The sequence below is a fragment of the Peribacillus loiseleuriae genome (genome assembly GCF_001183985.1).
Lineage (GTDB): Bacteria > Bacillota > Bacilli > Bacillales > DSM-1321 > Peribacillus > Peribacillus loiseleuriae.
The window spans coordinates 80,625-137,848 of record NZ_LFZW01000001.1 but is presented as its reverse complement, the minus strand read 5'-3'; the positions used below and the strand labels follow the sequence as shown (position 1 = coordinate 137,848).

The window sequence follows — 57,224 nt, the reverse complement described above, 5'->3', positions numbered from 1 at the left end:
CAATAATTTTCCCAGACAAAGGAAGGTTCCACGCATTCCAAGAATCATTTTCCATAAACTTAAACGTCACAATTAAGAATAGCGCAATCAGACCAAGGGCTACTCCTGTATATTTCAATTTTCTAACCATTCGGATCACCTCTCGCTTGTCCTAGTCCCATATATTATAAAGTATGCATACTTTACAAAAAGTAGAACAAGCTGTTTGGGTGAATCATCAAATAGTTCTCTTTAGTGAAGTCTTAATTTATACGATCTTTCCCCAGTCTGAAATCCTTCCCTCCACCACATTTCAACATACGCACTACACCTATAATAAAGGCTATCATTGTACAGTTCTTGCTCACCGATCTTCCCCCAATAAAGAATAAAGTTAAATAGGGCATCAATAAGATGTGTCTCTTCTTTTTGGCATCGTGCCTTCACCATATCTTCAGATTCACCATAATAACCAAATCTGCTGTAATGGCCCCCAAGTAAATAGCTCTCGACAGCCACATCAAAGCAACCTTCCTCCAAAACCTCAGAAACACGGATTCCATTAAATGAATCAGGACCAAAAAACTCCCGAATTCCCACCCTCATGTTTTCCACAGATAAATCCCGAAGCAACCGTCGCTCATATTTTACCTGGCGTACTCTCCGACGCTCCTCAAAACCCTCTATAATCACAAACAGCACCTCCAAAGGGGTCAGACCCCTTTTCCCAAATTATTTCCTGGCTTAACTATAGTGTCTGCGAGCCTAGGGTAGCAATGCTAGTTATTAGATGGAAATTTCCCATTTGGATAACAAACCTAATCCTTCGATTAGGATCTTACAGACATTAATCAGCCCTGAATATTTCAAATTATGGCGCACTTACCAATCTTTCTCCTTCGACAAAATACGACATTTACTTTAAACTTTACTTACACGGTAGATTTCGGTTGGTAAGCCATTTTATCGTGACAAGGATCTCCCAAAAGGGCCAGACCTCGCGTTTATACACAGTTTAAACTGCGTATAAAGCATGAGGTCTGGCCCTTTTATTTTGGATATCCTCTTTATCACAATAATCAATTATCTAGCATTGAGGATTAAAGACATTTTCAATATAAAAAAGACCCCCAAACCAAATGGTTCGAGAGCCTTGAAACGTAATAAAATTAACGTTTTGAGAACTGAGGTGCACGACGCGCGCCTTTAAGACCGTATTTTTTACGTTCTTTCATACGAGGGTCACGTGTTAGTAATCCAGCAGCTTTAAGAGCTGGACGGAATTCTGGATCTACTTGAAGCAATGCACGTGCGATACCGTGACGGATTGCGCCAGCTTGACCAGTGTATCCACCACCGTTAACATTTACAAGAATGTCATATGTTCCAGTAGTTTCAGTAGCAACTAGTGGTTGGTTAACAACTTCACGTAGCGCTGCAAATGGGATGTATTCATTAATTTCACGTCCGTTAATAACGACGCGACCTTCGCCTGGTACTAAACGTACACGAGCTACTGAGCTCTTACGGCGACCAGTACCATAATATTGAACTTGTGCCAAGATAGTAACCTCCTTAATAATTATCCGCGTAATTCGTATACTTCAGGTTGTTGAGCTTGGTGTTGGTGCTCAGGTCCTGCATATACGTGTAATTTTTTGAAAATTTGACGACCTAGAGAATTCTTTGGAAGCATTCCTTTGATAGCAAGTTCAAGCATTCTCACAGGGTAGTTTGTACGCATCTCAAGAGCCGTTCTTGATTTAAGACCGCCTGGATGCATAGTATGACGGTAGTAGAGTTTGTCATTTAACTTGTTTCCAGTTAAATGAATTTTCTCTGCATTGATTAAAATTACATGATCGCCAGTATCAACGTTCGGTGTAAATGTTGGTTTGTTTTTGCCACGTAAAATGGATGCTACTTCAGTAGATAGACGTCCTAAAGTTTTACCTTCAGCGTCAATTACATACCATTTACGTTCAACTTCGTTAGCTTTTGCCATAAATGTCGTACGCATGATTAACCTCCTAAAAATTGTTTCACGTTATATTTATTTTCAATCACAATAAACTTTCCGGGGCTTATCGCGGGATTAAAATACATACCATATTATATTATATGCTTCCACTTCTATTGTCAAGTGAATGTTACACCAGGTTTAGTTGTCTTAAGAAAAACTTTAATTTCCATCACGATAATGGACTTCCCATAAATATAATCCTTGTGCAGGTGCAGTCTTTCCAGCCAATCCACGATCCCTTTTTTCAAGAATCATTGGCATTTCTTCAGCTTTCCTTTTCCCATTACCAACTTCTAAAAGCGTTCCAACTAGAATTCGGACCATATTATACAAAAAACCTGTGCCTCTAAAACGAAAAACAAACATGTCTCCTTCTTCATAAAAGTCAATCTCATGAAGAGTACGAACCTTATCTTTAACGTCTGTATTAGCAGCACAAAAACTAGAAAAATCGTGAGTGCCAACCAAATAAGAGATGGCTTTACGAATGGATGTTTCGTTTAAATCATACGGAAAGTGGTGCGTATAATTACGGCGAAACGGATCTTTTTGATGACTACGATTTACAAAGTATCGATATTCCTTGCCATCTGTATCAAAGCGGGCATGAAAATCAGTAGAAGCTACTGATGAATGCAGGACAACAATATCATCAGGGAGTAATGCATTGAGTCCTCGTTCCCATTTCTCTGCTGGGAATGTGTATGGAGAATCAAAATGTATAACCTGCCCTTTCGCGTGAACACCAGCGTCGGTCCTCCCCGATGCAGTCACTTTGACATTCTTGCCTTTATGCATTTTAGCAAGCGCCTTTTCAAGCTCACTTTGGACCGTGCGTTTATCTGGCTGCACTTGATAGCCAGCAAAAAGGCTTCCATCATAAGTAATTGTACATTTATACCTTTGCATGATCTACCCTCTTTACGAACGTAATAAAACTAACAAAATTGTCAAAACTACTAACGATAACATTAATAATGTATCAACTGTTTGCCATTTTAACTGACGATATTTCGTCCGTCCCTCACCACCGCGATAGCCACGAGCTTCCATTGCAATCGCAAGCTCCTCTGCCCTCTTAAATGCACTCACAAACAATGGAACCAGTAATGGGACAATCGCTTTAATCCGCTCTTTTAAAGGGCCAGAAGAGAAGTCAACCCCTCTTGCCATTTGTGCCTTCATAATTTTATCTGTCTCTTCCATCAAAGTAGGAATAAAACGCAATGCAATCGACATCATCAGTGATAATTCATGTACGGGTAGCTTCCACTTTTTAAAAGGATGCAGAAGTGTCTCCATCCCATCTGTTATGGAAATTGGATTCGTTGTTAATGTTAGCAGTGAAGTGACAAGAATCAAAAACGTAAATCGTAGTGAAATAAAAAGACCTTGTCTCAAGCCCCCATCATAAATCTCTAACCAACCAAAATTGAACACCACTTCTCCTTCTTTAGTAAACAGAATATGCAGGACAAATGTAAAGATAATTAGAAATAAAATCGGCTTTAATCCGTTATATAGAAAACGAATGGGTATTTTCGAAAGCATCAGCAAAATTAGTGTAAACAAACCAATCAATCCATAAGAAATCAGATTATTCGCCAAAAAAATGATACACACAAATAAAAAAACAAGAAGTAACTTTGAACGTGGGTCCATTTTATGGATAGTAGAATCAACAGGAACATATCTACCGAGGATCATTTTATCAAGCATTATCGATTCCCCCGTTCCATTGCCTTTTTAACTTCAGTAGCCAGATCTTCAATCGATAAACAAGGCCGATCAAACCGAACACCTAACTCTTTTTGTAGCTTCAATTGAAACCGGACTGTATCTGGAACATCAAGACCTAACTCCAGCAATTGTTCCGGCTGTGAGAAGATATCAAATGGAGTCCCTTTTTTAAATACAGTACCTTGGTGCATGATGATGATTTCATCTGCATAGCGAGCTGCATCCTCCATACTGTGGGTAACAAGTATTGTTGAAATTCCTCTTTCTTTATGAAGCTGGTAGAACATGTCCATAATCTCCATCCTACCACGAGGATCTAAACCTGCTGTCGGCTCATCTAAGACAAGAACATCAGGCTCCATCGCTAGAACACCAGCAATCGCCACTCTGCGCATTTGCCCTCCTGAAAGATCGAAGGGAGACTTCTCTAGAATCTCTTCATCCATGCCCACCTGTTCTAAAGCTTTCCTCGCACGGTCCTTTGCATCCTTTTCTGAAACCCCAAAATTCATCGGGCCAAAGCAAATGTCCTTTTCAACCGTTTCTTCAAATAACTGATGCTCGGGAAACTGAAATACAATTCCTACACTTCTTCTTATTGCACGAAGGTGCTTTTCCTTACGACCGGACTCAATCGTGCGATCGCCAATCGTGATAGAACCCTTTGTCGGCTTCAGCAATGCGTTTAAATGTTGAAGCAATGTCGATTTTCCTGAACCGGTATGTCCAATAATCGCTGTATACGATCCTGATACAATGTCCATATTCACATCATGTAATGCTAAATGTTCGAACGGTGTATTTATTTGGTATCGATATTCTACATCTTGGAGTGTAATTCGCATAGTTCTCTCACCAACTCTTCCTCTGTCAAATGGCTTTTTATTAATCCAATTCCACGTTCTTTTAATTCTTTACTTAATTTGACGGAAAAAGGGATATCGAGACCTAGCTCTATTAACTCACCTTCCATTTGAAAGATATCAGTTGGTATTCCTTGGCGATAAAGTTTCCCCTCATTCATCACAATCATTCGGTCAGCCTTCGCAGCTTCCTCAAGGTCATGGGTAATGGAAATAACCGTTAAAAGATTCTCTTCTTTCAGTTCTCTCACGGTTTCAAGTACTTCTTCCCTACCCCTTGGATCTAGCATAGAAGTCGCTTCGTCTAAAATTATCAAATCTGGCTGCAAGGCTAAGACACCTGCAATCGCCACTCTCTGCTTTTGACCACCTGATAGATGGTGCGGCTCTTGATTGAGAAAGCTCTCCATTTTCACTTTGTTTAAGGCATTCTGCACCCTTTGAACCATCTCTGGTAACGGAATACCCGCATTTTCCAAACCAAAAGCCACATCATCCTGCACAGTAGCTCCGACAAATTGATTATCTGGATTTTGAAAAACCATCCCAATTTTGCTCCGAGCTTCCCAAACCGTCTCTTCAGTCAACTCTTTTCCATTGACAAGAATAGTCCCAGCTTGAGGAAATTGAAGGCCGTTAAGCAGCTTCGCAAGTGTTGATTTACCAGAACCGTTATGACCTACAATTGCAAGCCACTCACCCTCATATATGTCAAAAGAAACATGATCAACTGCATGTCTTGATTGACCTTCGTATTTGAAAGCGATATTTTCTAATGAAACCAGTTTCTTCCCCATTATGCTCTCTCCTATCCTCAGCTAACCTCTTCTTATCTTATCTCAGCTCAGATTGAAATGAAACCATACATATTTTTGGATAAAAAAAAACGCTGCACCCCTTCCACCGAAATGTATCGGTAAATTAAGAGCAGCTTTTCCTCATACCCATTTCGATAAATGGGTACATTCTTATTACGCTTTCACATAAGCGGGAAGGGGTACTTGAGCTAGACGTGAGGGTAACAGCATCCTGCATACCAGCCATCGTAACACTCAAATAGCGATTTCTTATATGTTTTTTCTAGTTGTATATAAAAGAAAAGGACGAAGAACAAGTTTTTGTTCAACTGTCCTAAGCCCTCTTCAAAGCTGTTATTAAACTAACTCGATAACTACGATTGGTGCAGCGTCTCCGCGACGTGGACCCATTTTCAAGATACGAGTATAACCGCCTTGACGTTCTTCGTAACGAGGAGCGATGTCACTGAATAATTTTTGTAGAGCATCTTGCCCACTCTCAGCGTTAGCCACTTCTTTACGGATGAAGCTAGCTGCTTGACGACGAGCGTGTAAGTCACCACGTTTACCAAGAGTAATCATTTTTTCAACAACAGAACGGATTTCTTTAGCACGTGCTTCTGTAGTTTCAATGCGCTCATGGATGATAAGATCAGTAGCTAAATCACGAAGTAATGCTTTACGTTGAGCGCTAGTGCGTCCTAACTTTCTGTAACCCATGTAGAGATTCCCTCCTTCTATAGAAGTTAAATATTCATTGTGCGAGGCTTACAATAAAATGCCTAGTTCAGCTTAGCCGACTAGTCATCAGTCATCTTTACGAAGACCTAAGCCTAATTCTTCAAGCTTGGCTTTCACTTCTTCAAGTGATTTGCGCCCTAAATTTCGTACTTTCATCATATCTTCTTCCGTTTTATGAGCAAGCTCTTGAACGGTATTAATTCCAGCACGTTTTAAGCAGTTATAAGAACGGACTGAAAGATCTAGTTCCTCAATAGTCATCTCAAGAACTTTTTCTTTTTGGTCTTCTTCTTTTTCTACCATAATTTCAGCATTTTGAGCTTCATCCGTTAAACCAACGAAAATATTCAAATGCTCTGTTAAAATCTTAGCCCCAAGAGCAACTGCCTCTTGTGGTCCATTGCTTCCATCTGTCCAAACGTCAAACGTTAATTTGTCATAGTTAGTCATCTGGCCTACACGAGTATTTTCAACTTGGTAGGAAACACGAGCTACAGGAGTATAGATCGAATCGATTGGAATCACACCAATTGGCTGGTCTTCTCTTTTGTTCTGATCAGCAGGAGTATATCCACGGCCGCGACGAGCCATTAAACGCATTCGCATATGGCCATTTTTCCCAATAGTAGCAATGTGTAAATCCGGATTAAGAATTTCCACGTCACTGTCATGAGTGATATCAGCAGCTGTAACAACTCCATCACCCTGCACATCAATTTCAAGCGTCTTTTCTTCATCGGAATAAATCTTTAGAGCAAGCTTTTTCACATTAAGAATGATAGAAGTTACATCTTCTACGACGCCTTCAATTGTTGAGAACTCATGCAGCACTCCATCAATTTGTATAGATGTGACAGCAGCACCTGGGAGTGAGGATAGAAGAATACGACGTAAGGAGTTACCCAAAGTTGTTCCATATCCACGCTCAAGTGGCTCTACGACGAACTTGCCATACTTGGCGTCATCGCTGATTTCAACCGTTTCGATTTTTGGTTTTTCTATTTCGATCATTTAACAAACCCTCCTTCAAAACGTCGAAACCTCGGTCAGTAAGTATCCGAACTTATAACCGAAATTCCCCATGTATACGTTCCCGCTTGTGAGCAACAACTGAATTAATCATTCTGTTAGAACGCAAACTTAGTATTATGTCCCATTATAGACATGAATACAAAATTTATACAGAAAAATTAAACACGGCGACGTTTTGGTGGACGGCATCCGTTATGAGGAACTGGAGTTACGTCTTTAATTGCAGTTACTTCTAGTCCAGCAGCTTGAAGTGCACGAATTGCAGCTTCACGTCCAGCACCTGGTCCTTTAACAGTAACTTCAAGAGTTTTCATACCATGTTCGATTGATGTTTTTGCAGCAGTTTCAGCAGCCATTTGAGCAGCGAATGGAGTCGATTTACGTGATCCACGGAAACCTAGTGCTCCAGCACTTGACCATGAAATTGCGTTACCATGTGAATCTGTGATAGTAACAATAGTATTATTGAACGTTGAACGAATATGTGCAATACCAGTTTCTATATTCTTTTTCACACGACGTTTACGTGTATTAGTTTTACGTGCCATGAAATGTAACCTCCTTTACTGATTATTTTTTCTTGTTAGCTACTGTACGACGAGGTCCTTTACGCGTACGAGCGTTGTTTTTTGTATTTTGTCCACGAACAGGAAGACCACGACGGTGGCGTAAACCACGGTAGCTACCAATTTCCATTAGACGTTTGATATTTAAAGAAATTTCACGACGAAGGTCACCTTCTACTTTTAAAGCATCGATGATTTCACGGATTTTGTTTAATTCATCTTCCGTTAAGTCGCGAGTACGAGTTTGCTCAGAAATACCAGCATCTGCAAGAATCTTAATCGCAGTTTGTTTTCCAATACCGAAAATATATGTTAAAGAAATGACAATACGTTTGTCACGGGGAATATCAACACCAGCAATACGTGCCATTGATGTGTGCACCTCCTTCTATATTAGCCTTGTTTTTGTTTATGTTTAGGGTTTTCGCAAATAACCATAACTTTACCTTTTCTGCGGATAACTTTACACTTTTCGCAGATTGGCTTTACAGATGGTCTGACTTTCATTGCTATCTAACCTCCTTATACAGATCGGAGCGTAACCAGATTATTTAAATCGGTATGTGATTCTGCCGCGAGTTAGATCATACGGGGAAAGCTCAACCGTAACTTTATCTCCAGGCAAAATGCGAATAAAGTGCATACGAATTTTACCGGATACATGAGCTAAAACAGTATGACCATTTTCTAATTCTACCTTAAACATTGCATTTGGCAAAGTCTCTTGTACTGTGCCTTCTACTTCAATTACATCGTCTTTCGCCATTAAGTGATTCTCCCTTCTCTATGCATGGACCCATTTAGCACATGAACAATACCACCTTTGCAACACATTGTCAATGACGACAAAGGCTTGCGAGAAGTATAGCTCTTTCTAAAAGGGTTCACATCTTTCCGTCAACATTACTTTCGTCCATCATCCTCTAAAGTCTTCACATCACTGCTTTTTTAGATTTCGCTTCCTAACAAAAGCGTAACCATACCAGGCTTCTACCGATAACCAAGTTTTAGGCGGACCGGTTTGAGGAATATTTGGCCCTCATGTAAGTCTTGACCGATTATGTGGCCTCCATACTCTCTACTGAAAGAGAAGCTTCCAGCCTTGACATAGGTTTGAATAGCGTGGGAGATGTTTGAAAGACGCACATGTTACTCGCTTCTTTCAACTCTCTATATAATGACTCTAGCTTCTTCAAAGAGTCGTTTTGTTTCTCCACAACCTTATCGCAAAGTTGATAGCAGCTTATTGATATCTTCAAAAACAATATTAATATCCTGTTGACCATTAATGTTGCGTACATAACCCTTCGCTTCATAGAAGTCGAGAAGTGGTTGTGTTTGCTTAAGATTTACGTCCAGACGATTCTGAACTGTTTCTTCATTGTCATCAGCACGTTGATAAAGTTCTCCGCCGCAACGGTCACATACATCATTAACTGCAGGTGGATTGAATACAAGGTGATAAGTAGCACCGCAAGATTTGCAAATGCGTCGCCCAGTCAATCTATCCATTAAGATGTTTTTATCAACATCGATATTAATTACATATTGTAATTGACGATCCAAGTCTGAAAGAATCTTTTCAAGCGCTTCTGCTTGAGCTACAGTTCTTGGAAAACCATCAAGCAAGAAACCTTGACTGCAATCATCTTGACTTAATCGCTCACGAACAATACCGATTGTTACTTCATCAGGAACTAACTCGCCTTTATCCATGAATGATTTAGCTTGTAAACCAAGTTCCGTGCTGTCTTTAATAGCTGCTCGGAACATATCTCCAGTTGAGATATGAGGGATGTTATACTTTTCGACGATTCTTTCGGCTTGGGTACCTTTTCCGGCACCCGGAAGACCCATTAACACTAAATTCACTCATCAAACCCCCTCAAACTCCATAATGGATTTTTAGGGAACATCAATGTCCCTAAATCTCCATTACTTTATAAAGCCTTTATAATGACGCTTTACTAACTGTGATTCAAGTTGCTTCATCGTATCAAGTGCAACACCAACTACGATTAGAATACTCGTTCCACCAATTTGTGCCGAGGCCGGCAAGTTAGCAAGTTGTATGAATATCACCGGCAAAATTGCGATAACTGCTAAAAATAGCGAGCCAACGAAAGTCAAGCGATATAACACACTTGTCACATAGTCTTGCGTCGCTTTTCCTGGTCGAATGCCTGGTACATAGCCACCCTGTTTCTTCAGATTATCTGCCATTTGTTCAGGATTAACTTGAATAAATGCATAAAAATATGAAAATGCAATGATAAGTGCCACATAGATGACCATACCAATTGGGTGTTGATAAGTAAGATTATTCGTTATCCATTCTGTAACCTTATTCGAACCAAAGAATGAAGCGATTGTTGTTGGCGTAACAAGAAATGCCATGGCAAAGATTACAGGAATTACTCCCGCAGCATTTACTTTTAACGGTAAGTGTGTAGATTGCCCTCCCGCCGGTGTACGGCCTGCCGCCGCACGCTTAGCGTATTGAATAGGAATTTTACGTAGTGCTTGTTGAATAAAGATAACAGCAACCACAACTGCTAACACTGCAATCAAAAGTAAAACAACTGTAATAATCCTCAAGAAGAGTTGGTCACCCGCATCTTCAAATTGCTGAGCAAAAATCTGGTTTGCAGTATTTGGCATTCCTGCTACGATACCAGCAAAGATGATAATGGAAATTCCGTTACCGACTCCTTTGGACGTAATCAGTTCTCCTAACCACAAGAGAAAAGCCGTACCAGCTGTTAATACTAGTGCAATAAGCAGATAAGTAGTAACACCAGCGTTTTTGATAAGCATTCCATTAGACATGTTGTTAAAGCCATAGGACATACCAAGTGCTTGGATAAATCCAAGTATTATAGTGAAATAGCGAGTAAACTGAGCTAATTTACGACGTCCAGCTTCTCCTTGCTTGGACCACTCAGTGAACTTTGGAACAACATCCATCTGTAAAAGCTGGATAATGATCGAAGCCGTAATATACGGCATAATTCCCATAGCCAAGATAGAGAAGTTTTGGAGTGCTCCACCACCAAAAGTGTTAAGAACACCAAATACGCTTAGCTGATCTTGAGCCTTTAACACATCGGCATTCACATTCGGTACGGGAATAAATGTACCGATGCGATAGACGATGAGCATTAAAAGGGTAAACATGATTTTGTTTCTTATATCAGCCACGCGCATAAAGTTGGAAATCGTGTGAAACATTAAATCACCTCAGTTGTACCGCCAGCTGCTTCAATAGCTTCTTTTGCAGTAGAGGAGAATTTATGAGCTTTAACAGTAAGCTTTTTCTCAACATTGCCTTTGGCAAGAATTTTGATTCCTGCTTTTTCTTTACTTACGATACCTGTCTCAATTAATAGAGCAGGTGTTACTTCAGTACCATCTTCGAAGCGGTTTAACACTTCAAGATTTACGATAGCGTAATCTTTACGGTTGATGTTCGTGAATCCACGTTTAGGCAAACGTCTGAATAAAGGAGTTTGACCACCTTCGAATCCAAGACGTACTCCACCACCAGAACGAGCATTTTGACCTTTATGGCCTTTACCTGCTGTTTTACCGTTACCAGAACCAATACCGCGACCTTTACGTTTGCGCTCTTTACGAGCACCTTCTGCAGCTTTTAATTCATGAAGTTTCATTGTTTGTTGGCACCTCCTTGTTAAGTGAGAATTATTTTATTGTTCGTTTACAGTAACAAGATGACCAACTTTGTTAATCATACCGCGGATCGCAGGGTTATCATCATGAACAACTGTTTGATGCATTTTGCGTAAACCCAAAGTATTAACTGTAACACGTTGGTCATCCGGACGACCAATCAAGCTGCGAGTGAGGGTAATTTCTAATTTATTTGCCATTGATATTCCCTCCTTATCCTAACAGTTCTTCTACTGATTTACCACGTAGTTTTGCTACGTCTTCAGCACGTTTTAATTGCTTTAATCCTTCAATTGTAGCACGAACCATATTGATAGGTGTGTTCGTTCCAAGTGATTTTGAAAGAATATCACTTACTCCACCTAATTCAAGTACCGCACGAACCGGACCACCAGCGATAACTCCTGTACCTTCAGAAGCAGGTTTTAAAAGGACATGACCTGCACCAAAGCGACCGTTCACTAGATGTGGAATTGTCGTACCAACGACAGGAACCGTAACTAGATTTTTCTTAGCATCCTCAATAGCTTTACGAATTGCATCAGGCACTTCTTGTGCTTTACCTGTTCCAAAGCCAACGTGACCGTTCTTGTCACCTACAACTACAAGTGCAGTGAAACGGAAACGACGTCCGCCTTTTACAACTTTAGCTACGCGGTTAACTGTTACTACACGCTCTTCAAGTTCTAATTTATTAGGATCAATACCTCGCATCAGTTTTGTCCCTCCTTTATCTATTAAAATTGTAAGCCGTTTTCACGAGCAGCGTCAGCTAATGCTTTAACACGTCCGTGGAAAAGGTATCCACCGCGGTCAAATACAACAGCGCTGTATCCTTTTTCAACTGCACGCTTCGCAATAAGTGCGCCAACTTGTTTTGCAGCTTCTGCATTACTTGCTGCTTCAATGTTAAGCTCTTTATCAAGAGTAGAAGCACTTGCTAGAGTTACGCCAGTTGCATCGTCAATTAATTGAGCGTAAATGTGTTTGTTTGAACGGAACACATTTAAACGAGGACGAGCTTCAGTTCCAGAAAGTTTAGCACGAACACGTGCATGTCTTTTCTGACGAGTAGCGTTTTTATCAAGCTTCGTAATCATTTACGTCACTCCTTTCATTTACTCAGGCGACATTACTTACCTGTTTTACCTTCTTTACGACGAACAAATTCGCCTTCGTAACGGATACCTTTACCTTTATAAGGCTCTGGCGGACGAACTTGACGAACATCAGCAGCTAATGCGCCAACGCGTTCTTTGTTAATCCCTTTGATAATGATCTTTGTATTTGCAGGAACTTCAACTTCTAGTCCTTGTTCAACTTCGAATTCAACCGGGTGAGAATATCCTACGCTTAGGACAAGTTTGTTACCTTGCTTTTGAGCACGGTAACCTACCCCGATAAGTTCTAGTTTTTTTTCAAAACCTTTAGAAACACCCTCAACCATGTTTGCGATAACCGCACGAGTTGTACCATGAAGGGCACGGTGTTCTTTTGCGTCAGATGGACGTGTTACAGTTAACACGTTTTCTTCCACAGAGATTGTAAGATCTGAATTGAAAGTTCTAGATAGTTCACCTTTTGGTCCTTTAACAGCTACTTCACTACCGTTGAGAGTAACTGTTACACCAGCAGGAATTTCAATAGGTTTTTTACCTATACGTGACATTTAGTGCACCTCCATTCTTGTGAAAATGTATTACCAAACGTATGCTAGTACTTCTCCGCCAACTTGTTTAGCGCGAGCTTCTTTATCTGTTAAAACTCCCTGAGAAGTAGAAACAATTGCGATACCTAAACCATTAAGAACGCGTGGAACCTCACCAGTTTTTGCATAAACACGTAGACCAGGCTTGCTGATACGTTTTAGTCCTGTGATAACACGTTCGTTGTTTGCACCGTATTTTAAGAAGATACGGATGATACCTTGTTTGTTGTCTTCGATTAACTCAACGTCACGTACGAAGCCTTCACGCTTTAAGATCTCAGCAACTTCCTTTTTGATCTTAGAAGCGGGAACTTCCAATTTCTCGTGACGAACCATATTCGCATTACGAATGCGAGTCAGCATATCTGCAACAGGATCTGTCATGACCATTATTATTTACCTCCTTCCCATAATCGGGTATTACCAGCTAGCTTTTTTCACGCCAGGAATTTGTCCTTTATATGCAAGTTCACGGAAACAAATACGGCATAGTTTAAATTTACGGTATACAGAGTGTGGACGTCCGCAACGTTCGCAACGTGTGTACTCTTGAACACCAAATTTAGCTCCGCGTTTTTGCTTCACGATCATTGATTTTTTAGCCACGTTTTCGCCTCCCTTTACTTAGAGATTACTTTTGGAACGGCATTCCTAATTGAGTAAGTAGTTCACGAGATTCTTCGTCAGTATTAGCAGTCGTTACAATAACGATGTCCATACCACGAACTTTGCTCACTTTATCGTAGTCAATCTCAGGGAAGATAAGTTGCTCTTTAACACCCAAAGTGTAGTTCCCGCGACCATCAAAAGATTTTTTTGAAACTCCGCGGAAGTCACGTACACGTGGTAAAGAAACAGAAACTAGCTTATCAAGGAAATCATACATACGCTCACCGCGTAATGTAATTTTCGCACCGATAGGCATACCTTCACGTAGACGGAAGCCTGCGATAGATTTTTTAGCTTTTGTTACAACAGGTTTTTGTCCAGAGAGAAGTGCCAATTCTTCAACAGCAACATCTAATGCTTTTGAATTTGAAACTGCATCACCAACACCCATGTTAATAACGATTTTATCCACTTTAGGGACTTGCATTACTGATTTATAATTAAATTTGCTCACTAGAGCGGGACTAATTTCTTTTTGGAATTTTTCTTTTAGGCGGTTCATTACTTAGTGTACCTCCCTTCATTAATGACTTATTTATCTAAAGATTCACCTGAAATTTTAGCTACGCGTACTTTTTTGCCGTCTTCAATCTTGTAACCAACACGAGTTGGTTTTCCAGTTTTCGGATCAAGTGGCATAACATTGGATGCGTGAATAGCAGCTTCTCTGCTGATGATTCCACCTTGTGGATTCAATTGAGATGGCTTAGAGTGCTTTTTCACGATATTAATTCCTTCAACAAGCACACGATTTTTCTTAGGGTATGCTACAAGAATTGTACCTTGTTTGCCTTTGTCCTTACCAGAGATGACTACGACTTTATCACCTTTTTTAACATGCATTAGCTTCGCACCTCCTTGAAAGGCCTTTTACGATATTTATCATTATAAAACTTCTGGAGCAAGTGATACGATTTTCATAAAGTTGCTGTCGCGTAATTCACGTGCAACAGGTCCAAAAATACGTGTTCCACGTGGACTTTTATCGTCACGAATAATTACACATGCGTTTTCATCGAAACGAATGTAAGAACCGTCAGGACGACGCATACCACGTTTTGTACGTACAACAACTGCTTTAACTACTTCACCCTTTTTAACAACGCCACCTGGTGTTGCCTGTTTGACTGTTACAACGATGACATCACCGATGTTTGCAGTTTTACGGCCTGAACCACCAAGAACTTTAATTGTTAGTACTTCACGAGCACCAGAGTTATCAGCTACTTTTAAACGTGATTCTTGTTGAATCATGTACGAAACCTCCCTTCGGATTTAACTTAATCCGAACATAGATTAGATAATTACAGCTTTTTCTACTACTTCTAATAAACGGAAACGTTTTGTAGCGGATAATGGACGAGTTTCCATCACTTTAACTACATCGCCAATTTTAGCTTCATTTAACTCATCATGAGCCTTGAATTTCTTAGAATACTTTACGCGCTTACCGTATAGTGAGTGCTTTTTGTAAGTTTCTATAAGAACAGTTACCGTTTTATCCATTTTGTCGGATACAACGCGTCCAGTATATACTTTACGTTGGTTGCGTTCGCTCATTCTGCAAACCTCCCCTCAATTATCGATTGTTGACACCGATCTCTCTTTCACGAACAACTGTTTTCATACGAGCGATCGATTTACGAACTTCACGAATACGTGCTGTATTTTCAAGTTGTCCAGTAGCTAACTGGAAACGAAGATTAAATAATTCTTCTTTAAGAGATTTTACTTTTTGTTCAATTTCGGCAGTGGTTAACTCTTTAATTTCATTAGCCTTCATTTGATTCACCACCAATTTCTTGACGTTTAACAAACTTACATTTAATTGGAAGTTTGTGCGCTGCAAGACGTAACGCTTCTCGTGCCACCTCTTCAGGTACGCCAGAGATTTCAAACATTACTTTACCCGGTTTTACAACTGCTACCCATCCTTCAGGGGCCCCTTTACCGGAACCCATACGTACTTCTAGAGGTTTAGCAGTGTATGGTTTGCTTGGGAAAATCTTAATCCAAACTTTACCGCCACGTTTCATATAACGAGTCATAGCGATACGAGCAGCTTCGATTTGACGGTTCGTAATCCATGATGCTTCGATTGCTTGAAGGCCATATTCACCGAAGTGTACTTCAGTTCCGCCTTTAGCATTACCTCTCATTTTACCGCGATGTTCACGACGGTATTTAACGCGTTTAGGCAATAACATATTATTTTCCTCCTTCCTCAGATTTCTTCTTAGTAGGAAGAACTTCTCCACGATAGATCCATATTTTCACGCCTAGCTTACCATAAGTAGTATCCGCTTCAGCATGTGCATAGTCAATGTCAGCGCGAAGTGTGTGTAGAGGTACAGTTCCTTCACTGTAGTGTTCAGCACGAGCGATATCAGCTCCGCCAAGTCGACCAGATACTTGTGTTTTGATTCCTTTAGCGCCGGCACGCATAGTACGTTGAATCGCTTGTTTCTGTGCACGACGGAACGAAACACGGTTTTCTAATTGACGTGCTACGTTTTCAGCAACTAATTTAGCATCAAGATCTGCTCTTTTAATTTCGATGATATTAATATGAACTCTTTTACCAGTTAACTGGTTCAAAGCTTTACGAAGTGCTTCAACTTCAGTACCACCTTTACCAATAACCATACCTGGTTTAGCAGTGTGTACTGAAACATTTACGCGGTTAGCAGCACGTTCAATTTCGACTTTTGATACTGAAGCATCGCTTAAACGTTTCGTGATATATTCACGAATTTTAAGGTCTTCATGCAAAAGAGTAGCATAGTCTTTATCAGCGTACCATTTCGATTCCCAATCACGAATAATTCCGATACGCATACCGATTGGATTTATCTTTTGACCCACAGTTTACCCCTCCTTCTTTTCTGATACAACGATAGTAATATGACTAGTACGTTTGTTAATCGCACTCGCACGTCCCATTGCGCGTGGACGGAAACGTTTCAATGTTGGTCCTTCATTTACGTATGCCTCTGAAACAACTAGGTTATTGATATCCATTTCGTAGTTGTGTTCTGCGTTTGCGACAGCAGACTTCAAAACTTTTTCTACGATTGGAGAAGCGGCTTTTGGAGTTAAGCGGAGAATCGCTACAGCTTCACCTAATTGTTTTCCTCGAATTAAATCTGCAACTAAACGGACTTTACGAGGAGCAATACGAACTGTTCTAGCAACAGCTTTTGCTTGCATGAGATGCCCTCCTCTCGTTAACGTCTTGTTTTCTTGTCATCACTTGCGTGACCTTTATAAGTACGTGTAGGTGCGAATTCGCCAAGTTTATGACCTACCATGTCTTCCGTTACATAAACCGGTACGTGTTTACGACCATCATAGACAGCGATTGTGTGACCGATAAATTGTGGGAAGATTGTTGAACGACGAGACCAAGTTTTAACAACTTGCTTCTTATCAGTTTCATTTAACTTTTCAACCTTAACGATCAAATGCTCATCAACAAATGGACCTTTTTTTAAGCTGCGACCCATGAGTGTACCTCCCTTCGTGATTGTGCTACGGCTCTATATGTGAACCGTAGTTCAATCCCGTTATTTTTTACGACGACGCACGATAAATTTATCGGATTTGTTTTTCTTCTTACGGGTTTTAGCACCAAGAGTTGGTTTACCCCAAGGAGACATTGGAGATTTACGTCCGATAGGTGAACGACCTTCCCCACCACCATGCGGGTGATCATTCGGGTTCATTACAGATCCACGAACTGTTGGGCGTTTTCCTAACCAGCGTGAACGTCCGGCTTTACCGATATTGATTAATTCGTGTTGTTCATTACCTACTTGACCGATAGAAGCACGGCAAGTTGCAAGAATCATACGAACCTCTCCAGAATTTAAACGTACAAGTACATAACGACCTTCTTTACCAAGAACTTGTGCAGATGTTCCTGCAGAACGGACTAATTGTCCACCTTTTCCTGGTTTTAATTCGATGTTATGGATTACTGTACCAACTGGAATATTTGATAATGGAAGAGCGTTACCTACTTTAATATCAGCGTCAACGCCAGACATAATCTCCAGACCTACTTCTAGGTTTTTAGGAGCTAGGATATAACGTTTTTCTCCATCTAAATAGTTAATTAATGCAATGTTTGCAGAACGATTTGGATCGTACTCAATTGTAGCAACGCGTCCTGGTATACCATCTTTGTTTCGTTTGAAATCAATGATACGGTATTGACGCTTGTGGCCGCCACCTTGATGACGAACTGTTAACTTACCTTGGTTATTACGGCCGCCTTTACGTGTTAAAGGAGCAAGTAATGATTTTTCTGGTTTGCTTGCAGTAATCTCAGCAAAGTCAGATGTAGTCATATTACGTCGACCGTTAGAGGTAGGTTTATACTTTTTAATCGCCATGTGTATTTCCCTCCTTCTCTAATGAATTAAGCTTCGAATAATTCGATTTCTTTGCTGTCAGCAGTTAATTTAACAATCGCTTTACGGCGTTTGTTTGTATAACCTGCATGTTTACCCATGCGTTTAAATTTACCTTTGTAGTTCATGATGTTAACTTTCTCAACTTGTACGCCAAAGATTTCTTGCACAGCATCTTTAACTTGAGTCTTGTTAGCTTTTACATCAACTTCAAACGTATACTTCTTCTCAGCCATTGCGTCTGAAGAAGCTTCTGTAATTACTGGTCGCTTAATGATATCACGAACATCCATTATGCTAGAACCTCCTCTACTTTTTGAACAGCAGATTTAGTCAAGATCAATTTGTTGTGTGAAACAACATCAAGAACATTAAGACCATTCGCCTCTACAACAGTAACACCTGGGATGTTACGAGCAGATAACGCAACTTTCTCATCTAAACCGTCAGTTACGATCAACGTTTTAGTTTCAATAGAAAGTCCTTTAAGAACAGCTGCAAATTCTTTTGTTTTTGGAGCTTCGAAAACTAGGTTTTCAAGTACTAATACATTATCTTCAAGGACTTTAGCCGACAAAGCAGATTTAATCGCTAAACGACGAACCTTTTTAGGTAATTTGTAAGAGTAGCTTCTTGGTGTCGGACCGAATACAGTACCGCCGCCACGCCATTGTGGTGAACGAATTGAACCTTGACGCGCACGTCCAGTTCCTTTTTGTCTCCATGGTTTACGACCGCCGCCTGCAACTTCAGAACGAGTTTTTACTTTATGAGTTCCTTGTCTTAAAGACGCTCTTTGCATAATAATTGCTTCAAATAATACAGAATTATTAGGTTCAATCCCAAAAATCGACTCATTTAGTTCGATATCGCCAACTTTTGAGCCAGTTTGAGTGAACAATGTAACTTTTGGCATTCTAATGCTCCTCCTTTCTCAGATATTACTTAGCTTTAACAGCAGACTTAACTTTGATTAAAGCTTTTCTTGCACCCGGAACATTACCTTTTACTAAAAGTAAGTTACGTTCTACATCAACTTTAACAATTGTTAAGTTTTGAACAGTTACTTGTTCTCCACCCATACGTCCTGGTAATAATTTACCTTTGAATACGCGGTTTGGAGCAACAGGACCCATTGAACCTGGTCGACGGTGGTAACGTGAACCGTGAGTCATTGGCCCACGAGATTGTCCGTGACGTTTAATTGAGCCTTGGAAACCTTTACCTTTAGAGACCCCTGTTACATCTACTGTATCGCCTTCTGCAAAAATACTAACTTTGACTTCTTGACCTAATTCGTATTCAGCAGGATTAGCTGAACGGAATTCGCGAATGAAGCGCTTAGGTGCAGTGTTTGCTTTTTGAACATGGCCTTTTTCAGGTTTATTCGAAAGCTTTTCACGTTTATCTTCAAAACCGATTTGAATTGCTTCATAACCGTCAGTTTCAACTGTTTTCTTTTGAAGAACCACGTTGTTAGCAGCTTCGATTACTGTAACTGGAATAAGTTCTCCATTTTCAGCAAATACTTGCGTCATACCGATTTTTCTTCCTAAGATTCCTTTGGTCATTAGTCACACCTCCTGATTTTTTCTAATTTTCTATAATTAAAGTTTGATTTCAATGTCAACACCAGATGGTAAGTCTAAACGCATCAATGAATCAACTGTTTGAGGAGTTGGGTTCACGATATCGATAAGACGTTTGTGAGTACGCATCTCGAATTGCTCACGAGAATCCTTATATTTGTGAACTGCACGAAGGATCGTGTAAACAGAACGTTCAGTTGGTAGTGGAATCGGACCCGATACAGCAGCACCAGAACGTTTTGCAGTTTCAACAATTTTCTCAGCAGATTGATCAAGAATTCTGTGATCATATGCTTTTAAACGAATACGAATTTTTTGTTTTGCCATTATTTTCCCTCCTTTTCGCCTATTTTCTAAATAGACTTTCTCAATGGAAATTTCCCACACACTCGCCATGGCAAAGCGGCCGGGTGTGTCAGCAACCTTCCAAATCATCGCAGTCAAAGACCAACATTGTCTATTATATCTAAAGCACCTAGAATAATCAAGTAAAACTTTATTATTTCTTTGTGCAACACACTTTTACTATTATACATAGTACGCTACTCTTTATCAAGTTTAATTTATATGCTTAGTTTATTGTTGGGCACATACAATCAATTGTCATCTGAACTTCAAAGTATTTTAACATACATCTAGTAAACATCATACAATAAAAATCTATTCATTCTTACTCTAGAAACAGAATACCAAAGGATGAAGCGTTTGGGAATAGGGAAATATAGGGAGTGATACTTAATTAGAATATCTCGAGTTATGTATTAGCGGCTGATTTCGTACAATGTTAAAAAATATCCTTAATAAGCTTTGTTATGATTAGAAATCATTAGAATCTGCCGCCCTGCATTGCCTCTTATACAAAAGGGTTATTCTTCTTAGGTTATCTTATATTGAATCCTGATGCAGAATCTATTTTAAGAAGTGCATGCACCTTATCAACTACGCCAAGCATTTTTACGCACGATGGTCTGCTTTTACTTGATAACAAGACCCCTTGGAAAAATTTAACTTTTGAATTTTTATATAAAAAAAGGGAGCAGCCGGCGTCCCTGCTGCTCCCTTTTGAAAGGCGTCCCTTTCAACTATTCAATTACTCAGTGATTGTAGCAACTACGCCAGCGCCTACAGTACGTCCACCCTCACGGATAGAGAATTTAGTACCTTCTTCGATAGCGATTGGTGCGATTAGTTCTACTGACATTTCGATGTTATCTCCAGGCATAACCATTTCTACGCCTTCTGGAAGATTACAGATACCAGTTACATCCGTTGTACGGAAGTAGAATTGTGGACGGTAGTTTGTGAAGAATGGAGTATGACGTCCACCTTCTTCTTTTGAAAGAACATAAACTTCCGCTTTGAATTTAGTGTGTGGAGTGATTGAACCTGGTTTAGCAATTACTTGTCCACGTTGGATATCTTCACGAGAAACCCCACGAAGAAGTGCTCCAATGTTGTCACCAGCTTCAGCGTAATCAAGAAGCTTACGGAACATTTCAACACCAGTTACAGTAGTTGGTTTTGGCTCTTCAGTCATACCGATGATATCTACAACATCTCCGACTTTAACTTGTCCACGCTCAACACGTCCTGTAGCAACTGTTCCACGTCCAGTAATTGAGAATACATCCTCAACTGGTAACATGAATGGTTTGTCAGTCTCACGAGTTGGGTTTGGAATATATTCATCAACAGCGTTCATTAATTCATGAATTTTTTCTTCCCAAGCTGCTTCACCTTCAAGAGCTTTAAGAGCAGAACCTTTGATTACTGGAATATCATCACCAGGGAATTCGTATTCAGTAAGAAGGTCACGAATTTCCATTTCTACTAATTCAAGAAGCTCCTCGTCATCTACCACGTCACATTTGTTCATGAATACAACTAGGAAAGGAACACCTACTTGACGAGAAAGAAGGATGTGCTCACGAGTTTGTGGCATTGGGCCGTCAGCAGCAGAAACTACTAGGATTCCGCCATCCATTTGTGCAGCACCAGTGATCATATTTTTAACATAGTCAGCGTGACCTGGGCAGTCAACGTGCGCATAGTGACGAGCATCTGTTTCATACTCAACGTGTGAAGTAGAAATTGTAATACCACGTTCTTTTTCTTCTGGTGCTCCGTCGATTTGGTCATATCCGCGTGCTTCTGCTCCACCACTTTTTGCAAGTACAGTTGTGATAGCAGCTGTAAGAGTTGTTTTACCATGGTCAACGTGACCAATTGTTCCAACGTTAACGTGTGGTTTTGAACGATCGAATTTAGCTTTACCCATTAGGATATTCCTCCTTGAAATTATAAATTTTATTTTAGAATTATGATACTGCGAAACAAGGCAATACCTGGTTTCGCAGCTTACATAAGTAGTTATACTTTAATAGAAGATGAAAATCAATTATTCACCTTTATTTTTCTTAACAATTTCCTCTGCGATGCTCTTCGGTACTTCTTCATAGTGATCGAAGTGCATAGAGAATGTTCCGCGTCCTTGAGTGTTAGAACGTAGAGATGTTGCATATCCGAACATTTCAGATAGTGGAACCATCGCTTTAACCATTTGTGTGTTTCCGCGTGCTTCCATACCTTCTACACGTCCACGGCGTGATGTTACGTCACCCATGATATCTCCCATGTACTCTTCTGGAATAACAACTTCTACTTTCATAATTGGCTCAAGAATGACCGGTTTACATTTAGATGCTGCATTTTTAAGTGCCATAGATGCAGCGATTTTAAATGCCATTTCGTTGGAGTCAACGTCATGGTAAGATCCGTCAAATAGTTTTGCTTTAATATCAACAAGTGGATATCCTGCGATAACACCGCGATCAAGTGAGTCTACTAGACCCGCTTGAACAGCAGGGATGTATTCACGTGGAACAACACCACCGACGATAGCATTTACAAATTCGAATCCTTTTCCTTCTTCATTTGGAGAGAACTCAATCCAAACGTGCCCGAATTGCCCACGACCACCAGATTGGCGAACGAATTTCCCTTCAACTTGCGCAGATCCACGAAATGTTTCACGGTACGCTACTTGAGGAGCACCTACGTTTGCTTCTACTTTAAACTCGCGACGCATACGGTCTACAAGGATATCTAGGTGAAGTTCACCCATACCTGCAATAATCGTTTGACCTGTTTCCGGGTCAGTATGTGCACGGAATGTTGGATCTTCATCTTGAAGTTTTTGTAGAGCTTGACCCATTTTGTCTTGGTCAGCTTTTGATTTTGGTTCAACTGAAAGTGAGATAACTGGCTCAGGGAAGACCATAGACTCAAGAATAACTTGGTCTTTGTCATCACATAATGTGTCACCAGTTGTAGTATCTTTCAAGCCTACTGCAGCAGCGATGTCACCAGCATGTACTACTGAGATTTCTTCACGGCTGTTTGCATGCATTTGTAAGATACGACCAACACGTTCACGTTTACCTTTTGTTGAGTTGATTACGTAAGAACCAGATTGCAATGTACCAGAGTATACGCGGAAGAATGTAAGTTTCCCTACATAAGGATCCGTCATAACTTTAAATGCAAGTGCAGAGAATGGTTCCGCATCATCAGCATGACGCTCAACTTCTTCCTCTGTATCAGGAAGCGTACCTTTGATAGCAGGAACATCAAGAGGAGATGGTAAGTAATCAACTACTGCATTAAGCATTAATTGAACTCCTTTGTGTTTGAATGCAGTACCACAAACTACAGGGTAGAATTCAACACTAAGTGTCGCTTTACGGATTGCAGCTTTAAGTTCAGCTACTGAGATTTCTTCTCCGCCTAAGTACTTCTCCATTAGATCTTCATCAAGTTCAGCTACCGCTTCAATTAGTTTCTCACGGTGTTCTTGAGCTAATTCAAGATGTTCTTCAGGGATTTCACCTTCAGAGATGTCAGTACCTTGGTCATTGCCATAGAAAGTAGCTTTCATTTCTACTAAGTCAATGATAGCTGTGAAATGATCTTCAGCGCCAACAGGAATTTGGATTGCATGTGCATTCGCTTGTAGGCGATCATGTAAAGTTCCTACAGAATATAGGAAATCCGCACCTGTTTTGTCCATCTTGTTTACAAATACAATACGTGGAACACCGTATGTCGTAGCTTGGCGCCAAACAGTTTCTGTTTGTGGCTCAACACCTGATTGTGCATCAAGTACAGCTACAGCTCCATCAAGTACACGTAGGGAACGTTCAACTTCTACAGTGAAGTCTACGTGTCCCGGTGTATCAATGATATTTACGCGGTTTCCATTCCATTGTGCTGTTGTAGCAGCAGATGTGATAGTAATACCACGTTCTTGCTCTTGTTCCATCCAGTCCATTTGTGATGCACCTTCGTGCGTTTCACCAATTTTGTGAATTTTACCAGTATAAAACAGAATACGTTCAGTTGTCGTCGTTTTACCAGCATCGATGTGAGCCATGATACCGATATTACGAGTATTTGCTAAGGAGAACTCTCTTGCCATCTTGGTCTTTCTCCTTCCTATTTATGAGAATGGTTTTATATAATACAATCTTACCAACGGTAGTGAGCGAACGCTTTGTTAGCTTCTGCCATTTTATGTGTATCTTCACGTTTCTTAACAGCTGCTCCAGTGTTGTTAGCAGCATCCATGATTTCGTAAGCTAAACGCTCTTCCATCGTTTTTTCTCCACGAAGGCGAGAGTAGTTTACCAACCAACGAAGTCCTAGAGTTGAACGTCGATCTGGACGCACCTCAACTGGTACTTGGTAGTTAGCTCCACCCACACGGCGTGCTTTTACTTCTAGTACAGGCATGATGTTTTTAAGTGCTTGTTCAAACACTTCCATCGGGTTGTTGCCAGTACGTTCTTGGATTGTATCAAATGCAGAATAAAGAATTTTTTGTGATTTACCTCTTTGTCCATCAACCATCAATTTGTTGATTAAACGAGTCACAAGTTTTGAATTATAAATTGGATCTGGTAATACGTCTCTTTTAGAAACAGGTCCTTTACGAGGCATTATGTTTCCTCCTTTCGGTGTAGTTCATATTTTTGGTTCTATTATTTTTTTGGTGCTTTTGGACGTTTTGTTCCGTATTTAGAACGGCTTTGCATACGGTTATTTACTCCAGCTGTATCAAGTGCACCACGAACGATGTGATAACGTACCCCTGGTAAGTCTTTTACACGACCTCCACGGATTAGTACCACGCTGTGTTCTTGCAGGTTATGACCGATACCAGGAATGTAAGCTGTTACCTCGATACCATTCGTCAAACGTACACGTGCATATTTACGTAACGCTGAGTTTGGTTTTTTCGGTGTCATAGTTCCCACACGAGTACAAACACCACGTTTTTGTGGAGAAGTTACGTTAGTTTGTGATTTTTTAAAGCTGTTATAGCCTTTGTTAAGTGCTGGTGATTTAGAGTTGTATTCTTTAGACTCGCGACCTTTACGCACTAATTGATTAATAGTAGGCATTAATTTGTCCTCCCTTCACTTTTCAGTTCTAGTACCACACATCCAGGTGGTTCATAATTGAGCAAAAACAAAGTTCTTGCAAAAATAATTCTGCAAAAACAGTTTTACTTTTTAATGGCAACAGTAGCTGCTCCGACATCAATATCGCATGCTTTTCCAAGCATCCGCATCGAATCAACGTACGTGATTGGAACTTCTAATTCTCGAGCAGTCTCTGCGACATGGGCTGTCAATAATAGATCAGCATCCTGCGCAATGATAACCTCTCGAATTAAATTTTGTTTGAGAGCTCTCATGGTTTGTTTCGTTCCTATTATCACTGACTTTGCCTGTAGTACTTTTTCATAAGACATCTATCATATCCTCCAAAGTTACAGGGTATCATAGGAGCACCTTTGCAATAATATCACTTATGATGTCTTTTTGTCAACTTATCTTTTAATATATAAATAATTAATACCGACTCGTAATATGCATGATCTTTTAACAAGTTTAAACTTTGTCTTGTAAAAGAGCAAGCACCTCACGAGTCAGTGTTTATATCATTACTCTACTGGAACGCTGTCTTCGTTTGTTTCTTCAACAATAACCGGGCTTGCCTTGCGGTAACGAAGCATTCCTGTTCCCGCTGGTACAAGTTTACCAATGATAACATTCTCTTTTAACCCTAGTAATTCATCACGTTTTCCTTTTATCGCTGCATCTGTTAAAACTCTAGTAGTTTCTTGGAATGATGCCGCCGACAAGAAAGAATCTGTTTCTAGTGATGCTTTCGTTATACCAAGCAGGACTGGTCGTCCGGTAGCTGGGTTCTTGCCACTAAGAAGTGCGTCTGTATTCGCTTGAGTAAACTGATGCACATCCAGTAACGTTCCCGGAAGAACATCCGTTTCACCTGCATCAAGTACGCGGACTTTACGAAGCATTTGTCTAACCATAACCTCGATATGTTTGTCCCCGATTTCTACCCCTTGCATACGATATACATTCTGTACTTCGCGTAACAAGTATTCTTGAACTGCAAGTACATCCGTAACTTTAAGTAACTCTTTCGGATCAATCGATCCTTCAGTTAATTCTTCTCCGCGCTGTACATATTGATCTACAGAAACTTTTAAACGCGCAGAATATGGTGCGGTATAAGTCCGAGATTCAACAGCACCTTGAACAACGATTTCTTGTTGTTTGTCACGTATTTCATTAATTGAAACAACAGTACCTTCAATTTCAGTAATAACCGCCTGTCCTTTAGGGTTCCTTGCTTCAAAGATTTCTTGGATACGTGGCAGACCTTGAGTGATATCATCTCCGGCAACACCACCTGTATGGAATGTACGCATTGTTAACTGTGTACCAGGCTCTCCGATAGATTGTGCAGCGATAATTCCGACTGCTTCTCCGACTTCAACTTCTTGACCTGTCGCAAGATTTCGTCCATAACATTTTTTGCATACACCATGACTCGTGTTACATGTGAACGCAGAACGAATCCACACTTCCTTGATTCCGCTATCTTCAATATACTTAGCAAGATCTTCAGTGATTAGTCCATTTTCAAGAACAATAACTTCTTTCGTTTCAGGGTGTTTAATTGCCTTTCTAGCATGACGGCCAATTAAACGTTCTTCTAATGTCTCTATAATCTCTGTACCATTTTTCAGAGCTGAAATTTTCAATCCGCGGTCAGTTCCACAGTCATCGTCGCGAACAATAACATCTTGTGCTACGTCTACGAGACGGCGAGTAAGGTAGCCTGAATCGGCTGTTTTAAGTGCGGTATCGGCTAGACCTTTACGTGCACCATGGGTAGAGATAAAGTATTCTAACACCGTTAATCCTTCGCGGAAACTTGATTTAATCGGCAGCTCAATAATACGTCCAGCCGGGTTGGCCATCAATCCCCGCATACCCGCTAACTGAGTAAAGTTAGACGCGTTACCACGCGCTCCAGAATCACTCATCATGAAAATCGGGTTGCTACGGTCTAATGAATCCATTAGTTTAGCTTGAATCGTATCTTTAGCAGCACTCCAAATTGAAATAACTCGATCATAACGCTCATCTTCCGTTATTAGACCACGTCTAAATTGTTTCAGGACGTTATCCACTTTTAGCTGTGCTTCTTCAATAATTTGTTGTTTTTCACCCAATACTACGATATCAGAAACACCAACAGTGATTCCAGCTTTTGTAGAGTGTTTGAATCCAAGATTTTTCATCCGATCAAGCATTTTAGACGTTTCGGTAATTTTGAAACGTTTAAATACTTCCGCAATAATGTTCCCAAGAATTTTCTTCTTAAATGGATCAATTAACGGTTGTGCTTGGATAAGTTCTTTAATGTTTGCCCCATTTTCAACAAAATACTTCTCTGGAGTTTTCACTTCCAAATTGTATCCTGTAGGTTCATTAATGTAAGGGAACGATTTAGGTAAAATTTCATTAAATATCAGCTTACCAACAGTTGTTAATAAGAGCTGATTATTTTGTTGTTCTGTAAATGTTTCATTATTTAAGGAACCTGCATGTACAGCAACACGTGAGTGCAAGTGTACATAGCCGTTTTGATAAGCAAGCAAAGCTTCGCTTGTGTCTTTAAAGACCATTCCTTCTCCGATGATACCAGCTCTTTCTAATGTTAAGTAATAGTTTCCTAACACCATATCCTGCGAAGGAGTAACAACTGGTTTTCCATCTTTCGGGTTTAGAATGTTTTGCGCAGCCAACATTAGCAATCTTGCTTCAGCTTGTGCTTCTGATGATAGCGGAACGTGTACAGCCATTTGGTCACCATCGAAGTCAGCGTTGTATGCTGTACATACAAGCGGGTGAAGACGGATTGCCCGACCCTCAACAAGTGTTGGTTCAAATGCTTGAATACCAAGTCTGTGAAGTGTAGGTGCACGGTTCAGTAATACCGGATGCTCCTTAATAACCGCTTCAAGTACGTCCCAAATCTCTGGAGACAATCGCTCAATCTTACGTTTAGCTGATTTAATGTTGTGTGCTAACCCTTTTTGAACAAGTTCTTTCATAACAAATGGTTTGAAAAGCTCAATCGCCATTTCTTTTGGAAGTCCACATTGATACATTTTTAAGTTCGGCCCAACAACAATAACAGATCGACCAGAATAATCGACACGCTTACCAAGTAGATTTTGACGGAAACGTCCTTGCTTCCCTTTTAGCATATGAGAAAGTGATTTCAATGGGCGGTTACCAGGTCCTGTTACCGGACGGCCACGTCGACCATTATCAATCAATGCATCTACTGCTTCTTGGAGCATACGTTTTTCATTTTGAACGATGATGCTTGGTGCACCAAGATCCAATAAACGTTTCAAACGATTGTTACGGTTTATTACTCGTCGATACAAGTCATTCAAATCAGAAGTTGCAAAACGACCACCGTCTAATTGCACCATAGGACGTAGCTCTGGTGGAATAACAGGTAGCACATCCAGAATCATCCAAGAAGGTTCATTTCCTGAATTACGGAAAGCCTCCAATACTTCAAGGCGCTTAATTGCTCGAGTTCTACGTTGTCCTTGAGCTGTTTTTAATTCCTCTTTTAAAGCTTCTGTTTCTTTTTCTGTATCAATATCTTGTAGTAATTTCTTTATTGCCTCTGCACCCATACCAGCTTGGAATTTTTTTCCGTATTTTTCGCGGTATGCACGATATTCTTTTTCAGAAAGAAGCTGTTTCTTTTCTAGTGTTGTATCACCTGTTTCGGTTACAACATAGGATGCAAAATAAATCACTTCTTCCAAAGCACGCGGAGACATATCTAATACAAGTCCCATTCGGCTTGGAATGCCTTTGAAATACCAAATATGGGATACAGGTGCTGCAAGCTCAATATGCCCCATGCGTTCACGACGAACCTTTGCACGTGTAACTTCTACACCGCAGCGATCACAAACGACACCTTTATAACGAACTCGTTTGTATTTACCGCAATGACACTCCCAGTCCTTTTGTGGTCCGAAAATTCTTTCGCAGAACAAACCGTCCTTCTCAGGCTTTAATGTACGATAGTTAATTGTTTCTGGTTTTTTTACTTCGCCATGTGACCAAGAACGAATCTTATCTGGTGAAGCAAGACCAATTTTCATATACTCAAAATTATTTACGTCTATCAAGGGGCCTACCTCCCTTTTGATCTCCAGGTTTTACCCAAATTGCTTAAAGTGTTCTTTCATATACCAGGCGCCATTTTCCCTTAAAATGGCCGACCTAATTAATTGAACTCCAACAGGCAGCATGGTTCGATTACTTGAAGAGCCAATACTGCCTAGTCAGAGTGGTAAATAAACTATTTAATCAAAGCGTTAATCCGTTGTGATGACATTTGTTTTCGCGCCAGCATCTGAGGCAACCATTTCTTTACCTTTTGTCTCAATGTTTAAGGAGTCAGAATGATTTACATCATCTTCATCTTCCAAATCGCGCATTTCAACTTCACGGTCTTCAGCATTCATGATTTTGACATCCAATCCTAAGCTTTGAAGCTCCTTAATCAATACTTTGAATGATTCAGGAACACCAGGCTCTGGCACATTTTCGCCTTTCACAATTGCTTCATATGTTTTCACACGACCGACGACATCATCGGATTTAACAGTAAGAATTTCCTGCAAGGTGTATGCAGCACCGTATGCTTCAAGTGCCCACACTTCCATTTCACCGAAACGCTGCCCACCGAATTGTGCTTTACCACCAAGTGGCTGCTGTGTAACGAGTGAGTAAGGTCCTGTTGAACGAGCATGAAGCTTATCATCAACCATATGAGCAAGTTTGATCATATACATGACACCGACTGATACACGGTTATCGAATGGTTCACCTGAGCGTCCGTCATATAAGACTGTTTTCGCATCGCTTGCCATTCCAGCTTCAGCAATTGTTGCCCAAACATCTTCCTCTGTTGCTCCATCGAATACCGGAGAAGCAACATGAATATCAAGAGCTCTGGCTGCCATTCCTAAATGCAATTCCAATACCTGCCCAATGTTCATACGAGATGGTACACCTAGCGGGTTTAACATGATGTCAACAGGTGTGCCGTCTGGTAAATAAGGCATATCTTCTTCTGGAAGAAGACGAGAGATAACCCCTTTATTACCATGACGACCTGCCATTTTGTCGCCTTCATGAATTTTACGTTTTTGAACAATATATACACGTGCAAGTTGATTTACTCCCGGTGGAAGTTCATCTCCATCTTCACGGTTAAATACTTTAACATCATGTACGATTCCGCCGCCACCATGTGGTACACGAAGGGACGTATCACGTACTTCACGTGCCTTTTCACCAAAGATAGCGTGTAAAAGACGTTCTTCAGCTGTAAGTTCCGTTACACCTTTTGGCGTTACTTTACCCACTAGTAAGTCTCCGTCTTTTACTTCAGCACCTATGCGGATTATGCCACGTTCGTCAAGGTTACGAAGTGCATCTTCCCCAACGTTTGGAATATCCCGAGTAATTTCTTCAGGTCCAAGTTTTGTGTCACGTGATTCTGACTCATACTCTTCAATGTGAATCGATGTATATACATCATCTTTCACAAGACGTTCACTCATAATAATAGCATCTTCATAGTTATAACCATCCCAAGTCATAAATGCCACAAGAACGTTACGACCTAAAGCAAGCTCACCTGATTCCATTGACGGACCATCAGCTAAGATTTCCCCTTGGACCACTTTGTCCCCTACACTTACGATTGGGCGTTGATTATAGCACGTGCCTTGGTTAGAACGGATAAACTTTAATAGACGGTATTTATCAAGATTTCCTTTTACCTCTTGTCCATCCACAATACTTACTCGTCGTACCCAGACTTCACGTGATTCAACATGTTCTACGATTCCTTCATGCTTACAAATAACAGCTGCTCCAGAATCTTTAGCAGATACATATTCCATACCTGTTCCGACACGAGGTGCTTCTGGTTGTAATAACGGCACCGCTTGACGTTGCATGTTTGCTCCCATTAGGGCACGGTTAGAGTCATCGTTCTCTAAGAAAGGAATACAAGCAGTCGCCGCGGATACAACCTGTTTCGGGGAAACATCCATGTAATCAACGCGGTCGCGTGGTACTACAGTGTTTTCACCGCGGAAACGGGCTACGATGTTATCATCAATAAATGATCCATCATCGTCTAAGCGAGTATTCGCTTGAGCAGTTACATAGTTATCCTCTTCATCAGCTGTCAAATAGTCAATGCGATTTGTAACTTTTCCTGTTTCAGGATCCACACGACGGAATGGTGTCTCGATAAATCCATATGGATTTACCTTTGCATAGCTGGATAATGAGTTGATAAGCCCAATGTTTGGACCCTCTGGTGTTTCAATCGGACACATACGACCATAGTGAGAATAGTGAACGTCACGCACTTCAAAACCAGCACGTTCACGCGTTAAACCGCCTGGTCCTAATGCAGAAAGACGACGTTTATGCGTCAATTCTCCTAATGGATTTGTTTGGTCCATAAATTGAGAAAGTTGAGAACTTCCGAAGAATTCCTTAATAGATGCAATCACCGGGCGAATATTAATTAATTGCTGCGGTGTAATGGTATTCGTGTCTTGAATGGACATTCTTTCACGAACAACTCGCTCCATCCTTGATAATCCAATTCGGAATTGATTTTGTAATAATTCACCAACTGAACGAAGACGACGATTTCCAAGATGATCGATATCATCCGTAATCCCTACTCCATGAAGCAAATTAAAGAAGTAGCTAATAGAAGATAGAATGTCGGCAGGAGTAATGTTTTTCACACGATCCGTTACATTTGCATTCCCGGTTACATTGATGATTTTCTCGCCTTCTGTATCGTTTGGAGCATATATCTTAATTGGTTGAAGCAAAATCTCATCTTCGACCACACCGCCTACTGGCTGGTATGTGCGATTGCCTATTCCTTCATCAAGATGAGGAAGAATGCGATCTAAAATACGACGGTCTAGAAGAGTGCCCTTTTCAACAATAATCTCACCAGTTTCCGGATCAACTAATGTTTCGGCGATACGTTGGCCAAATAAACGATTTTTAATATGAAGCTTTTTATTTAGTTTGTAGCGGCCTACATTCGCTAAATCATAACGCTTCGGATCAAAGAAACGTGAAACTAAAAGGCTTTTTGCATTTTCTACAGTTGGTGGTTCACCCGGGCGAAGACGTTCGTAAATCTCTAGTAATGCTTTATCTACGCTTTCAGTATTATCCTTTTCGAGCGTATTACGGATATACTCATTGTCTCCAATAAGGTCAAGAATTTCTTGATCAGACCCAAACCCAAGGGCACGCATCAATACTGTAATTGGCAATTTGCGTGTGCGGTCAATTCTGACATAAACTACGTCTTTTGCATCTGTTTCATACTCCAACCACGCACCTCGGTTTGGAATAACAGTAGCCGTAAAGCCGTATTTTCCGTTTTTGTCCATTTTTCCATTGTAGTACACACTTGGTGAACGAACAAGTTGTGAAACGATAACGCGTTCTGCACCATTAATGACGAATGTACCTGTTTCGGTCATAAGAGGAAAATCACCCATGAATACATCTTGGTCTTTGACTTCCCCAGTTTCTTTATTTACAAGTCTGACTTTTACACGAAGTGGTGCTGAGTACGTTACATCACGTTCTTTCGATTCTTCTACCGAATATTTGGGATCCCCCAAACTGTAATCGATAAATTCAAGCGATAAATTGCCCGTAAAGTCCTCAATCGGAGAAATATCCTGGAACATCTCTCTTAACCCTTCATCAAGAAACCATTGATAAGAAGCGGTTTGAATTTCAATTAGGTTTGGTAATTCCAATACCTCACTGATTCTTGCATAACTTCTACGTTGGCGGTGTCGTCCATACTGAACTAGTTGACCTGTCAACCGATTCACCCCTTAAATCAAGCGTTATAAGGTTCCATTTGCCTTTTGGAAAAAGTGTATTTCCTTAGACAAAAAGAAAATGGTTTTTTGTTTTAAAAACCACAATTTCTCATAAAACGAACTATTATTTATATATTTTTTCCAATTAAACCACTTTCTATACACCATTGGTATAAAAATTGCATAGTTAAGGAATTATATATATGCATTATATAATACTAACATAGTGAAAAATCTGAGTCAATTTTTTTTAGATACAAGTATATAATAACCCTTTTTCTTTACAGCCGTCCTAACATTTCCAAAAACCTGTTCCATCTTCTCCATTGCAGAAGGAGCACCTTGCTTTTTCTGAATGACAACCCACAACTCGCCGTGATCCTTCAATTTCGCATGACTTTTTTCTAAAATGCCGTGAACGACTGCTTTCCCCGCACGAATAGGTGGGTTGGTCAGTATCGCTGCAAATTGGTCCATTTCCACACTGTCTAATTGATCACTTTCATGGATATTCACATTTGTAATTCCATTTGATTTCGCATTATCTTTCGCAAGAGCAACTGCACGGCTATTAATATCTATTAATTCTATTGTTCTTTCTGGAAAAGATGCAGCAATGGAAAGCCCAATCGGACCATATCCACAACCCACATCTAAAATGCTCCCTTTTATCTCTTCATCTAGAGTAAAGGTTTCAATTAATAGGCGCGATCCGAAATCGATGTCTTTTTTCGAAAACACCCCATTATCACTTTTGAAGCGAAACGAGCGTCCTCTCAGAGTGTAGTCCCAAAATTTCGGATTGCTTTCAACATCCGGTTTTTGTGTGTAGTAATGATCTGCCAGAGTCATCTCCTCCTATCAGAAAAGATTAATTGAAGAATTTCGAGAGAAGATTTGTGAAGATTGGAAGCTTACGATTTCAAAGGTAAGAGAAAAAAAGCCCGCCATAATAGCGAGCTTTTTAACAAGAAAGATTACTTAACTTCAACGCCAGCTCCAACTTCTTCAAGTTTAGCTTTGAATTCTTCAGCTTCTTCTTTAGATACGCCTTCTTTGATTGCTTTAGGAGTGTTATCAACAAGTTCTTTCGCTTCTTTAAGACCAAGTCCTGTGATTTCACGAACAGCTTTGATAACTTTGATTTTTTGGTCGCCTGCAGAAGCAAGAATAACATCAAACTCAGTTTGTTCTTCAGCAGCAGCGCCACCAGCAGCAGCTACAGCTACAGGAGCAGCAGCAGTTACGCCAAATTCTTCTTCGATTGCTTTAACTAGGTCGTTTAGTTCTAAAACAGTCATAGTTTTAACTGCTTCAATGATTTGATCTTTAGTCATTGTATATTTCCTCCTAGGGTTTGTTTTAGTTTTTTATTACCAAGGGCTAAGCGTTAACTTACGCTCCTTGTTCTTCTTTTTGTTCTGCCACAGCTTTTGTAACAAGAGCAAGATTGCGGATAGGTGCTTGTAGCACGCTGAGTAGCATTGAAAGTAGACCTTCGCGTGATGGAAGTTCTGCAAGTGCTTTAATTTCTTCAGCCGTTGCAACGTTTCCTTCTATAACTCCAGCTTTAATTTCTAATGCTTCATGTTTTTTCGCGAAATCGTTAAGGATTTTCGCAGGAGCAATAACATCTTCAGTTGAGAATGCAATTGCGTTCGGGCCAGTCAATGATTCATTTAAAGCAACTAATTCAGCAGCTTCAACAGCACGGCGAGTCATAGAGTTTTTGTAAACCTTGAACTCAACGCCTGCTTCACGAAGTTGTTTACGAAGTTCTGTTAACTCTGAAACAGATAATCCGCGGTAGTCAACAACAACAGTTGATTGGCTAGCTTTGAATTTCTCAGTGATCTCATTAACAATTTGAACCTTTTGTTCGATAATGGCGCTCATCCTTACACCTCCTATAGATTTGCTTGAAAACATTTATACCGGTCAAAGATAATGCCTCCACATCTTGCAGACGAGGAGGCAGTAATTTGAAAGTCATAGTCATGGACTATTTTATCGAATTACCTCGGCAGGAAATTAAGCTCAACATTGAGCGCCTACTGTCTACGGTACAAATGATATTCATTTTATAATAACAAAACAGATTATAGCAATAATCGTTTCATGTTGTCAAATGTTATTTTTTTACAACGAATGAAGAAGGATCAACCTTAACACCAGGGCCCATTGTAGTCGTTACAGAAACATTCTTCATGTAAGTTCCTTTAGCCGCAGCAGGTTTTACTTTCATTAACGTATCATAGATTGTTGCAAAGTTTTCAACCAATTTGCTGTCTTCGAAAGAAACTTTACCAATCGGAGCGTGAATAATACCAGTTTTGTCAACACGGTATTCAACTTTACCAGCTTTGATTTCGTTAACTGCTTTCGTTACGTCAAATGTAACTGTACCAGTTTTAGGGTTAGGCATAAGACCTTTTGGTCCTAATACACGACCTAGTTTACCGACTTCACCCATCATATCTGGAGTAGCAACGATTACATCAAATTCAAACCAACCTTGTTGGATTTTGTTGATGTATTCTGCATCTCCAACATAATCAGCGCCTGCAACTTCTGCTTCTTTAGCTTTTTCGCCTTTAGCAAAAACTAATACACGTTGAGTTTTACCAGTTCCGTTTGGAAGCACTACTGCTCCACGAATTTGTTGATCAGCTTTCTTAGGATCAACGCCTAAACGGAAAGCAACTTCAACCGTTGCATCAAATTTTACAAAGCTAGTTTTTTTAGCAAGTTCTACAGCCTCTGTAGCTGAATATGCTTTAGTACGGTCAATTAATTGTACTGCTTCAAGATATTTTTTACCTTTATTAGCCATGATATAAAATCCTCCTATATTGTGGTTTTAACGGAATAACCTCCCACGAATAAAGGTTGCGAGTATGAATCGCAACCCCGTAGAAACGAATAACTGTTAGATGGGATTAATCTTCGATGACAATACCCATACTGCGTGCTGTACCTTCAACCATACGCATTGCAGACTCAACGTTTGCTGCGTTTAGATCAGGCATTTTTGTTTCTGCAATCTCGCGTACTTTATCGCGTTTGACTGTAGCAACTTTATTACGGTTAGGTTCACCAGAACCAGACTCAATTCCAGCTGCAACTTTAAGCAATACTGCAGCAGGTGGAGTTTTTGTTACGAATGTAAATGAACGGTCTTCAAATACCGTAATTTCAACAGGAATAATTAGACCAGCTTGATCTGCTGTACGAGCGTTGAACTCCTTACAGAATCCCATGATGTTAACACCAGCTTGACCTAGTGCAGGACCAACCGGCGGTGCCGGATTCGCTTTCCCAGCAGGAATTTGCAATTTAACCATTTTAATTACTTTTTTAGCCACGAGACACACCTCCTTATAAGTCTAAGTCCGTGATGTGGTAATAGGGGTATACCCTCCCACTCATCTTAAATTCTTTAATTGAATAAAGAATGTTTGTATCATTTAGGTCTCATAATAGAAACATACTGACCTATGAAATTCTACCACTTTCCAAAATTGATTTCAAGTTTTTTCAGATTATATTTTTTCTACCTGATTAAAATCAAGTTCAACAGGGGTATCTCTGCCGAACATATTGACAAGCACTCGTACTTTACTTCTGTCCTTATCCAATTCTTCGATAACTCCCGTAAAATCAGAAAAGGGACCTTCCTTAACCGTTACGGTGTCACCAATTTCGAAATCTACTTCGATACGCTGTTCATCAACACCCATGCGTTTAAGAACCACTTCAATTTCTTCAGGTAGTAAAGCAGTTGGTTTTGAACCAGCCCCAGAAGAACCAACAAATCCTGTCACTCCAGGTGTATTACGTACGACATACCAAGAATCATCCGTCATAATAATTTCCACAAGTACATATCCTGGAAATACCTTCTTTTTTACAACCTTTTTCTTACCATCTTTAATTTCTGTTTCTTCTTCTTCAGGAACAACGACGCGGAAAATCTTATCTTGCATCGCCATTGTCTCGACACGTTTCTCAAGATTCGCTTTTACTTTATTTTCATATCCTGAGTACGTGTGTACAACATACCAATTTTTTTCCATATTAATAGGACTAAATCGCCCTTCCCTCCCCATACCTTTTTCTTTTTTAACACTGATTTTCATTATTCTTGAAAAATCCAAGAAGACATTTCTGGCTTCTGAATAAATTTCTTTTTAAGAAAAGCGCTAGCGCCATGTTTAACCTCAAGGCTAGTATATGACAAGTAAGTTGTATAGAGGGGGTGGTTTTCTCCCCATCAAATTACTTGGCTAATGACTAGAGGGTGAGGTCGTTTTCGACAGGCATCAAAACCCTTTGAAAAAACTTATACTTCTTTTATCTTCTAAAAAAGACAAATTAAAAAACCCGTTTCCGGGCTTTTTACTGTTCTTTATTATTCTAGCACTATTATAGCTTATTTTCGAATCTCTTATTCAATAACAAGACGAATTAGTTCAGATATGCCTAAATCTACTACAGCAAAGAACAACGCCATAACGACAACAGTTGAAAGCACTACAACCGTATATCTTGTAAGCTCTTTTCTTTTAGGCCAGCTTACTTTTCTCATCTCTCGAGCAACACCGCGGAAAAATTCGGTTATGCGATTCATGAATGTAACCTCCAAGCAATTAGATAGGTTCTGTCAATCTATTTAAACAGTTACTTCGTTTCTTTATGCGTGGTATGGGCATTGCAAGTACTACAAAATTTCTTAATTTCTAGTCGCTCCACAGTTGCTACTTTATTGCTTTCAGAAGAGTAATTTCTTGAACCACAATCCGTACAAGCGAGGATTAATTTTTTTCTCATCATTTCCACACCTATCTATCTCTACATCGTTAAAACTTTATCACGGCTGTCACTTATTGTCAACTAACAATAAGCCTAAATACCGCATGAATACAGGGAATTATAGGGTAACTTCCCTCACTTCCAAATATCGTTCAAGTTTTCTCTTGACTCGTTGAAGAGCATTGTCAATAGACTTTACGTGCCGGTTTAATTCTTCTGAAATTTCCTGATAAGATTGTCCATCAAGATAAAGTGCAAGGACCTTTCTTTCTAAATCACTCAATAATTCCGCCATCTTTAATTCGATGTCGTCAAATTCTTCTTGATTTATAAATAGTTCTTCGGGATTTAGAACTTTCGCTCCAGATATAACGTCCATAAGCGTGCGATCTGATTCTTCATCATAGATAGGCTTGTCCAAAGAAACATATGAATTTAAGGGAATATGTTTTTGTCTTGTTGCTGTTTTAATTGCTGTAATGATTTGCCTTGTTATACACAGCTCCGCAAATGCTTTAAATGATGACAGCTTGTCTCCTTTGAAATCACGAATTGCCTTATATAAACCTATCATGCCTTCTTGTACAATATCCTCTTTATCCGCGCCGATTAAAAAATAGGTTCTAGCTTTAGCTCTTACAAAGTTGCGGTATTTTTGGATTAAATAATCCAAAGCCTCGCTGTCCCCTTTATGCACATAGTCCACAAGCACGTCATCATCAAACTGGCAATAATCCTCATTCACTTTCATTCCGAAGTTGGATCCCACATTTTATCCCCCTGACCGTACACATAGTTAACAATATTATACAGTAGGTGAAAATTGCTCGTCAACCGCTCAAAACCTCCCCCGACGCCACTTTTCAAAAATTTCTGCCACTTCGTCTGTTAAATCAATCTTGGAATTTTGTTTGAACTTTGTCGTATTATTAAGCTTTTTGTCAATTTCTATTTCAATGTGATTCATTTCATTTAGAAGCTCACGTGCAGATTTTCGTAAAGCTCCTTGTCCAAAAACCACCCACTGTTCAGTAAAATCAGAGGTTGCCACATAAATCTGGGTTTTAATATTATTTAAATTGATAGCCATTTTTTCTATCCGTTCATCTGCAGATTCATTTTCTCTTGTAAAAATAATTTCCACCTTAAAATTTTTATATTTACGCTCAATTCCCTGAACAAAATGGGCATCAAACACGACGATGACTCTGTAACCTGAAAAAGCTTGATATTCTGCCATCTTCTCAATCAAACGATCACGGGCTTCCGATAGATTACGTTCCTTTAATTCTCTTAGTTCCGGCCAAGCTCCAATAATGTTATAACCGTCTACCAACAGAATATTCATTACCTATTCCCCTAAAGGATTTCTTTTTCGGTAAACCTCATACATCAACAACCCAGCAGCAACAGATGCATTCAACGAAGTTACCTTTCCGATCATTGGCATACGGATAAGGAAATCACATTTATCTTTAATAAGGCGGCCCATTCCCTTTCCTTCACTGCCGATTACGAGACCGATTGGCATCTTACCATCCATGTTTCGGTAATCATCCTTGCCCAACGCATCAGTACCGACAATCCAGACCCCACGTTCTTTTAATTCATCAATGGTTCTTGCCATATTTGTTACCCTGGCCACAGGAATGTACTCGATGGCTCCTGTTGACGATTTTGCTACAGTTGCAGTTAACCCCACGGCCCTACGTTTCGGAATAATAATTCCATGAGCTCCTACCGCATCTGCTGTACGCATGATTGATCCAAGATTATGAGGGTCTTCAATTTCATCTAATAATATAAAAAAGGGAGCTTCATCACGAGATTCTGCCACAGCAAATAGATCATCCACTTCTGCATATGTATACGCAGCTACCTGGGCAACAACCCCTTGATGAATACCTTCTGTCATTTGATCAATCTTTTTTTTCGGGACAAAATTAATGAATATATTCCGCTCTTTTGCTAGTGCAATAATTTGCTGCATCGTACCTTTTTGCGAACCTTCAGCAATCCATATTTTATTCATATCACGCTCAGACCGCAATGCTTCAAGTACAGGGTTCTTTCCAATGATATATTCCTCACTCATAAGCTCATCTCCTTTTTTCTTCTTCAATAAATTGTATCGATTGATCGATAAGAACTTCTAATCTCTCGTTGTTCCCTGATAAATATACATAGCCCATTAATGCTTCAAACGCTGTGCCATATCGATAGGTTTGAACATCTGTATTCTTCGGCACACTACCTGACTTAGCATTCCTACCGCGCCTTACAACAGCTCGTTCTTCCTCTGTTAATTGATTGTTTTCGATAAAAAAATGAATGATTTTACTTTGTGCTTTAGCTGATACGAAAGAAGTTGCTTCTTTATGAAGCAGATTTGGCTTCACTGCACCTTTTTTCAAAAGATGATGCCGAATATACGTTTCATATATGGCATCACCCATGTAAGCAAGAGCAAGGCTGTTCACCATTTTTTCATCAACTTTCTTTTCATATTGCATATTGCTTATCCTCTTTTCCATCTTGTACCTTGGGGTGTATCCTCGAGAATAATATTTAATTGTTTTAATCGGTCACGAATGTCATCTGAAAGTTTAAAGTTCCGGTCTTTACGCGCTTGGATACGCTGCTGAATCAACGCTTCTATTTCTTCATCTAGCAAAGTTTCTTCTTCCAGAGTCAAACCAAGTATGGACGTTAATAGTTGAAACTCTTCGATGAATTTCTCAATCACATCCTGATCTGTATTCTTTTCCATCAGATAGTAATTAGCTTGCTTGGAAAGTTCGAATAAGACAGAGATTGCATTAGCTGTATTAAAGTCATCGTCCATTTCACGAGTGAATTCATCATGTAAGTCCGTAATTTTCTTCAACCACAAACCATTGTTATCCGTTAGTCCAGAGCTTGAATCTAAACGATGCCTTAAGTTTTGAAAAGATGTTTTCAAACGGTCAAATGCCGCTTTTGTCTTCTCAAGTACTTCTTCGCTATAATTGATTGGGTGGCGATAATGAACAGATAACATAAAAAATCTCAATACTTGTGGGTCATGATGCTGAATAATGTCATGTACAAGGACAAAATTTCCTAGTGATTTCGACATTTTTTCATTATCTATATTTATATAGCCATTATGCATCCAGTACTTCGCAAATGTTTTCCCTGTCAATGCCTCTGATTGGGCAATTTCATTTTCATGATGTGGGAATGTTAGATCTTGCCCACCTGCATGGATATCGATCGTGTCACCGAGGTATTTCTTCGCCATTGCTGAGCATTCGATATGCCAGCCTGGACGGCCATTGCCCCATGGAGACTCCCAAGAAATTTCGCCTTCCTTGGCTGTTTTCCATAAAGCAAAGTCCAGCGCGTCTTGTTTTCTTTCTCCTACTTCAATTCTTGAACCGATGCGTAACTCATCAATGGACTGATGTGAAAGTTTGCCATACGAATCGAATTTACGAGTACGGAAATAGACATCCCCTTCAGATTCATAAGCATATTCTTTTTCAATCAATGCAGAAACAAAATCAATAATAGTATCCATATTCTCCATTACAGTCGGATGTTTATCTGCCTTTTTGCAGCCTAACGCTGAGACATCTTCAAAATAGGCATTAATAAATCGTTCTGCAATCGTCGGAACATCTTCCCCTAGTTCCTTCGCAGCTTTAATTAATTTATCATCTACATCTGTGAAATTTGAAACAAAATTTACATCATAACCGCTAAACTTAAGATAATTACGAACGGTATCAAACACGATGGCAGGGCGAGCATTGCCAATATGAATATAGTTGTATACGGTAGGTCCGCAAACGTACATCTTAACCTTACCTACTTCTAATGGAATAAATTCTTCCTTCTCCCGTGTTACAGTATTATAAATTTTAATAGTCATATTCTTTTCTCCTTTCTTCCTTCAACGCATACAATTCCGCTTTCATATCCAGCAGTTCTTTTTCCAATTCTACAATACGGTCTGCAATAGGGTCAGGTAGGTCTGTGTGGTTCAAATCTTTATTTATTCTTACTCCATCTTGAATGACGACTTTTCCTGGAATACCAACAACAGTCGAATTCGGAGGAACTTCTTTCAGTACAACAGAACCTGCGCCAATTTTGGAGTTTTCTCCAACTTCGATGGATCCCAACACCTTAGCACCTGTAGCAATTAATACATTATCTTTAATAGTCGGATGCCTTTTGCCTTTTTCTTTTCCTGTTCCTCCAAGTGTGACACCTTGGAATACAGATACATTATCCCCAATTTCACAAGTTTCACCAATCACGATTCCCATTCCATGATCAATAAAAAAACGATTCCCAATTTGCGCACCTGGATGAATTTCAACACCAGTGAAAAAACGGCTGATTTGCGAAATAGTTCTTGCAATGAAAAAGAATTTACGTTTATAAAAGGCATGGGCCAGTCGATGACTCCAAATGGCATGCAATCCAGCGTATGTCAGAATAACTTCTAGATAACTACGTGCAGCAGGATCCTGGTCGAATATGACCTCTAAATCTTCCTTGAACATTTTAAACAACGTTGTTACCTCCTATATATCCCTTCTATTCTTTTCTATTTAGCATGATGTAATGGATCCATTGTGAACTTGCTAAGCATTTTCCACACGAGAAATATTTCTTTTTACTCAATAAAAAAACGCCTCTGTCCAATAGACAGAGACGCTTTGTCAGCGCGGTTCCACTCTGTTTGAAATGTTCAGCGAATCGCTTCTATTTCCAACTTGTTTCCCGATAACGGAGGAAATTCCGCCTTTGCCTACTATCTGTTAGTTCAACAAAGAGCTCCAGGGTGCATTTCAGGAAATGAGGGGCTTAAACCACTTTCAGCAGGTTATGGTTCTCTCTTTCAAGCATCATTTTCTTACTTCTCCCTATCTACGCGTTTTTTAGCTAATAATTATCTAATACTATATTACATTTCCAACAAAATGTTAACTTAAAATGCTCTCTACACGTTGTTTTATTTTTTCCTTCCCTAAAAGCGCAATGGCTTTCGGAAGATCAGGTCCGTGTGTTTGTCCTGTTACTGCTGCACGAATCGGCATAAAGAGTTTTTTCCCTTTTTGTCCTGTGCTTTTTTGAACAGCTTTTATAGCCTTCTTAATTTCATCAGCGGTAAATGTTTCTAGGGTATCAAGTTCTTGAAGGAATGCTTGCATAACCTCTGGCACTTGCTCTTCTGCAAGTACCTCTTTTGCTTCTTCTTCAAAATCCAGTTCTTCTTTAAAGAATAGTTGTGATAGTTCAACGATTTCCGCACCAAAGCTCATTTGTTCCTGATACAAATCAACTAATTGATAGACCCATTTAGCTTCTTCTTCACTTAACTCAGCAGATACTTTCCCTGCTTTCACAAGATGGGGCAGCGATACATCTACAGCACGGCTGACATCAAGTTGTTTCACATATTGATTGTTCATCCATGTTAGCTTCTGCGTGTCAAATAATGCCGGTGATTTCGATAGACGGTCTGCATCAAACATTGTGATAAACTCTTCTTTAGAAAATATTTCTTCTTCTCCGCTCGGAGACCAGCCCAACAGTGTAATAAAATTGAATAACGCTTCTGGCAAATAACCTAATTCTTCATATTGCTCAATAAATTGAATAATTGATTCATCACGTTTACTTAATTTCTTGCGGCTCTCATTAACGATAAGTGTCATATGCCCAAACACAGGAGGTTCCCAACCAAATGCTTCATAAATCATCAATTGTTTTGGCGTGTTCGAGATGTGATCATCGCCACGAAGTACATGTGAGATTTTCATCAAGTGATCATCTACTGCCACCGCAAAATTATAAGTAGGAATCCCGTCTTTTTTGACGATAACAAAGTCGCCTATCCCTTCCGCTTCAAAGGATACGTCATCTTTAACCATATCTTTAAACGTGAAGACCTTGTCGGATGGAACTGCAAAGCGAATGCTAGGCTTTCTTCCCTCTGCCTCTAATTTGCTCCGCTCTTCTTCTGTCAAATGACGGCATTTCCCTGAATATTTTGGTGTTTCATTACGAGCAAGCTGTTCCTCGCGCTCCGCTTCAATTTCTTCTTCGGTGCAATAGCATTTATATGCCATGCCTTTTTCGAGCAGCTCTTCATACAAATCTTTGTAAATATCATTTCGCTCAGATTGACGGTAAGGTCCATATCCCCCACCAACATCAATACTTTCATCCCACTCAATCCCAAGCCACTTTAAATATTTGAGCTGGCTCTCTTCGCCACCCTCAATATTCCGCTTTTGGTCTGTATCTTCAATTCGGATAATAAACTTCCCGCCTTGATTTCGTGCAAACAAATAATTAAACAAAGCCGTACGTGCGTTACCTATATGTAAATGCCCTGTTGGACTAGGTGCATATCGGACTCGAATGTCACTGCTCATATCTGACTCCTCCTAATAAATACATTCCATACGTCACTTCATAATCCCAAAATGGCCTAACCACATGGGAATTCTCATTTTATTTTACCACCAATAAGTCCTTGAAGAAAGTATCTCTTGGCGGTCACTCCGCTTTCACTAAGAGGACAGCAACTTGTGCGGCTATTCCTTCTCCACGACCAGTAAAACCGAGCTTTTCCGTTGTCGTTGCCTTTACATTGATTTGATCCATGGAAGCTTCCAACAGCTCAGCTATTCTTGCTTTTATTTTTTCGTTATAAGGGGACATTTTAGGCTTTTGCGCTATGATTGTACAATCTGCATTTCCAAGTACATAACCTTTCTCTTTCACTATTGCCCATACATGTTGAAGAAGCTTCGCTGAATCGGCATCCTTAAACTCTGGGTCTGTATCTGGGAAGTGCTTTCCGATATCACCTGCACCGATTGCCCCAAGACATGCATCAGCAACTGTATGAAGTAATACGTCTGCATCTGAATGGCCAAGTAAACCTTTTTCATAAGGAATTGTTACTCCACCAATAATTAACGGCCTTCCTTCTACCAACTGATGAACATCAAATCCTTGTCCAATTCGAAACATCATTTCATCTCTCCTTTTTCATCTTTTATTTTTATGAAGGACATGGAGACGGGGCTTCGCGACTTATTATACAGCCACTCAACTTAGTAGATATACTTATTCTATTATAGTAAGTACCTCCAAATCTAGCTCCGCACCGCCATCAATGTGATTAGGTGAGTGTAGCATGCTACATCATTTATCCTTCGTGATAAATGATGGCGTTTTAACGCCAAACAGGTTTTTTATGTAAAATTGCTTCCGCAAAATATAAATCTTCTTGAGTCGTAATCTTAATATTATCATAATCCCCTTCAATAATGACAACAGGTTGCCCCTTTCGTTCAAGAAGACTAGCATCATCGGTACCTAAATAATCGTCTTTCTCTGCTTCTTCATGTGCTTTTTTCAAAATGGACACACGAAAAGCTTGTGGTGTTTGGACAGCCCACAAGCTAGATCGCTCCACGGTTTCTATAACCATATTCTCTTTCACCTTTTTTATCGTATCCTTAACAGGAACTGCAACAATTGCCCCACCGTGAGAGGATGCTGCCTCTGTTAAACGTTTGATAAGCGAATGGTCAATAAATGGCCTTGCTCCATCATGAACTAGTACAAGGCCATCTTCCTTGATTTCTTTCACTCCGTTAAACACGCTTTGCTGACGCTCTTTACCGCCCGGAACAAGCTTGGTTACTTTTTTAATCCCATACTGCTCAATTAGGCTTGTGAAAATAGATTCTTCTTCAGGATTAATCGTTAGGATAATCCGCTTGCAGTCAGGGTCCCGATCAAATACTTGTAATGTATAAACAATAATAGGGGTATCTATAAGCTCGATAAATAATTTATTCTTTCCAGCCTTCATTCTTTTCCCTTGTCCTGCTGCTGGTATAACTACTTCATAAAACATGCCGGCCTCTCCTTGCTACACTATAAGACTTTGTTTACCTCTTATAATGCTTTTTCTAATAGTTTAGGCTTTGCAAAAATCATACGACCCGCAGATGTTTGAAGTACACTAGTTACTAATACATCGATCCGCTTGCCAATATAATCCCTTCCACCTTCAACGACAATCATCGTTCCATCGTCAAGATAAGCAATGCCTTGATTCTGCTCTTTCCCATCTTTAATGACTTGTACGCTCATTTCTTCCCCTGGTAGTACAACAGGCTTCACTGCATTTGCCAAATCATTAATATTCAACACAGGTACACCTTGAAATTCACACACTTTATTGAGGTTAAAATCATTTGTAACAACAACACCATTGGAAATTTTCGCAAGCTTAACTAGTTTGCTATCTACCTCTTGAATATCCTCAAAATCCCCTTCATACATTTCTACTTTAATCGATAATTCCTTTTGAATTCGATTAAGGATATCCAACCCTCGACGGCCTCGGTTTCTTTTTAATGCGTCTGAAGAATCCGCAATATGTTGAAGCTCTGCTAAAACGAATTGGGGAATTACAATAACGCCTTCTAAAAATCCAGTCTGGCAAATGTCGGCAATTCTTCCATCAATAATGACACTTGTATCAAGTATTTTCATTTTTCGATTCTGTTCTTCTAACTCCTGTTCACTGTCTTGAATTTTCCTTTTCCCTGCTTTGGAGAATAAACTCAAAAATTCATCCCGCTTCTTGAATCCAACCTGAAAGCCAAGATACCCAAACAATAGAGTCAAAAGAATTGGTGCTACCGTATTTAGAATGGGGAATTGGATGGCATTGAGTGCTGAACCGATAATATAAGCAGCCAAAAGACCCACGAGCAAGCCAATACTTCCGAATACAATATCCGTTATAGGTGCCTTGACAAGCTGTTCCTCTAGCCACTTCATAATATTAACGACATACTCGACAGCCCAAAAAGTAATAAGATAAAATATGATGGCTCCTAAAATAGCAGTAACATAAGGGTTATTTATTAATGCAATATCATCTGCATGTATCATCGGCAATAGCCAAGGAATTAACACAATGCCCAGTGTTCCCCCGACAATTAAGAAGCATGCTTGTATAATGCGTTTTAACATCCCTTCACCTCCCTTTACTCATTATTAACAAATATTATAATTCGAAACCTTCTTATTAAATATTTTGATAAGATTTTTCTATAAAATATAGATAACTTCCATAATTCAGCCTAGCATTCGCTCATAGGAGTGTCAAAAATTATTCACCCCCCTATTCACATTCTTCTCTCTGCAACAAGCTGTGTTTTCAGAAGCCTAAGACCCTCTTGAATTTTATTCGCCCGTACTTCTCCTATACCTTCAACATCGTCCAACTCTTCAACAGAAGCCTGATAAATGGTGATAAAATTGCAAAATTGGTTAATAAGATTTTCCACAATTAAAAATGGCAATCTTGGAATCTTATGTAGTATTCGATACCCTCTTGGACTAATGATTTCATCCAAATGTATGTAACCATTATATCCAAGTACCTTTAACAAATTACCTTCTTCAAACTTCTCCTGCTGGGCCAAATCGTGCAGCTTTTCAATTATTTCCTGTGGATGGTCTTCTTTCTGATTGACATAATCTTTTACAATCAGTTTCCCTTCACTTTCCAATTCGAAAAGCAGCTCATTCATTTGAAGTCGGATTAATCTACCTTCTGTTCCAAGCTCATTCAAATAATTAACTAACTCGATTTTTATTCTCAAAACCATAATATAGCGATGGAAGACCTGCAATAAATCCGTATAGGTTACCATATCCTCGAATTCAAGCAAACCAAGGTCATTAATACTTTGCTGCAAAACGATTTTATATTTTTCCAACGTTTGTATCGCAAGATTCGCTTTTGCTAAAATAACAGCAATATCTTTAAGTGCGTATTGGAAATTTCCTTGATAGAGGGTAATGACATTTCTCCGCTGTGAAATCGCAATAACAAGCGACTTCGTTTCCCTTGCCACACGTTCAGCTGTTCTATGACGCATGCCGGTTTCCTTAGAGGGTACGGATGTGTCTGGTGCCAACTGGGCATTAGCAAGGATGATTTTATCCGCTTTTTCATTTAAAAGAATCGCACCGTCCATCTTTGCCAATTCATATAATGTGCTTGGTGTACAAGGAGAATTAATTTGAAATCCACCGTCGACTATTGAACGTACTTTTTCATTATCACCGACAACGATGAGCCCTCCCGTGTTAGCACGTAAGACATTATCAATCCCTTCTCTTAAAGGTGTCCCTGGTGCGACCATGTGAAGGATTTCTAATTTCATCTTTTCAAACGCCTTCTTGTCTGTCATTTTTAGCCTCCTAGAGCATACTTAAGAGCTTCCGCAACGGTTGACACTCCGATAATTTCGATTCCTTTAGGCGCACTCCATCCACTTATATTATTAGCTGGAAGTATCACTCGTTCAAATCCGAGTTTAACCGCTTCCTGAACCCTCTGTTCAATTCTTGATACTCTTCTTACTTCACCTGTCAGACCTACTTCCCCAATAATACAATCTGTAGGTCTCGTTGATTTATCTCGAAAACTTGAAGCAATGCTTACAGAAACAGCAAGGTCGATCGCGGGTTCATCCAGCTTTACCCCACCTGCTACTTTTAGATAGGCATCTTGGTTCTGCAAAAGTAAACCGACCCTTTTTTCTAAAACAGCCATCAAAAGTGATACTCGGTTATGGTCGATTCCAGTTGCCATCCTTCGCGGGTTTCCGAAGCTTGTCGGAGATACAAGTGCTTGAATTTCCACAAGCACGGGGCGTGTTCCTTCCATAGAAGCGACTACTGTTGAACCAGCCGCGCCTTTGGACCGTTCTTCGAGGAAAATTTCAGAGGGATTTGCGACCTCTTCCAAACCGCTCTCCTTCATTTCAAAAATTCCCATTTCATTTGTCGAACCAAACCGATTCTTAACGGCACGGATAATCCGATATGTATGATGCCGCTCTCCTTCAAAATATAATACTGTATCTACCATATGCTCCAATAATCTTGGACCTGCAATGGCCCCTTCCTTCGTTACATGACCAACAATAAAAATGGCAATTCCATTCGATTTCGCGATACGCATTAAAGTGGCTGTACATTCCCTTACCTGTGATACACTTCCAGGGGCAGAGGTAACTTCCGACTGGTAGACTGTCTGAATGGAATCAATAATGACAAGGTCCGGATTCACTTCAGCAATCGCTTGCTGGATATAATCCATATCGGTTTCTGAATACACATATAAATGATCAGATGTAACACCAAGTCGATCTGCACGTAGCTTTGTTTGTTTAACAGACTCTTCTCCGGAAATATAGAGGACCTTCTTCTGCTTCTGCGCGAGTTGAGATGATACTTGCAGCAAAAGTGTCGATTTACCAATACCCGGATCACCACCGATTAAAACAAGTGACCCTTGAACAATCCCTCCACCTAATGCCCGGTTCAGCTCAGCTGAATCTGTAGCAATTCTTGGCTCTTGTAGTGTTTCAATTGTTGTAATGGGTGTTGCTTTTTGCCGCTCTGCAGTTCCCGTGATACCCTCTGAATGCGTAAAGGCCCCTCCTCGTCTTGCGGGCTTCACAATTTCAACTTCCTCAACCATTTTGTTCCATTCTCCACAACCTGGGCATTTCCCCATCCATTTTGCTGACTCATATCCACATGATTGGCACATGAATTTTGTCTTTTTTTTTGTTGCCATAATAGCTTCCTTTCTTTTAGTAAAATAAATAAGCCTCTTATTCCTAAAAATATTTATGTAAAAAAATCCCTACACTAAAGATATTAGGTATTGCACCGCAATAATCCTGCTTATCTCATAATCATTCCAACTATTTTCTAAAAAAGAGTTGTTTACTTAATAAAAGAGAGGTACATCACATTATAGTATGTACCTCTTCTTGTCATTTCCTTATATATTACTATTTACTGGTTCTTTATATTTTAGTAAAAATTCGCCGTCTTTTACATCTATAGTTACCGGATGATTTTTTTGAACATTTCCTTTCAATAGCTCTTCAGATAAGTAGTCTTCCACATGTTTCTGAAGTGCCCTACGAATTGGACGGGCCCCATATTCAGGATCATACCCTACTTCAGCAATCTTTTCTTTCGCAGCATCCGTCAATTCAATAAGAATTTCCTGCTCGTTTAGGCGGTTTGTAAGTTGAACCGACATAAGTGTAACAATTTCTTTCAGGTGCTTTCTCTCAAGTGCATGGAATACAATTGTTTCATCGATACGGTTCAGGAATTCTGGGCGGAATGCACGCTTTAGCTCTTCTAGCACCTTTCCTTTCATATCCTTATAATCCTGACCTTGATCTTGAATGTTAAATCCTACATATTTATTCGATTTTAGAGCGGATGCCCCCACATTGGAAGTCATAATTAGAATCGTATTTCTGAAATCTACTGTACGACCCTTAGAGTCCGTTAATCTACCATCCTCTAAGACCTGAAGAAGAATGTTGAATACATCTGGATGCGCTTTTTCAATCTCATCTAATAGGACAACCGAGTATGGCTTTCTACGTACTTTTTCCGTTAATTGCCCACCTTCTTCATATCCTACATATCCCGGAGGTGAACCAACAAGGCGTGAAGTCGAATGTTTTTCCATGTACTCCGACATGTCAATGCGAATCATTGCTTCTTCATCACCAAATATGGATTCAGCCAATGCTCTTGCTAATTCTGTTTTCCCGACCCCTGTAGGTCCGAGGAAAATAAATGAACCAATTGGACGTTTCGGATCTTTCAAGCCTGCTCGAGCCCGGCGAACAGCTTTTGCAACAGCAATTACCGCTTCTTCCTGACCAATTACACGATCGTGAAGTATAGATTCCATATTCAACAATTTATCTGATTCTGTTTGTGCGAGTCTTGTAACAGGGACACCCGTCCAACTAGATACGACGTGAGCGATATCATCTACTGTTACTTCACTATTTTCTTGACCCTGCTTTTCTTTCCATGTCTTCTTCGTTTCTTCCAGCTGCTCTCTCAATCGCTGTTCAGTGTCACGTAAAGAAGCTGCCTTTTCAAACTCTTGGCTTTGGACAGATGAGTCTTTTTCTTTTCGTACTTCATCAAGCTTCACTTCTAATTCCTTTAAATTTGGTGGAGTCGTATAAGAACGCAACCGAACCTTTGAACCAGCTTCGTCGATTAAATCAATCGCTTTATCAGGAAGAAAACGGTCAGAAATATAACGATCAGAGAGCTTAACAGCAGCATCAATCGATTCATCTGTAATTGAAACACGGTGATGCGCTTCATAGCGATCACGTAATCCTTTAAGAATTAAAATTGATTCCTCAATTGTAGGCTCATTAACTGTAATTGGTTGGAATCTGCGTTCTAGGGCTGCATCTTTTTCAATATATTTTCGATATTCATCAAGAGTTGTTGCTCCAATACATTGCAACTCACCACGGGCTAATGAAGGTTTTAAAATATTGGATGCATCAATTGCCCCCTCTGCTCCGCCAGCGCCAATTAATGTGTGTAATTCATCAATAAATAAAATGATATTTCCAGCTTGGCGTATTTCATCCATCACTTTCTTCAGACGATCTTCAAACTCACCACGGTATTTCGTACCAGCTACTACAGTACCCATATCAAGTGTCATAACGCGCTTGTCACGAAGAATTTCTGGAACCTCATTATTAATTATTTGTTGAGCAAGCCCTTCTGCAATTGCTGTTTTACCCACTCCTGGTTCTCCAATTAGGACTGGATTATTTTTTGTACGGCGACTTAACACTTCGATCACACGTTGGATTTCTTTACTGCGGCCAATAACCGGGTCCAGACTTCCTTCACGCGCAATTGCTGTTAAATCACGCGCTAAACCATCTAGGGTCGGCGTGCTGGCATTTGCTGAAGCAGCACCCTGATGACCGCCAGACTCATTGCTCCCTAGCAGTTGTAGTACTTGCTGACGTGCTTTGTTCAAACTTACCCCAAGATTATTAAGCACACGGGCAGCGACGCCTTCTCCTTCACGGATTAACCCTAGTAGAACATGCTCAGTACCAACATAAGAATGTCCAAGTTTTCGTGCTTCATCCATGGATAGCTCAATGACCTTTTTAGCTCTTGGTGTATAATGAATCGTTTGAGCCTTCTCTTGGCCGCGGCCAATTAAGTTTTCTACTTCTTTTTGAATTTTATCTGAGCCAAGTCCAAGTGCGTATAGTGCCTTTGCAGCAATACCTTCTCCTTCACGAACGAGTCCTAATAGAATATGTTCGGTTCCAATATTGTTATGTCCTAAACGAATGGCTTCTTCTTGGGCTAATGCTAATACCTTTTGAGCTCTTTCAGTAAATCGTCCAAACATCATAGGATAATTCCTCCTTAAGAATTTTCAATTTGGGCTGAATCTAACCGTTCACGTATTAACGAAGCACGGCGAACATCTCTTTCATATGGTTGTAACGGTCCGCCTGCGTACTTTTGTAAAAATCCTGGCTGCGTTAAAATCATTAATTCATTCATTACACTTTTTTCTATATTTTTTATATACCCTAAATCGATACCTAAACTAACATCTGATATACATGTAGCAGCTTCCTTTGATTCAATAATCCTGGCATTCAATAATACTCCTAGAGAGCGATATACTCTATCTTCTAATTGTATGTGAGAGGTTTTAACTAATGCTTCTCTGGCAGACCTTTCTTGAGCAATGATTTGTTGAACAATACTAGTCAAGTCTTCCACAATATCTTTCTCTGATTTTCCAAGTGTAATCTGATTTGAAATCTGAAAAATATTGCCTACCGCACTACTGCCTTCCCCATACATTCCTCTGACCACAAGACCTAATTGGTTAATTGCCGGGATAATTTTGTTGATTTGACGGGTCAGGACTAAACCCGGTAAATGCATCATAACGGACGCTCTTAAGCCTGTTCCTACATTTGTTGGACAGCTTGTTAAATACCCCCTCTCTTCATCGTACGCATAATCAATCTGCTGTTCCACCCAATCATCATATTTATTAGCCACTTCCAGAGCTTCTGTTAGCTGTAAACCAGATACCATGCATTGAATCCGGATATGCTCCTCTTCATTCACCATAATGCTAACTTCTTCATTTTTAGATAGCAAACAAGCAGCGTATAAGGAATCCTCGGCTAAATTGGGACTGATCAAGTGTTTTTCAACCAATACCTGTCTTTCGAGAGGCTCAAGCTTCTCTAATTCGAAAAGTTCCAAATTGCCTGCTACAGGGTCATTTGACTTTTCTAGCTTTTCTTTTACTAATTCCATAATTTTATTGGCTTCTTCTTTGTTGTATATAGTTGGGAATTTATAATCCCTGAAGTTTCTCGCCATTCTAATTCTGGAACTTCGAACAATATCCGCATCAGGACCAGCTTCATTCCACCAAGAGCTTTTTGCATTTTGCGCGAAGTGATCTAAAGTCATGGCTGGCTTCCCCTTTCCTCTGCTGCTTCATCACCTTTTTCAAGTGAACGTATTTGATCTCGTACTAAAGCTGCCTGTTCAAATTCTTCTTGATCAATGAGGGCTTTCAGTTCACTTTTTAAATCCTTTATTTGTTTCCTAAGGTGAATGCTCTCGCCTAATCTTTCTGGTATTTTCCCAACATGTGCAGTATTGCCGCCATGCACTCTTTTTAAAATAGGATCCAAACTATCTTTAAACGTCTCATAACATGTTGCACATCCAAATTTTCCAACATGGACAAATTCTTTAAACGTTAAATGACAATTCTTGCACTTTAACTCTTCAACACGTGGAAACGTACTCGCCTTTGCTTGCTGAAGAAATGGCTCTATATTAAGTAAACCGGCCAATAAGTTGTTTATCGAAAAGCCATTTGCACCATTTTGCATAAATAAATCACCTTTTTCTTGAGCACACTTATCGCAAATATGGATTTCTTTCTTTTCACCATTAATAATTTTTGTAAAATGCAAAGTTGCTGGTCTTTGATTACATTCTTGGCAAACCATTTTATCACCTCTGCCGGGTCTTTATTTATATTTTAAAGTGGTTAGCATGGCATTTAGAATGCTTGCCCTTAATTCATCACGTACAGGTAAATCGATATAAATCACAGAACGATCAATCACACTAAGCATGATTTTCGCCTCCCTATGAGAAATAATATCCTCATTCACAAGTCGTATAATAATATCTTCAGCTGCTGTTTGAGAAACTCTAGAACCAATTAACAACAGTAGTTGATCTATTAAATCCGCGTGGTCATGTGTTTGCACCTTCATAATTCTAATGTAGCCCCCACCACCACGCTTACTTTCCACTAAGTAGCCTCGTTCAATCGTAAATCTTGTATTAATTACGTAATTTATCTGAGATGGTACACATTGAAACTTATCAGCTACTTCGCTTCTTTTAATTTCTAAAATGTCTTTCTGACTCATCTCGAGAACTTGTTTTAAATAACCTTCGATAATATCAGAGATATTTTTCACTCGCCCTCCCCCATCCTGACTTTGACTATATTTGACTATTATTATACAACGAAAAACCAATTTTGCAACTCAGATGCATTTATTTTTTGATTATATGATTCATTATCTCCATATGTTATGTGTTTTAACTTTTAAATTAAATTTTTTTAATCATAATAAAAGGGGGATAAAAAGAGCCGAGAAGTTCGAGGAGCGATCACTTGCGTGTATGCAGTAATACGGTGAGGGCCGGACTTGCACAGATTGTGCTGACTTATGGGCTTTGATGTAATTCGTAAGCCTTTTTACCGGACCTTTTGAAAATAATCTGAAAGTCATGTGTAAAAAGCACCATTACTATAGTTGGTTTCAGAAAGGATGTTATTTATTTAGTATATATATGTAAAATTCAAAAAAAAATCAACTATGAATAGCTGATTTGTTAATTCACCGTTGTGGACTGTGTTCAAGTACTTTAAATGGCTCATTTAAATTAAAAAGAGACCAGCTATAAATAGCTGATCTCTCGAATTGCTTGGCAACGTCCTACTCTCACAGGGGGAAACCCCCAACTACCATCGGCGCTAAAGAGCTTAACTTCCGTGTTCGGAATGGGAACGGGTGTGACCTCTTTGCTATCGCCACCAAACAATAAAGGAATATCATTCCTTCAAAACTAGATAATAAGAAGGTTTTTTGCTTTTTTCAAGAACAATAAGGTTAAGTCCTCGATCGATTAGTATCAGTCAGCTCCACATGTCGCCACGCTTCCACCTCTGACCTATCAACCTGATCATCTTTCAGGGATCTTACTAGCTTACGCTATGGGAAATCTCATCTTGAGGGGGGCTTCATGCTTAGATGCTTTCAGCATTTATCCCGTCCGCACGTAGCTACCCAGCGATGCTCTTGGCAGAACAACTGGTACACCAGCGGTGCGTCCATCCCGGTCCTCTCGTACTAAGGACAGCTCCTCTCAAATTTCCTGCGCCCACGACGGATAGGGACCGAACTGTCTCACGACGTTCTGAACCCAGCTCGCGTACCGCTTTAATGGGCGAACAGCCCAACCCTTGGGACCGACTACAGCCCCAGGATGCGATGAGCCGACATCGAGGTGCCAAACCTCCCCGTCGATGTGGACTCTTGGGGGAGATAAGCCTGTTATCCCCGGGGTAGCTTTTATCCGTTGAGCGATGGCCCTTCCATGCGGAACCACCGGATCACTAAGCCCGACTTTCGTCCCTGCTCGACTTGTAGGTCTCGCAGTCAAGCTCCCTTGTGCCTTTACACTCTACGAATGATTTCCAACCATTCTGAGGGAACCTTTGGGCGCCTCCGTTACATTTTAGGAGGCGACCGCCCCAGTCAAACTGCCCGCCTGACACTGTCTCCCGCCCCGATAAGGGGCGCGGGTTAGAATTTCAATACAGCCAGGGTAGTATCCCACCGACGCCTCGACCGAAGCTAGCGCTCCGGCTTCACAGGCTCCTACCTATCCTGTACAAGCTGTACCAAAATTCAATATCAGGCTGCAGTAAAGCTCCACGGGGTCTTTCCGTCCTGTCGCGGGTAACCTGCATCTTCACAGGTACTATAATTTCACCGAGTCTCTCGTTGAGACAGTGCCCAGATCGTTACGCCTTTCGTGCGGGTCGGAACTTACCCGACAAGGAATTTCGCTACCTTAGGACCGTTATAGTTACGGCCGCCGTTTACTGGGGCTTCAATTCAAAGCTTCGCCTTGCGGCTAACCTCTCCTCTTAACCTTCCAGCACCGGGCAGGCGTCAGCCCCTATACTTCGCCTTGCGGCTTCGCAGAGACCTGTGTTTTTGCTAAACAGTCGCCTGGGCCTATTCACTGCGGCTTTTCCGGGCTATTCACCCTAAAAAGCACCCCTTCTCCCGAAGTTACGGGGTCATTTTGCCGAGTTCCTTAACGAGAGTTCTCTCGCACACCTTAGGATTCTCTCCTCGCCTACCTGTGTCGGTTTGCGGTACGGGCACCCTACATCTCACTAGAGGCTTTTCTTGGCAGCGTGGAATCAGGAACTTCGGTACTATATTTCCCTCGCCATCACAGCTCCGCCTTGATGGAAACGGGATTTTCCTCGTTTCCGGCCTAACTGCTTGGACGCGCATATCCAACAGCGCGCTTACCCTATCCTTCTGCGTCCCCCCATCGCTCAAACGATGTATAGGTGGTACAGGAATATCAACCTGTTGTCCATCGCCTACGCTTTTCAGCCTCGGCTTAGGTCCCGACTAACCCTGAGCGGACGAGCCTTCCTCAGGAAACCTTAGGCATTCGGTGGAAGGGATTCTCACCCTTCTTTCGCTACTCATACCGGCATTCTCACTTCTAAGCGCTCCACCAGTCCTTCCGGTCTAGCTTCAACGCCCTTAGAACGCTCTCCTACCACGGATACCATACGGTATCCATCCACAGCTTCGGTGTTACGTTTAGCCCCGGTACATTTTCGGCGCAGAGTCACTCGACCAGTGAGCTATTACGCACTCTTTAAATGATGGCTGCTTCTGAGCCAACATCCTGGTTGTCTAAGCAACTCCACATCCTTTTCCACTTAACGTAAACTTGGGGACCTTAGCTGGTGGTCTGGGCTGTTTCCCTCTTGACTACGGATCTTATCACTCGCAGTCTGACTCCCGAGAATAAGTATTTGGCATTCGGAGTTTGACTGAATTCGGTAACCCGTTGGGGGCCCCTAGTCCAATCAGTGCTCTACCTCCAATACTCTCATCTCGAGGCTAGC

68 protein-coding genes, 1 rRNA gene, 1 pseudogene and 5 other annotated features (1 of these 75 only partly in view) are annotated in these 57,224 nt (G+C 40.2%); all 70 genes and pseudogenes read right to left on the bottom strand.

Translation table 11 applies throughout. From position 1 onward, the window contains the following. Positions 1-130: the 5' end (the start) of an N-acetylmuramoyl-L-alanine amidase CwlD gene (cwlD, locus tag AC625_RS00755; protein ID WP_049679569.1), read on the bottom strand. It extends 596 nt beyond the left edge of the window; only the first 130 of its 726 coding nucleotides appear in the window; its start codon is at positions 128-130; its stop codon lies beyond the left edge, outside the window. A gap of 101 nt (positions 131-231) precedes the next feature. Then, positions 232-672, bottom strand: a complete 441-nt coding sequence (locus AC625_RS00750) for a DUF2521 family protein (protein WP_049679568.1) — start codon at positions 670-672, stop codon at positions 232-234. A gap of 476 nt (positions 673-1,148) precedes the next feature. Then, entirely contained in the window at positions 1,149-1,541 is a 393-nt protein-coding gene (gene rpsI / locus AC625_RS00745; protein ID WP_049679567.1) for a 30S ribosomal protein S9, read from the bottom strand. Positions 1,542-1,561: 20 nt separating this feature from the next. Further along, entirely contained in the window at positions 1,562-1,999 is a 438-nt protein-coding gene (rplM, locus tag AC625_RS00740) for a 50S ribosomal protein L13 (RefSeq protein WP_049679566.1), read from the bottom strand. Between the two features lie 162 nt (positions 2,000-2,161). Next, entirely contained in the window at positions 2,162-2,911 is a 750-nt protein-coding gene (truA, locus tag AC625_RS00735) for a tRNA pseudouridine(38-40) synthase TruA (protein WP_049679565.1), read from the bottom strand. A 12-nt stretch (positions 2,912-2,923) separates the two neighbouring features. Next, positions 2,924-3,721: an energy-coupling factor transporter transmembrane component T family protein gene (locus AC625_RS00730; protein ID WP_049679564.1), complete on the bottom strand. Its 798-nt coding sequence runs from the start codon at positions 3,719-3,721 to the stop codon at positions 2,924-2,926. Then, positions 3,721-4,587 carry an energy-coupling factor ABC transporter ATP-binding protein gene (locus AC625_RS00725; protein WP_049679563.1) on the bottom strand — a complete coding sequence of 289 codons (867 nt, stop codon included), beginning with the start codon at positions 4,585-4,587 and terminating at the stop codon, positions 3,721-3,723. Before AC625_RS00725 ends, AC625_RS00730 begins: the two co-directional genes overlap by 1 nt. Then, positions 4,563-5,402, bottom strand: a complete 840-nt coding sequence (locus AC625_RS00720; protein WP_049679562.1) for an energy-coupling factor ABC transporter ATP-binding protein — start codon at positions 5,400-5,402, stop codon at positions 4,563-4,565. Before AC625_RS00720 ends, AC625_RS00725 begins: the two co-directional genes overlap by 25 nt. Positions 5,403-5,759: 357 nt before the next feature. Next, on the bottom strand, positions 5,760-6,122 hold the full coding sequence (gene rplQ / locus AC625_RS00715) for a 50S ribosomal protein L17 (RefSeq protein ID WP_049679561.1): 363 nt from the start codon (positions 6,120-6,122) through the stop codon (positions 5,760-5,762). Positions 6,123-6,209: 87 nt separating this feature from the next. Further along, entirely contained in the window at positions 6,210-7,154 is a 945-nt protein-coding gene (locus AC625_RS00710) for a DNA-directed RNA polymerase subunit alpha (RefSeq protein ID WP_049679560.1), read from the bottom strand. Between the two features lie 179 nt (positions 7,155-7,333). Next, positions 7,334-7,723 (bottom strand): 30S ribosomal protein S11, encoded by a 390-nt coding sequence (gene rpsK, locus AC625_RS00705; protein WP_028390438.1) that lies wholly within the window; start codon positions 7,721-7,723, stop codon positions 7,334-7,336. 22 nt (positions 7,724-7,745) lie between these two features. Continuing rightward, on the bottom strand, positions 7,746-8,111 hold the full coding sequence (gene rpsM, locus AC625_RS00700; protein ID WP_049679559.1) for a 30S ribosomal protein S13: 366 nt from the start codon (positions 8,109-8,111) through the stop codon (positions 7,746-7,748). Between the two features lie 23 nt (positions 8,112-8,134). Then, positions 8,135-8,248 carry a 50S ribosomal protein L36 gene (rpmJ, locus tag AC625_RS00695; RefSeq protein WP_003156543.1) on the bottom strand — a complete coding sequence of 38 codons (114 nt, stop codon included), beginning with the start codon at positions 8,246-8,248 and terminating at the stop codon, positions 8,135-8,137. A 40-nt stretch (positions 8,249-8,288) separates the two neighbouring features. After that, on the bottom strand, positions 8,289-8,507 hold the full coding sequence (infA, locus tag AC625_RS00690; RefSeq protein WP_028390440.1) for a translation initiation factor IF-1: 219 nt from the start codon (positions 8,505-8,507) through the stop codon (positions 8,289-8,291). 243 nt (positions 8,508-8,750) lie between these two features. Further along, positions 8,751-8,925, bottom strand: a pseudogene (locus AC625_RS28410) (M24 family metallopeptidase); the annotation flags it as partial. Positions 8,926-8,962: 37 nt separating this feature from the next. Then, on the bottom strand, positions 8,963-9,613 hold the full coding sequence (locus AC625_RS00685; protein ID WP_049679558.1) for an adenylate kinase: 651 nt from the start codon (positions 9,611-9,613) through the stop codon (positions 8,963-8,965). 63 nt (positions 9,614-9,676) lie between these two features. Then, positions 9,677-10,972 (bottom strand): preprotein translocase subunit SecY, encoded by a 1,296-nt coding sequence (gene secY / locus AC625_RS00680; protein ID WP_049679557.1) that lies wholly within the window; start codon positions 10,970-10,972, stop codon positions 9,677-9,679. Beyond that, the gene (gene rplO, locus AC625_RS00675) at positions 10,972-11,412 is read right to left on the bottom strand and encodes a 50S ribosomal protein L15 (RefSeq protein WP_049679556.1); all 441 of its coding nucleotides are present in this window, start codon (positions 11,410-11,412) and stop codon (positions 10,972-10,974) included. Before rplO ends, secY begins: the two co-directional genes overlap by 1 nt. Before the next feature lie 36 nt (positions 11,413-11,448). Next, a complete protein-coding gene (gene rpmD, locus AC625_RS00670) occupies positions 11,449-11,631 on the bottom strand; it encodes a 50S ribosomal protein L30 (RefSeq protein WP_049679555.1) in 183 nt (60 codons plus the stop codon). 13 nt (positions 11,632-11,644) lie between these two features. Next, on the bottom strand, positions 11,645-12,145 hold the full coding sequence (gene rpsE, locus AC625_RS00665) for a 30S ribosomal protein S5 (protein ID WP_049679554.1): 501 nt from the start codon (positions 12,143-12,145) through the stop codon (positions 11,645-11,647). A gap of 23 nt (positions 12,146-12,168) precedes the next feature. Beyond that, the gene (rplR, locus tag AC625_RS00660; RefSeq protein ID WP_049679553.1) at positions 12,169-12,531 is read right to left on the bottom strand and encodes a 50S ribosomal protein L18; all 363 of its coding nucleotides are present in this window, start codon (positions 12,529-12,531) and stop codon (positions 12,169-12,171) included. 32 nt (positions 12,532-12,563) lie between these two features. Beyond that, on the bottom strand, positions 12,564-13,100 hold the full coding sequence (gene rplF / locus AC625_RS00655) for a 50S ribosomal protein L6 (protein WP_049679552.1): 537 nt from the start codon (positions 13,098-13,100) through the stop codon (positions 12,564-12,566). A 30-nt stretch (positions 13,101-13,130) separates the two neighbouring features. Next, positions 13,131-13,529 carry a 30S ribosomal protein S8 gene (gene rpsH, locus AC625_RS00650; RefSeq protein ID WP_028390448.1) on the bottom strand — a complete coding sequence of 133 codons (399 nt, stop codon included), beginning with the start codon at positions 13,527-13,529 and terminating at the stop codon, positions 13,131-13,133. Positions 13,530-13,559: 30 nt separating this feature from the next. Beyond that, positions 13,560-13,745: a type Z 30S ribosomal protein S14 gene (locus AC625_RS00645; protein ID WP_028390449.1), complete on the bottom strand. Its 186-nt coding sequence runs from the start codon at positions 13,743-13,745 to the stop codon at positions 13,560-13,562. A gap of 25 nt (positions 13,746-13,770) precedes the next feature. After that, positions 13,771-14,310, bottom strand: a complete 540-nt coding sequence (gene rplE / locus AC625_RS00640) for a 50S ribosomal protein L5 (protein ID WP_049679551.1) — start codon at positions 14,308-14,310, stop codon at positions 13,771-13,773. Positions 14,311-14,339: 29 nt separating this feature from the next. Further along, the gene (gene rplX / locus AC625_RS00635) at positions 14,340-14,651 is read right to left on the bottom strand and encodes a 50S ribosomal protein L24 (RefSeq protein ID WP_049679550.1); all 312 of its coding nucleotides are present in this window, start codon (positions 14,649-14,651) and stop codon (positions 14,340-14,342) included. 42 nt (positions 14,652-14,693) lie between these two features. Continuing rightward, positions 14,694-15,062 carry a 50S ribosomal protein L14 gene (rplN, locus tag AC625_RS00630; RefSeq protein WP_049679549.1) on the bottom strand — a complete coding sequence of 123 codons (369 nt, stop codon included), beginning with the start codon at positions 15,060-15,062 and terminating at the stop codon, positions 14,694-14,696. A 42-nt stretch (positions 15,063-15,104) separates the two neighbouring features. Further along, positions 15,105-15,368, bottom strand: a complete 264-nt coding sequence (gene rpsQ, locus AC625_RS00625; RefSeq protein ID WP_049679548.1) for a 30S ribosomal protein S17 — start codon at positions 15,366-15,368, stop codon at positions 15,105-15,107. 19 nt (positions 15,369-15,387) lie between these two features. Continuing rightward, positions 15,388-15,591 (bottom strand): 50S ribosomal protein L29, encoded by a 204-nt coding sequence (rpmC, locus tag AC625_RS00620; RefSeq protein ID WP_028390454.1) that lies wholly within the window; start codon positions 15,589-15,591, stop codon positions 15,388-15,390. Next, complete coding sequence (rplP, locus tag AC625_RS00615; protein WP_049679547.1) at positions 15,581-16,015, bottom strand: 50S ribosomal protein L16; 435 nt, start codon at positions 16,013-16,015, stop codon at positions 15,581-15,583. Before rplP ends, rpmC begins: the two co-directional genes overlap by 11 nt. Before the next feature lies 1 nt (position 16,016). After that, on the bottom strand, positions 16,017-16,673 hold the full coding sequence (rpsC, locus tag AC625_RS00610) for a 30S ribosomal protein S3 (RefSeq protein WP_049679546.1): 657 nt from the start codon (positions 16,671-16,673) through the stop codon (positions 16,017-16,019). A 3-nt stretch (positions 16,674-16,676) separates the two neighbouring features. Further along, a complete protein-coding gene (gene rplV, locus AC625_RS00605) occupies positions 16,677-17,018 on the bottom strand; it encodes a 50S ribosomal protein L22 (RefSeq protein WP_049679545.1) in 342 nt (113 codons plus the stop codon). Between the two features lie 17 nt (positions 17,019-17,035). Next, entirely contained in the window at positions 17,036-17,314 is a 279-nt protein-coding gene (gene rpsS / locus AC625_RS00600; RefSeq protein WP_049679544.1) for a 30S ribosomal protein S19, read from the bottom strand. 60 nt (positions 17,315-17,374) lie between these two features. Beyond that, positions 17,375-18,205 carry a 50S ribosomal protein L2 gene (gene rplB / locus AC625_RS00595; protein WP_049679543.1) on the bottom strand — a complete coding sequence of 277 codons (831 nt, stop codon included), beginning with the start codon at positions 18,203-18,205 and terminating at the stop codon, positions 17,375-17,377. A 26-nt stretch (positions 18,206-18,231) separates the two neighbouring features. Continuing rightward, positions 18,232-18,516 (bottom strand): 50S ribosomal protein L23, encoded by a 285-nt coding sequence (gene rplW, locus AC625_RS00590; RefSeq protein ID WP_049679542.1) that lies wholly within the window; start codon positions 18,514-18,516, stop codon positions 18,232-18,234. Continuing rightward, on the bottom strand, positions 18,516-19,139 hold the full coding sequence (gene rplD, locus AC625_RS00585; protein ID WP_049679541.1) for a 50S ribosomal protein L4: 624 nt from the start codon (positions 19,137-19,139) through the stop codon (positions 18,516-18,518). The genes rplW and rplD overlap by 1 nt, the downstream gene beginning before the upstream one ends. Positions 19,140-19,164: 25 nt before the next feature. After that, positions 19,165-19,794: a 50S ribosomal protein L3 gene (gene rplC, locus AC625_RS00580; RefSeq protein WP_049679540.1), complete on the bottom strand. Its 630-nt coding sequence runs from the start codon at positions 19,792-19,794 to the stop codon at positions 19,165-19,167. A 36-nt stretch (positions 19,795-19,830) separates the two neighbouring features. Further along, positions 19,831-20,139 (bottom strand): 30S ribosomal protein S10, encoded by a 309-nt coding sequence (gene rpsJ / locus AC625_RS00575; protein ID WP_019244375.1) that lies wholly within the window; start codon positions 20,137-20,139, stop codon positions 19,831-19,833. A 763-nt stretch (positions 20,140-20,902) separates the two neighbouring features. Beyond that, positions 20,903-22,090, bottom strand: a complete 1,188-nt coding sequence (gene tuf / locus AC625_RS00570) for an elongation factor Tu (protein ID WP_049679539.1) — start codon at positions 22,088-22,090, stop codon at positions 20,903-20,905. A 120-nt stretch (positions 22,091-22,210) separates the two neighbouring features. Beyond that, a complete protein-coding gene (fusA, locus tag AC625_RS00565) occupies positions 22,211-24,289 on the bottom strand; it encodes an elongation factor G (RefSeq protein WP_049679538.1) in 2,079 nt (692 codons plus the stop codon). A 50-nt stretch (positions 24,290-24,339) separates the two neighbouring features. Continuing rightward, a complete protein-coding gene (gene rpsG / locus AC625_RS00560) occupies positions 24,340-24,810 on the bottom strand; it encodes a 30S ribosomal protein S7 (RefSeq protein WP_049679537.1) in 471 nt (156 codons plus the stop codon). 41 nt (positions 24,811-24,851) lie between these two features. Beyond that, complete coding sequence (rpsL, locus tag AC625_RS00555; protein ID WP_028390466.1) at positions 24,852-25,274, bottom strand: 30S ribosomal protein S12; 423 nt, start codon at positions 25,272-25,274, stop codon at positions 24,852-24,854. 104 nt (positions 25,275-25,378) lie between these two features. Next, complete coding sequence (locus AC625_RS00550; RefSeq protein ID WP_049679536.1) at positions 25,379-25,627, bottom strand: 50S ribosomal protein L7ae-like protein; 249 nt, start codon at positions 25,625-25,627, stop codon at positions 25,379-25,381. 192 nt (positions 25,628-25,819) lie between these two features. Continuing rightward, complete coding sequence (gene rpoC, locus AC625_RS00545) at positions 25,820-29,419, bottom strand: DNA-directed RNA polymerase subunit beta' (protein WP_049679535.1); 3,600 nt, start codon at positions 29,417-29,419, stop codon at positions 25,820-25,822. A gap of 189 nt (positions 29,420-29,608) precedes the next feature. After that, positions 29,609-33,190 (bottom strand): DNA-directed RNA polymerase subunit beta, encoded by a 3,582-nt coding sequence (gene rpoB / locus AC625_RS00540; protein WP_049679534.1) that lies wholly within the window; start codon positions 33,188-33,190, stop codon positions 29,609-29,611. 240 nt (positions 33,191-33,430) lie between these two features. Continuing rightward, on the bottom strand, positions 33,431-34,036 hold the full coding sequence (locus AC625_RS00535; RefSeq protein WP_049683517.1) for a class I SAM-dependent methyltransferase: 606 nt from the start codon (positions 34,034-34,036) through the stop codon (positions 33,431-33,433). 131 nt (positions 34,037-34,167) lie between these two features. Next, positions 34,168-34,527 (bottom strand): 50S ribosomal protein L7/L12, encoded by a 360-nt coding sequence (gene rplL / locus AC625_RS00530; protein WP_049679533.1) that lies wholly within the window; start codon positions 34,525-34,527, stop codon positions 34,168-34,170. 58 nt (positions 34,528-34,585) lie between these two features. Further along, entirely contained in the window at positions 34,586-35,086 is a 501-nt protein-coding gene (rplJ, locus tag AC625_RS00525) for a 50S ribosomal protein L10 (RefSeq protein ID WP_049679532.1), read from the bottom strand. Positions 35,087-35,124: 38 nt separating this feature from the next. Then, positions 35,125-35,272, bottom strand: a sequence feature (ribosomal protein L10 leader region). A gap of 49 nt (positions 35,273-35,321) precedes the next feature. Then, a complete protein-coding gene (gene rplA, locus AC625_RS00520) occupies positions 35,322-36,023 on the bottom strand; it encodes a 50S ribosomal protein L1 (protein ID WP_049679531.1) in 702 nt (233 codons plus the stop codon). A 106-nt stretch (positions 36,024-36,129) separates the two neighbouring features. After that, positions 36,130-36,555 (bottom strand): 50S ribosomal protein L11, encoded by a 426-nt coding sequence (gene rplK, locus AC625_RS00515; RefSeq protein ID WP_028390474.1) that lies wholly within the window; start codon positions 36,553-36,555, stop codon positions 36,130-36,132. Positions 36,556-36,732: 177 nt separating this feature from the next. After that, entirely contained in the window at positions 36,733-37,266 is a 534-nt protein-coding gene (gene nusG / locus AC625_RS00510; RefSeq protein WP_049683516.1) for a transcription termination/antitermination protein NusG, read from the bottom strand. A 371-nt stretch (positions 37,267-37,637) separates the two neighbouring features. Further along, on the bottom strand, positions 37,638-37,820 hold the full coding sequence (gene secE / locus AC625_RS00505; RefSeq protein WP_049679530.1) for a preprotein translocase subunit SecE: 183 nt from the start codon (positions 37,818-37,820) through the stop codon (positions 37,638-37,640). Between the two features lie 50 nt (positions 37,821-37,870). After that, a complete protein-coding gene (rpmG, locus tag AC625_RS25260) occupies positions 37,871-38,020 on the bottom strand; it encodes a 50S ribosomal protein L33 (protein ID WP_082190898.1) in 150 nt (49 codons plus the stop codon). A gap of 100 nt (positions 38,021-38,120) precedes the next feature. After that, a complete protein-coding gene (gene sigH / locus AC625_RS00500; protein WP_049683515.1) occupies positions 38,121-38,753 on the bottom strand; it encodes an RNA polymerase sporulation sigma factor SigH in 633 nt (210 codons plus the stop codon). A gap of 87 nt (positions 38,754-38,840) precedes the next feature. Further along, a complete protein-coding gene (locus AC625_RS00495) occupies positions 38,841-39,350 on the bottom strand; it encodes an NYN domain-containing protein (RefSeq protein WP_049679529.1) in 510 nt (169 codons plus the stop codon). 3 nt (positions 39,351-39,353) lie between these two features. Then, on the bottom strand, positions 39,354-40,097 hold the full coding sequence (gene rlmB / locus AC625_RS00490) for a 23S rRNA (guanosine(2251)-2'-O)-methyltransferase RlmB (protein ID WP_049679528.1): 744 nt from the start codon (positions 40,095-40,097) through the stop codon (positions 39,354-39,356). A 4-nt stretch (positions 40,098-40,101) separates the two neighbouring features. After that, entirely contained in the window at positions 40,102-40,515 is a 414-nt protein-coding gene (locus AC625_RS00485; RefSeq protein WP_049679527.1) for a Mini-ribonuclease 3, read from the bottom strand. A 5-nt stretch (positions 40,516-40,520) separates the two neighbouring features. Then, on the bottom strand, positions 40,521-41,918 hold the full coding sequence (gene cysS, locus AC625_RS00480) for a cysteine--tRNA ligase (protein WP_049679526.1): 1,398 nt from the start codon (positions 41,916-41,918) through the stop codon (positions 40,521-40,523). Beyond that, positions 41,908-42,567: a serine O-acetyltransferase gene (cysE, locus tag AC625_RS00475; RefSeq protein WP_049679525.1), complete on the bottom strand. Its 660-nt coding sequence runs from the start codon at positions 42,565-42,567 to the stop codon at positions 41,908-41,910. Before cysE ends, cysS begins: the two co-directional genes overlap by 11 nt. Positions 42,568-42,702: 135 nt before the next feature. Beyond that, positions 42,703-42,937: a binding site (T-box leader), on the bottom strand. Positions 42,938-42,981: 44 nt separating this feature from the next. After that, the gene (gene gltX / locus AC625_RS00470; protein WP_049679524.1) at positions 42,982-44,439 is read right to left on the bottom strand and encodes a glutamate--tRNA ligase; all 1,458 of its coding nucleotides are present in this window, start codon (positions 44,437-44,439) and stop codon (positions 42,982-42,984) included. A 124-nt stretch (positions 44,440-44,563) separates the two neighbouring features. Next, positions 44,564-45,043, bottom strand: coding sequence for a 2-C-methyl-D-erythritol 2,4-cyclodiphosphate synthase (ispF, locus tag AC625_RS00465; protein ID WP_049679523.1), 480 nt, complete (start codon positions 45,041-45,043; stop codon positions 44,564-44,566). 205 nt (positions 45,044-45,248) lie between these two features. Continuing rightward, positions 45,249-45,938, bottom strand: a complete 690-nt coding sequence (gene ispD, locus AC625_RS00460) for a 2-C-methyl-D-erythritol 4-phosphate cytidylyltransferase (RefSeq protein ID WP_049679522.1) — start codon at positions 45,936-45,938, stop codon at positions 45,249-45,251. Between the two features lie 41 nt (positions 45,939-45,979). Then, a complete protein-coding gene (locus AC625_RS00455; RefSeq protein ID WP_049679521.1) occupies positions 45,980-47,068 on the bottom strand; it encodes a PIN/TRAM domain-containing protein in 1,089 nt (362 codons plus the stop codon). Between the two features lie 155 nt (positions 47,069-47,223). After that, complete coding sequence (disA, locus tag AC625_RS00450) at positions 47,224-48,297, bottom strand: DNA integrity scanning diadenylate cyclase DisA (RefSeq protein ID WP_049679520.1); 1,074 nt, start codon at positions 48,295-48,297, stop codon at positions 47,224-47,226. 2 nt (positions 48,298-48,299) lie between these two features. Further along, the gene (radA, locus tag AC625_RS00445) at positions 48,300-49,694 is read right to left on the bottom strand and encodes a DNA repair protein RadA (protein ID WP_049679519.1); all 1,395 of its coding nucleotides are present in this window, start codon (positions 49,692-49,694) and stop codon (positions 48,300-48,302) included. A 210-nt stretch (positions 49,695-49,904) separates the two neighbouring features. Next, positions 49,905-52,346 carry an ATP-dependent protease ATP-binding subunit ClpC gene (clpC, locus tag AC625_RS00440; RefSeq protein ID WP_049679518.1) on the bottom strand — a complete coding sequence of 814 codons (2,442 nt, stop codon included), beginning with the start codon at positions 52,344-52,346 and terminating at the stop codon, positions 49,905-49,907. 14 nt (positions 52,347-52,360) lie between these two features. Continuing rightward, positions 52,361-53,437, bottom strand: coding sequence for a protein-arginine kinase McsB (gene mcsB, locus AC625_RS00435; protein WP_049679517.1), 1,077 nt, complete (start codon positions 53,435-53,437; stop codon positions 52,361-52,363). After that, positions 53,434-53,988 (bottom strand): protein-arginine kinase activator protein McsA, encoded by a 555-nt coding sequence (gene mcsA, locus AC625_RS00430; RefSeq protein ID WP_049679516.1) that lies wholly within the window; start codon positions 53,986-53,988, stop codon positions 53,434-53,436. The genes mcsB and mcsA overlap by 4 nt, the downstream gene beginning before the upstream one ends. A gap of 21 nt (positions 53,989-54,009) precedes the next feature. Next, a complete protein-coding gene (locus tag AC625_RS00425; protein ID WP_049679515.1) occupies positions 54,010-54,471 on the bottom strand; it encodes a CtsR family transcriptional regulator in 462 nt (153 codons plus the stop codon). A 512-nt stretch (positions 54,472-54,983) separates the two neighbouring features. After that, positions 54,984-55,099: ribosomal RNA gene (rrf, locus tag AC625_RS00420) — 5S ribosomal RNA — on the bottom strand. A 79-nt stretch (positions 55,100-55,178) separates the two neighbouring features. Continuing rightward, positions 55,179-56,047: a sequence feature (23S ribosomal RNA rRNA prediction is too short), on the bottom strand. Position 56,048: 1 nt separating this feature from the next. Then, positions 56,049-56,796: a sequence feature (23S ribosomal RNA rRNA prediction is too short), on the bottom strand. A gap of 11 nt (positions 56,797-56,807) precedes the next feature. Then, positions 56,808-57,224: a sequence feature (23S ribosomal RNA rRNA prediction is too short), on the bottom strand.

Bases quoted from the DNA above. Each gene is read 5' to 3' on its own strand.
- rpmJ (WP_003156543.1), bottom strand. From the start codon at position 8,248: ATGAAAGTCAGACCATCTGTAAAGCCAATCTGCGAAAAGTGTAAAGTT.
- rpsM (WP_049679559.1), bottom strand. From the start codon at position 8,111: ATGGCACGTATTGCTGGTGTTGATATTCCCCGTGACAAACGTATTGTC.
- rplW (WP_049679542.1), bottom strand. From the start codon at position 18,516: ATGGATGTTCGTGATATCATTAAGCGACCAGTAATTACAGAAGCTTCT.
- fusA (WP_049679538.1), bottom strand. From the start codon at position 24,289: ATGGCAAGAGAGTTCTCCTTAGCAAATACTCGTAATATCGGTATCATG.
- AC625_RS00495 (WP_049679529.1), bottom strand. From the start codon at position 39,350: ATGAATATTCTGTTGGTAGACGGTTATAACATTATTGGAGCTTGGCCG.
- rplC (WP_049679540.1), bottom strand. From the start codon at position 19,794: ATGACCAAAGGAATCTTAGGAAGAAAAATCGGTATGACGCAAGTATTT.
- rpmC (WP_028390454.1), bottom strand. From the start codon at position 15,591: ATGAAGGCTAATGAAATTAAAGAGTTAACCACTGCCGAAATTGAACAA.
- cysS (WP_049679526.1), bottom strand. From the start codon at position 41,918: ATGACTATTAAAATTTATAATACTGTAACACGGGAGAAGGAAGAATTT.
- rplF (WP_049679552.1), bottom strand. From the start codon at position 13,100: ATGTCACGTATAGGTAAAAAACCTATTGAAATTCCTGCTGGTGTAACA.
- AC625_RS00485 (WP_049679527.1), bottom strand. From the start codon at position 40,515: ATGCAATATGAAAAGAAAGTTGATGAAAAAATGGTGAACAGCCTTGCT.
- radA (WP_049679519.1), bottom strand. From the start codon at position 49,694: ATGGCAACAAAAAAAAAGACAAAATTCATGTGCCAATCATGTGGATAT.
- rpsJ (WP_019244375.1), bottom strand. From the start codon at position 20,139: ATGGCAAAACAAAAAATTCGTATTCGTTTAAAAGCATATGATCACAGA.
- rplA (WP_049679531.1), bottom strand. From the start codon at position 36,023: ATGGCTAATAAAGGTAAAAAATATCTTGAAGCAGTACAATTAATTGAC.
- rplR (WP_049679553.1), bottom strand. From the start codon at position 12,531: ATGATTACGAAGCTTGATAAAAACGCTACTCGTCAGAAAAGACATGCA.
- secE (WP_049679530.1), bottom strand. From the start codon at position 37,820: ATGAATCGCATAACCGAATTTTTCCGCGGTGTTGCTCGAGAGATGAGA.
- AC625_RS00455 (WP_049679521.1), bottom strand. From the start codon at position 47,068: ATGTTAAAACGCATTATACAAGCATGCTTCTTAATTGTCGGGGGAACA.
- rplD (WP_049679541.1), bottom strand. From the start codon at position 19,139: ATGCCAAAAGTTACATTGTTCACTCAAACTGGCTCAAAAGTTGGCGAT.
- AC625_RS00720 (WP_049679562.1), bottom strand. From the start codon at position 5,402: ATGGGGAAGAAACTGGTTTCATTAGAAAATATCGCTTTCAAATACGAA.
- rplP (WP_049679547.1), bottom strand. From the start codon at position 16,015: ATGTTATTGCCTAAACGCGTTAAATACCGTCGTGAACATCGCGGTAAA.
- ispF (WP_049679523.1), bottom strand. From the start codon at position 45,043: ATGTTTCGAATTGGACAAGGATTTGATGTTCATCAGTTGGTAGAAGGA.
- tuf (WP_049679539.1), bottom strand. From the start codon at position 22,090: ATGGGTAAAGCTAAATTCGATCGTTCAAAACCACACGTTAACGTTGGA.
- nusG (WP_049683516.1), bottom strand. From the start codon at position 37,266: ATGGAAAAAAATTGGTATGTTGTACACACGTACTCAGGATATGAAAAT.
- rpsH (WP_028390448.1), bottom strand. From the start codon at position 13,529: ATGGTCATGACAGATCCTGTTGCAGATATGCTGACTCGCATTCGTAAT.
- rplX (WP_049679550.1), bottom strand. From the start codon at position 14,651: ATGCATGTTAAAAAAGGTGATAAAGTCGTAGTCATCTCTGGTAAGGAC.
- sigH (WP_049683515.1), bottom strand. From the start codon at position 38,753: ATGAAAGTGAATGAGGATTATTGCCAGTTTGATGATGACGTGCTTGTG.
- rpsQ (WP_049679548.1), bottom strand. From the start codon at position 15,368: ATGAGCGAACGCAACCAACGTAAAGTATATACTGGACGCGTTGTATCC.
- clpC (WP_049679518.1), bottom strand. From the start codon at position 52,346: ATGATGTTTGGACGATTTACTGAAAGAGCTCAAAAGGTATTAGCATTA.
- rlmB (WP_049679528.1), bottom strand. From the start codon at position 40,097: ATGAGTGAGGAATATATCATTGGAAAGAACCCTGTACTTGAAGCATTG.
- rpsS (WP_049679544.1), bottom strand. From the start codon at position 17,314: ATGGGTCGCAGCTTAAAAAAAGGTCCATTTGTTGATGAGCATTTGATC.
- rpsK (WP_028390438.1), bottom strand. From the start codon at position 7,723: ATGGCACGTAAAACTAATACACGTAAACGTCGTGTGAAAAAGAATATA.
- rpmD (WP_049679555.1), bottom strand. From the start codon at position 11,631: ATGGCAAATAAATTAGAAATTACCCTCACTCGCAGCTTGATTGGTCGT.
- rplB (WP_049679543.1), bottom strand. From the start codon at position 18,205: ATGGCGATTAAAAAGTATAAACCTACCTCTAACGGTCGACGTAATATG.
- rpsL (WP_028390466.1), bottom strand. From the start codon at position 25,274: ATGCCTACTATTAATCAATTAGTGCGTAAAGGTCGCGAGTCTAAAGAA.
- secY (WP_049679557.1), bottom strand. From the start codon at position 10,972: ATGTTTCACACGATTTCCAACTTTATGCGCGTGGCTGATATAAGAAAC.
- AC625_RS00550 (WP_049679536.1), bottom strand. From the start codon at position 25,627: ATGTCTTATGAAAAAGTACTACAGGCAAAGTCAGTGATAATAGGAACG.
- mcsA (WP_049679516.1), bottom strand. From the start codon at position 53,988: ATGGTTTGCCAAGAATGTAATCAAAGACCAGCAACTTTGCATTTTACA.
- rplV (WP_049679545.1), bottom strand. From the start codon at position 17,018: ATGCAAGCAAAAGCTGTTGCTAGAACAGTTCGTATTGCTCCTCGTAAA.
- truA (WP_049679565.1), bottom strand. From the start codon at position 2,911: ATGCAAAGGTATAAATGTACAATTACTTATGATGGAAGCCTTTTTGCT.
- gltX (WP_049679524.1), bottom strand. From the start codon at position 44,439: ATGAGCAGTGACATTCGAGTCCGATATGCACCTAGTCCAACAGGGCAT.
- rplO (WP_049679556.1), bottom strand. From the start codon at position 11,412: ATGAAACTTCATGAATTAAAAGCTGCAGAAGGTGCTCGTAAAGAGCGC.
- rplJ (WP_049679532.1), bottom strand. From the start codon at position 35,086: ATGAGCGCCATTATCGAACAAAAGGTTCAAATTGTTAATGAGATCACT.
- infA (WP_028390440.1), bottom strand. From the start codon at position 8,507: ATGGCGAAAGACGATGTAATTGAAGTAGAAGGCACAGTACAAGAGACT.
- disA (WP_049679520.1), bottom strand. From the start codon at position 48,297: ATGACAGACAAGAAGGCGTTTGAAAAGATGAAATTAGAAATCCTTCAC.
- rpsG (WP_049679537.1), bottom strand. From the start codon at position 24,810: ATGCCTCGTAAAGGACCTGTTTCTAAAAGAGACGTATTACCAGATCCA.
- rpmG (WP_082190898.1), bottom strand. From the start codon at position 38,020: ATGAGAAAAAAATTAATCCTCGCTTGTACGGATTGTGGTTCAAGAAAT.
- AC625_RS00730 (WP_049679564.1), bottom strand. From the start codon at position 3,721: ATGCTTGATAAAATGATCCTCGGTAGATATGTTCCTGTTGATTCTACT.
- rpsE (WP_049679554.1), bottom strand. From the start codon at position 12,145: ATGCGAGGTATTGATCCTAATAAATTAGAACTTGAAGAGCGTGTAGTA.
- AC625_RS00725 (WP_049679563.1), bottom strand. From the start codon at position 4,587: ATGCGAATTACACTCCAAGATGTAGAATATCGATACCAAATAAATACA.
- rplM (WP_049679566.1), bottom strand. From the start codon at position 1,999: ATGCGTACGACATTTATGGCAAAAGCTAACGAAGTTGAACGTAAATGG.
- rplN (WP_049679549.1), bottom strand. From the start codon at position 15,062: ATGATTCAACAAGAATCACGTTTAAAAGTAGCTGATAACTCTGGTGCT.
- AC625_RS00710 (WP_049679560.1), bottom strand. From the start codon at position 7,154: ATGATCGAAATAGAAAAACCAAAAATCGAAACGGTTGAAATCAGCGAT.
- rplL (WP_049679533.1), bottom strand. From the start codon at position 34,527: ATGACTAAAGATCAAATCATTGAAGCAGTTAAAACTATGACTGTTTTA.
- mcsB (WP_049679517.1), bottom strand. From the start codon at position 53,437: ATGACTTTAGATCACTTCGCGCAAAATGCAAAAAGCTCTTGGTGGAAT.
- rplE (WP_049679551.1), bottom strand. From the start codon at position 14,310: ATGAACCGCCTAAAAGAAAAATTCCAAAAAGAAATTAGTCCCGCTCTA.
- rplQ (WP_049679561.1), bottom strand. From the start codon at position 6,122: ATGGGTTACAGAAAGTTAGGACGCACTAGCGCTCAACGTAAAGCATTA.
- ispD (WP_049679522.1), bottom strand. From the start codon at position 45,938: ATGTTTTATGAAGTAGTTATACCAGCAGCAGGACAAGGGAAAAGAATG.